We start from the raw sequence: 56,045 nt of genomic DNA, 5'->3' as shown, positions 1-56,045 counted from the left end.
CTGCTGGTCGAATGTGACATGAGGCGTCGCGGCCAATGAGGGTGATCGGTGTTCGGGGATTGCGCGGTGGCGTGGGGGCGACCTCTATCGTGGCCGGTCTCGCCTGGGCGGCTGCCCGGCAGGGGGCCAGGGTGCTGGTGGTCGATCTCTGCAAGGACAATCTGCTCGGGCTCCATCTTGGTCGCCCCCATGATGAACAGTCGGGTTGGAGCCAGCTGACGGCCCCCGCCCGCCAGTGGCGCGACAAGGTGCTGCACTGCGTTGCCGATATCGACCTGCTGGCCCACGGTGGTGCGGAGGTGTCTGACGCCCTCGACTGGTTGCAGCAGCTGTCGGGATATGACCTGATCTTGCTGGATATGCCGCCCGGACTCGCACTCCCGTGGCTGAGTCTGCAACTGACGGTGATCCATGCCGATGCCAATTGCCATGTGCGTCTCTATCGCCATCAGCTGGCCCCCAACGATCGGCTGTTGTTGACCCAGTTCAGCAGTCGCCGTGCCCTGCAGCAAGATCTGCTGGAGCTCTGGCTGCAAGCCGGACTGCCGATCCTCAGCGTCAGGTTGCATCGAGACGAGGTCATGGCCTGTGCGCTGGCGGCCAAGCAACCGGCAGGGGCCTATGCCCCAGAGAGCATGATTGCCCATGAACTGACGGAAATTGCCAGCTGGTGTCTGCGGGGCGAGCTGGCACAGTGAGCCTGCTCTGGTTGGTGACCCCCGAGGCCAGCACGCGGATCCGTACCCGCTACCGGCTGCTGCGCCAGCGCCAAGCCTCCCGTTGGGCTGCCTTCACCCTGACCAGCTGCGGGTTGCTGGCCTGGGCGCTCTTTCCCCTTGAGAATGCCAACTGGCAGTGGCTGCTGGCTCGGCGCGCGGAGTTTGCGTCAGTGAGAACGCGCCCCGGCGCCGGTGATCCGCTGCGGCTGTTGCTGCAGGGGCTCTGGCTGCTCTGCTGGCGAACAGCAGCGGGGAGTCGGGCCGCTGGCCGTTCCCGCTGGCGGGTCAGGTTTGCCGGGTTTGGCAAGGCGCACTTGCAGCGAGTGCAACGGGTGACGGGAGATCTGGTGGCGCGCTATGAGATGCCGCTGACGGCCCGCACCCTGAGCTGGCAGGGTAAGCTGCTCGGTACTGTGGCTGGCTTGCTCTCGCTGCTCTGCATCACCCAGCCCTTTGACCCGCAGGCCCAGCTCTTTTTTGTGTTGTTGCTGGCTCTCATCGCCCTGCTGCTGCGGGTGGTGCCGGGGCGCTATCCGGCGCTGATGCTGATCGTGCTGTCGGTGACCGTCTCCTGCCGCTATATCTGGTGGCGCTACACCTCGACCCTCGACTGGTTCGATCCCGTGAGCCTGTTTTGCGGTTTGCTGCTGTTGCTGGCAGAGACCTATGCCTGGCTGGTGCTGTTGCTGAGCTACTGGCAGACCGCCTGGCCGCTGCATCGCAAGCCGGTGCCGCTGCCAAGGGAGCGGTCGTGCTGGCCGACGGTGGATCTGATGATCCCGACCTACAACGAGGATCTCTCCATCGTCAAAGGATCCGTTTATGCGGCGCTGGCGCTCGACTGGCCGCAAGAGAAGCTGACCGTCTGGCTGCTTGATGACGGGGGCAGAGAGGCGTTTCGGCAGTTTGCCGAAGAGGCCGGGATCCGCTACGTGGCGCGCCCCACCCATGAGCATGCCAAGGCGGGCAATATCAATCATGCCCTGCAGATGGCGAGCGGCGAGCTGGTGGCCATCTTCGACTGCGACCACATACCGACCCGCTCCTTCTTGCAGATGACGGTAGGGTGGTTTTTCAAAGATCCTGCCCTCGGGTTGGTACAGACCCCCCATCACTTCTTCTCGGCGGATCCCTTCGAGCGCAATTTGCGCCGTTTTCGCAAGATGCCCAACGAAGGGGCGCTCTTCTACGGTCTGGTACAAAACGGCAATGACATCTGGGATGCCAGCTTCTTCTGCGGATCCTGTGCGGTGATCAAGCGCAGCGCCCTCGATGAGATTGGCGGCATAGCCGTGGAGACGGTGACCGAGGATGCCCACACCTCGTTGCGACTGCATCGCAAGGGCTATCACTCCGCCTATATCAATATTCCCCAGGCTGCCGGGCTGGCGACCGAGAGTCTGTCGGCCCATATCGGCCAGCGCATCCGCTGGGCGCGCGGCATGGTGCAGATCCTGCGGCTGGACAACCCCTTGTTTGGCAAAGGGATAAGCCTGGGTCAGCGGCTCTGCTACTTCAACGCCATGCTGCATTTCCTCTCCGGGATCCCGCGCATGATCTTCCTGACGGCGCCACTCGCCTTCCTGATCCTGCATGCCTACATCATCTACGCCCCGGCCATGACCATCGCCCTCTACATGCTGCCCCATATCTTCCACAGCGCCATCACCAACTCGCGGCTGCAGGGCAAGGTGCGCCACTCCTTCTGGGGGGAGGTCTACGAGACTGTGCTGGCCTGGTATATCGCCTGGCCTACCACGGTTGCCCTGTTTGCTCCCCATCGGGGCAAGTTCAATGTCACCGCCAAGGGGGGATTGAACGAACAGGGCTATCTCGATCTACCGCTGTCACGCCCCTATCTGGTGCTGGTGCTGCTCAACTTCTGCGGGCTGGGATTCGGGCTCTGGCGGCTGCAGGCCGGGCAAGCGGACGAAGTGCCCGCGGTGCTGCTCAGCATGATCTGGACCCTCTACAACCTGACCATTCTTGGCGGGGCGCTGGCGGTGGCATTCGAGGCGAGGCAGGTGCGCAGCAACCCCAGAGTGGAGATGAACATGAGCGCCGCCATCAAGCTGGGCAACGGTTTTATCTACCCCGGCACCCTGACGGATTACTCCAACGGCGGCGTCGGTCTGCAACTGGCGGCGGCGCTGCCCCTGCAGGAGAACGACCGGGTCTGGCTGCTGCTGCGCAATGGCCTGCGGGAGTCGGCCTTTGCCGCCCGGGTGCGGCGTGTGATGGGGCATAGGGTTGGTCTGGAGCTGGAAGCGATGGACAAGGCACAACACATCGCCTTTATCCAGTGCACCTTCGCCCGCGCCGATAGCTGGTCGTTCTGGCAGCAGGGGCTGGGTAAGGATCGCCCACTGCACAGCCTGCTCGATATTGCCCGGGTAGGATGGGGGGCCTATGGGCGCCTCGCCCGGGGCACCCCGCTACTCCCCCTTTGCAATCTGTGCGAGCGGCTGGCCCGCTGGCTGCTCTCCTATGTTCCACGTCGCGTTGCGCCTGCAGGCCGGTTGCCGACATCGATGACCCAGACGGTGAAAGGATGATGAAACTACAACACCTAATACTGCCGCTGCTGCTGCTGCTGGCCACCCCGGTTGCGTTCGCCACCGGCTTGCCTGCCGATTCGCCAGAGATTGGGCCACAACCGCCCGTGTCGGCACCGGTGCGCACCTTGGCGCTGACCCTCGAGCAGTTGGCTGCCGCACCGGGCACCCTCTCCCTGCGTGGCAATCTGCCGGATGGATTGGCTGACTTCACTGTGCGGCGCGACGAGGTGGTGACAAAGGCGGCGGTCGATGTGGACTTCACCCCATCGCCAGCCCTGTTGCCGCTAATCTCCCAGCTCAAGCTCTACTTCAATAACGAGCTGATGGGGGTCTCGGCATTTGCCAAGGAGCAGATGGGGCAGCGCAGTCAGGCCCGTTTCGAGCTGGAGCCCCGTTACGCCAAGGATTTCAATAACCTGAAGTTCAACTTCATCGGTCACTATCAGCGGGTGTGCGAGAACCCGGCCAGCGATACGCTGTGGCTCAACATCAATCGTGACTCCCGGTTGACGCTGCAGTTGCAGACTCTGCCGGTGCGCAACGAGCTCTCCTTCTTTCCCATGCCCTTCCTCGATACCCGTGATGAAGGCAAGCTGGTGCTGCCCATGGTGTTTGCCGGTGAGGTCTCCCCCGTCCAGCAGCAGGCGGCGGCGATCCTCGCCTCCTGGTTCGGGGTCAAGGCCAAATGGCGGGGGCAACACTTTCCGGTGTTGATGGACAAGGTGCCGGAGCGCAATGGCATCATCTTCGCGACCAACGGGCAGCGTCCCGCGTTCCTGCGCGACTACCCCGAGGTCAGCGGGCCGACCATCGATATGATCAGTGCCCCCGATAACCCCTATGTGAAACTGCTGCTGATCCTGGGGCGGGACGATCAGGATCTGGTCACTGCCAGCAAGGGGATTGCCCAGGGCAATGTGCTGCTGCGCGGCCAGAGCGTGCAGGTGGAGGCCGTCACCCCGCTGGCGCCAAGAGTCCCCTATGACGCGCCCAACTGGGTGCGGCTGGATCGGCCGATGCGCTTTGCCGAGCTGCTCGACTACCCGACCCAGTTGCAAGCCTCTGGCTATGCCCCCTGGCCGATGAATCTGACCCTGCGGCTGCCCCCCGATCTCTACATGGCGGGCTCGCAAGGGGTAAAACTCAATCTCGACTATCACTACAGCACGCCGACCCTGCGCAACGGCTCCCGACTGGACGTGATGGTCAATGGCCAGTTCATGAAGTCCTTCACCCTCGAACCGGATGCAACCCGTGGCCAGCAGTGGCTCACCCTGCCGCTCTGGCTGGCGGGGGATGACGGCTCCCGGGCGCTGACCATGCCCGGCCTCAAGACCAGCCAGGCCAACAGTCTGGGATTCAAGTTTGAATATGCCCGCCAGATGATGGGCGGGGATGAGGAGGGGCGCTGCGATCTGACCCTGCCGCCCCCCCATCTGGTGCGTATCGATGACGAGTCGACCATCGACTTCACCGGCTATCGCCATTTTATCGAGATGCCGGATTTGCGGGCCTTCTCCGGCGCCGGTTTCCCCTTCAGTCGGCTGGCTGACCTCTCACAAACCCAGATAGTGATGCCGCAAAGTCCATCGTCAGAACAGCTAACAACCCTGCTCGACACCCTGGGGGCTATCGGTGCCGAGACCGGTTATCCGGCGCTGGCGGTGACCCTGACCAGTGATTGGCAGCAGGCGCGGGAGGCCGATCTCGACACCTTGCTGATCGGCGAGCTGCCCGCCGAATTTCGCCACGATGCCGAACCTGATGCCCTGCTGGCGTCGACCCGCAGCTGGGTCAACCAGCCAAGACGGGAGAACCGGCCGGAGCTGGCGGGCTCCCCCAGCGATCGCCAGCCCGAGAGTCGGGTCGCCATGACCGGCAACCTGGCCATTGCCGCCATGGTGGGGCTGCAATCCCCGGTCCATCCCCAACGTAGTCTGGTGGCCATGCTGGCCGATGGCCCTGCTGGCGCCAGGCTGCTCAATGAAACACTGCAGCAGAACGAGCTGCGGGCGCAGGTGGCGGGGTCGGTGGCCATCATCCGGGCATCCGGGGTGAACAGTCTGGCGGTGGGGGAGCGCTACACAGTGGGCTACCTGCCCTGGTGGGAGCGGATCTGGCAGCAGTTTGCCCACCATCCATTGCGGCTGGTTGGTCTGACCGTAGCTTGCATGCTGTTGCTTGGTTGGGGACTGCGGGTCCTGTTGTCCGGGCTCAGCCGTCGTCGTTTGAAGGAAGAGTAAGAGATGAGAAGCGCGTTGCGTATCTGGGGTTGCCTGCTGTTGTGGGCCTGTTCGCTGCACCCTGCCCGAGCGGGCTGTGACTGGCCCGAATGGGAGCAGTTCAAGGATCACTACATCAGCGAGGAGGGGCGGGTCATAGATCCTGCCGATGGCCGCCGCATCACCACGTCGGAGGGGCAGAGCTACGGCCTGTTCTTTGCGCTGGTCAACGACGATCGGGAGACCTTCGAACGCCTGTTGCAGTGGACCGAGGTGCAGCTCGCCAGAGGGGATCTGACCGGTTTCCTGCCAGCCTGGCAGTGGGGGACGCGCAGTGATGGCAGCGTCGGTGTGCTCGATGACAACAGCGCCGCCGATTCGGATCTCTGGATTGCCTACAGCCTGCTGGAGGCAGGGCGGCTTTGGCAAAACCACAGCTATCAATCCATCGGCACCATGCTGCTGCGTCGCATCGCCCGTGAAGAGGTGGCCCGGCTGCCGGGCCTTGGCCCGGTGCTGTTGCCTGCTCCCCGTGGCTTTAGCGGGGAGGGGCGCTGGACCCTCAACCCGAGCTACCTGCCGCCCCAGTTGCTGGCCCGTTTTGCCGCCATGCAGGGGCCGTGGCAAGAGATGCGCGCCCTGTTGCCTGCGCTGCTGACCGCCAGCTCGCCCCGAGGTTTTGCCCCTGACTGGATCGACTGGCGGCAGGCGTCTGGCTGGCAGGTGACCGAAGGGAAAGGCAGCGTGGGCAGTTATGACGGGATCCGGGTCTACCTCTGGCTCGGCATGCTGAGCGAGGATGACCCGGCCAGAGAGGCGCTGGTGCGTCACTTCCACCCCATGCTGGCGGCGCTCACTGAGCCGGGTGTAGCGGAACCGGTCGATCCCCTGACCGGCGCGGTGTTGCATGAGGATAACCCGGCCACAGACACGCAGGTGAGTCACTGCAACCCCACGCTGACTGAGCAGGGCGTACCGGAACGGGTGGATACCCTGACCGGCGAGGTGCTGAGTCGGGGCGATCACGGCTTTGCTGCCGCGCTGCTGCCACTGGCCAGCGGGTTACCGCTGGCGGCGCAACTGCCGCAGCAGCCCCTTATTCAGGGCGATGGCTATTACGCCAGTGTGCTGACTCTGTTTGGTCATGGCTGGGCGCAGGGGCGCTTTCGTTTCGCCGCCGATGGCACCCTGTTGCCGCGCTGGAGTGATCAATGCCAACCCGCCTGTTGACCCTGATCTGGCTGCTGGCCAGCCTGTTGGGGAGCGTGCAGGCGCAGGCGGTGGTCGAGCCGGTTGAGTGGTTGTTGTCCCAGATCCGGCTGGGGGAAGTGACCCATAACGAAGATCTGCTCGGCAACTCACTCTATTCGCTCTCCCTGATTGAGCCGCAACATCCCGAGTTGCTGGCGGCCCAGGCCAGGTTTGCCCTTGCCCGCGGCAAGCTGGAGGAGGCGGAGGCGCTGCTGACACGACTTGGCAAGCTGGCCCCCGACTCCTCCCTCTACCGGCTGGGCATGCTCAACCTGCGGATCAATGAGCCTGAGTCGAGAGCCCGGCTACAGCAGGCTCGCCAATTGGCTAACGAAGGGGACCTGGAGGGGGCCCGGGCGTGCTATCGCGCCCTGTTTGGCGGGGATGAGGCGCCCAACCTTGAGTTGGCGGTTGAATATGCGGTGCTCAACGACCGGATCCCGGCACACCGTACCGAGGCGCTAGCCATGATGCGGGCGCTGGACCAGCGCTATCCCGGGCATGACAGATTGCGAACCTTTCTCGCCCAGCGTCTGCTGCTATCCGGCCATCGTGACGAGGGGATGGCCCTGCTGCACAAGATGGCGGCCAGTTATCCGACGCGAGACAGCGCGGCCAGGGTCTGGCTGGCGGATATTCGCCGCATGCCGGTTGGCCCCGCCAGTCTGGCATCCTTGCAGCAGTTTATCGTCACCTTTGCGGCCGACAGCCGCAGTGACGAGGCCCAGACCCTGCTGGCGCAGCAGGAGGCGCTCTGGGCCTCTCCTGCATTTCGCCAGCGTCAGGCCATGCTAGCGCGGGCGGCAGACCAGCGCGCCACCCTGGCCGAGTTGCAGCGACTGCAAACAAGCTACCCGGATGATCCCGAAGTGATGGGGGTACTCGGGGTGGCCTATGCCCGCCAGCATCAGCGTGAGCAGGCCAACCGCCTGTTTGAGCGGTTGTTGCGCCATCCCGATCTCCCCCAGCGAGGTCGCTGGGAGCGGCAGTGGGAGAACAATCGTTACTGGCTGATCCTCGATCGGGCAAAACAGGCGCAGGCCAGCCAGCAGTGGGCGCAGGCCGCCACGCTCTATCGGCAAGTGATCGGCCTGAATGGCAGCAGGCAGGAGGCCTGGTTGGGGCTGGGGGATTGCGAATTGGCGCGTCACCAGCATGGTGCCGCCGAGCAAGCCTATCTGCGGGCTCTGAACATATCCCCCAACAATGAACGGGCACGGCTACGGCTGTTTGAGTTCTATCGGGATCAGGATCCTGAGCGGGCACTGGCGCTGCTCTCTCCGGGGGGATCAGCGGCATTGCAAAAACAGGGGGATCGCCTCAGGGCCGATCTGCTGGAGCGGGATGCGGCGTTGCTGGAGCAATCCGGCTATCGGGCGCAGGCATTGAATAAACGCCATCTCGCACTGGCATTGACACCGGAGGATCCGTGGCGGCGTTATCGCACCGCTGTCGCTATGGCGGCGGCCAGCGATACCACGGCCGCCAGCGTGTTGTTGCAAAGTGCGCTGGCAGCCAATCCACAAGATAGTGATTTGCGCTATGCCACTGCGCTCTATCTCTCCGGGCAGGGAGCGTTATCCCGTGCTCGCAGGATCCTGGCCGAGGTGCCTCCCCAGCGCAGGAGCAGCCAGATGGCACAACTCGATAGCCGCTTGGCAAGGCGGGAGCTGATGGCAGAGGCCAGAGCACGCCATGACCGGGGGGAGGTGGCGGCAGCCGAGCGTCTGCTGATCCCCCTGCTGCCGGATGATTCGGTGGCGCTGACACTGGCTGGCTGGGCCGCCGGTCGCGGTGACTGGTCGCAGGCCGAGCACTACTATCGGGGGATCCTGAGCAACGACGAGGATCATCAGGGGGCTCGCCTCGGCATGGCGGAACTGGCTCTGGCGCAGGAAGACAAGGCCGGGAGCCGTCACTGGCTGCCGGTCTGGTCGCCAAGCGCTGCGGTCGGCGATGATTTTAACCATTACCGCCGGGTCGCCAATCTCTATCAGCAGTTGGGTGAGCCCGGGGTTGCCCGCGACATCTTCACCGCCTATGCCCCCACGGTGGCCGCAGGTGCCCCTTCCCAAGGGAGTGCGCTGTTCTGGCGCGATGCGGCTCGCCAGCGTTTTGCCACAGGTGATACGCAGGGTGCGTTGGCGCTGGATCGCAAGGCGCTCACCGCCGCAGGGTTGGCACCCGCTGAGCCGCTGGATGATGCGGCACTGACTGCCCGGGCGCTCAGCCGGGATCAGGATGACTGGCTGGTCGGCAGCGTGCGCCGTGACCTTGATCGCCACTATCGGCAGAGCCAAACCACAGTGTCGTTTGACAGTGACTATTGGGGGAGCAAGGGAGCGGAGGGAACCTCGGATCTGCAGGCCCTGACCCAGATGCTGCAGCTGGATACCCCGTTGGCCGGTGGTGCTCTGTTTGGTCGTATCGAACGGGTGGCGATGGATGCCGGATCCTTCCCTGACTCTCCTTACCGTGCCAGTTTTGGCAGCTGTAGTGCGCGCGAGTGTTGGGGCAACCAGTCACAACAGGCGACGGGTCACACCCTGGCGGTTGGTTGGAAGGGGGATCAGTGGCAGGCGGATCTCGGCACCACGCCGCTGGGATTCGAGGTGGTGGATTGGGTTGGCGGCGCCACGGTGCGCGGCAAGTGGCATGAGATTGGCTGGCGCGCCACCCTGTCGCGGCGACCGCTGAACAGCTCGCTGCTCTCTTATGGCGGGGCGGTGGATCCTGCGACCGGCATCCGCTGGGGGGGGATCCGGGCCAACGGCGTGCGCCTCAACCTGAGTCACGATCAGGGTGGTGCGCTGGGTCACTGGGGCAGCCTGCAACAACACCTGCTGACAGGCGAGAATGTGCCGGATAACTGGCGTACCCGCCTGATGGGGGGCAGCTACTACAAGCTGATCAACGAGGCCAACCGACGGGTGACCATCGGGGGGCGGGCCATGGCCTGGCACCATGAACAGGATTTGAGCGGTTACACCCTGGGGCGCGGCGGATATTACAGTCCGGAGCGCTATCTCTCGTTCGGCGTGCCAGTGCGATTCAGTCAGCGCAGTGGCGACTGGTCATGGGATCTGGGCGGGACGCTCGCATGGTCCCGCTCTCACAGCAACGCGAGTCGCCGCTATCCTCTGCCCGGTCTGTTGCCGGATGGTTTGCCGGATCAGGATGCCACCGTGGCCGGTGGCAGCAGCCGTGGCATGGGTTATACCGTCAACGCGCTGGTCGAGCACCGGCTGACCGATCACTGGCGCATCGGTGGCCGGATTGATATCCAGCAGGCGGATGATTATGCGCCCAGTCATGCCACCCTGTTTTTGCGCTACACCTTCAAGCCGTGGCGGGGGGATCTCGATATGCCACCGCTGCCTCTGACCCCCTACGGGGAGTTTGATTGACGAGACGCCCGGCTTGCTGCCGGGCGTCTTTGCATTGCGCTACTTCAAATAGGATCGCAGGACGCTGACCACCTGATCCAGATCCTCCAGCCGCTCGGCAGGGGTGGCATCGGCGGCGCCGAGGTGCTCGCGCATATGCCCCTCCAGCACCTCCAGCATCAGGCCGTTGACGGCGCCGCGGATGGCGGCGATCTGCTGCAAAATGGCGGCGCAGTCGCTCTCCTGCTCCAACGCACTCTCCAGCGCACCGGCCTGTCCCTTGATGCGGCGCACCCGTGCCAGCAGCTTCTTTTTGTCGTGAATGGTGTGGGACATGGCGGATCCTCTCGATCAATAAAACTATACTGGGGTATAGTATATTGCATCATCGCTCTCAGGAGAAATCCATGTCATCCCTCGCTCAATCACACTGCCATCACCCCGTCATCCACGAGGGCAATCCGCTGGCCGAACAGAAGACCCGCTGGGCCGTTTTGCTGACCGTCATCATGATGGTGGCGGAGATCGGTGGCGGCTGGTTCTACAACTCTATGGCGCTGCTGGCCGATGGCTGGCACATGAGCTCCCACGCGCTGGCGCTCGGTCTCTCGGTGCTGGCCTATCGCGCCGCCCGCCACTTTGCTCGCGACCACAGATTCAGCTTCGGCACCTGGAAGATCGAGGTGCTGGGTGGCTTCACTAGCGCCCTGTTGCTGGTGGGAGTGGCCGGGTTAATGCTGTTCGAGTCGGTGTTCAGGTTGCTCGATCCCAGCCCGATCCACTATCAACAGGCGATCGCCATCGCGCTGGTGGGGCTGCTGGTGAACCTCGCTTGCGCCTGGCTGCTCAAGGATGATCACGGCCATCACCACCACGGCCATGGGCATGGCCACCATGATGATCATCACGACCACGATCATCATCATGACCATGACGATCACCACGGTCATCAGGATCTCAACCTGCGCGCCGCCTATATCCACGTGCTGGCGGATGCGGCCACTTCCGTGCTGGCGATTCTGGCGCTGGTCGGGGGCATGTTGTGGGGGGCTGACTGGCTCGACCCGCTGATGGGCATAGTGGGTGCCGGACTGGTGGCGGTATGGGCATGGGGATTGCTGCGGGACTCCGGCCGGGTGCTGCTGGATGCCGAGATGGATACCCCGCTGGTGGCTGAGATCCGCGAGGTCATCGCCGAACTGCCGGGCACCGAGATCCGCGATCTGCACGTCTGGCGGGTGGGGCAGCAGCAGTATGCCTGCGTGCTCTCTTTGCTGATGGTCAATCCGCTACCGGCGCAGCAGATCCGCGAGCGGTTGGCGATCCATGAAGAGCTGGTGCATGTGACCATCGAGATCGCCAGCGAATAGGATAAACAGAGGGGACCGTTGGTCCCCTCTGTTTCAGTGCCGTTGGCCTCTGATGTCAGTGCGGTTGTCCGGTGCTCTCCTCCTGGGGCTTGTGTTGCCACACTGCGCCGAGCAGCAGCTTGAGCAGCAGTCCGGGCGGGTTGTCCAGCAGCTTGCCGGACTCCAGCAGCAGCTGGCCATCGGCGCGAAACCCGAGGCTGGCATCTATGGTGCCATTTGCCGCTATCACCTGGATCAGGCCATTGAGGGCGGAACGCTCACCGGGCTGGCAGCGCAGCCGCAGTTCGCGGGGTTCCCCCAGCAGGGTGAAGGCGCGGCTCAGCGGCGGCGAGTCTTCATAATCGGGCCAGTTGAAGAAGTGATACTGCTCGGCCAGGGCGCCTGCCTGCTGGCAAAACTGATCGAACAGCTGCCCGATCGCCTGATACTCCTCATCCAGCCGCCTGGCTTGTTCTTCAATCCGTTTCATTGTTTGCTCCTTGTCTATCCACTTGATCAGACATTGCTTTTCTGACCCCGTGACTGCCGTTTTCCAGATATGAGGCCAAATGGTCGTGAGGTCTGTGAGCCGGATCGAAGTTTCAACCTGAAAACGTTATCTTGTTGAATCTGGTTGGTTTTTTTTGCCGTACTGCTCACATTTGAATCGATTGCCGCTGATTAATATGGCACAGCCTGGCAATGACCGGGTGCTCGACTATCGAGACTAACTACAGCGGGAATTATAAAAATCATGGATATGAAAAAGACCAAAGTGGCGCTGGTAACAGCCTCACTGCTCGCGCTTTTGTCTGGCTGTAATGACAACAGCTCTGAACCCTCCCTCCCTCCTACACCTGACGTTACCGACGGGCCCGTTGCTCGTCTGCCCAAGATGGATCCCCCCAAAGAGTTGCTGGTTGCTGGCGACAATCAGGTGGTCATTGCGCTGGTGGATACCCGGTCAGCAGCAAAAGGGGCCAAGCCCTCTTTTGACCGCCACAGTCTGCATCTCTGGAACGACGCTGCCTGCAGCGCAACGGATAGCAGCGGTCTGAATGCGGGGTGGGATGACAATAGCAAGACACCAGCCACCGCCGACAGTTTTGGTCCGGCCTGGGTGGTTCCTCTGGCCAAGCTGGAAGGGTGCATCAACTTTATTGCCCGGGATGGAGAGGGCGGAAAGCTGACTGACAATATGGAGGTGATCTTCAAGGATCATCCGGATCGCACCGTTGCTATCGTGGCTGGCACAAAAGAGTTGTTTGGCAGCCGTGCCGAGGCCTTTACCGCTACCGCCGCCTTCGGGGTCGCGGGAGCCAGTGCCCACTTGGTCGACGGCAATACCCTGATCTGGCAAGGGGGCAAGGACAAGCCCCATGTTCGTCTCTATTACTCGGCATCCGGACATATCCAGGCCAATGCCGATGGCGTGTTCGATTTCCCCTATATCACTCTGACCGCGACCAGCCTGACGGCCGAGCAGCAGGCCAAATATCCGCACCTCAAGGATGCGGCCGCCTTCGCCCTGCCCGCCGGTAAAGATCTCAAGCCCCTGCTCAAGGGGGAGCTGGTGGCTATCGGCACCGATGCCGACGGCATTCTGCAGGGGGCGACCCTGGTACAGAGTGCTGGCGCCCTCGATGCGATCTATGCACCCGAGGCGACCAAGCTCGGCTATGGCGCCGTGGTGGAGGGCAACCGGGTGACCTTCCGCCTCTGGGCGCCGACCGCCAAGTCGGTCAAGCTGGCCCTCTACAACGCCAGCCACCAGAAGAGTGGCGAGGTGGCCATGACCTTCGACAGCGCCAGCGGCAGCTGGAGTTACGAAGGGGGCAGCGAGCTGGTAGGGCAGTTCTACCGCTACGACATGGAGGTCTACCACCCGCTGAGCCGCAAGGTCGAGCACTACGAGGTGACCGATCCCTACTCCCTCAGTCTGGCGATGAACTCCGAGTTCAGTCAGGTGGTGGATCTCGACGATCCTTCCCTGAAACCGGAAGGGTGGGACAGCCTCAAGGCGCCACACAGCCAGCAGAACCCTGCCGACATCACTATCTATGAGGCCCATGTCCGCGACCTGACCGGTAACGACGCTTCCACTGATGAAGAGAAACGCGGCAAGTTTGTCGGCCTGACCCAGCCCGACTCTGTGCCGGTCAACCATCTGAAAGCCCTGGCAAAAAGCGGCGTCAGCCACCTGCACCTGCTGCCGGTGTTCGATATCGCCACCGTCAACGAGGATCCGGCCAAAGTGGCCAATCTAGGCGATGACTTCAGCAAACTCTGTCAGGTCAATCCGGATGTGAAAACATCCAAATTTGGCACTTACTGCGGTAGCGGTCAGACCGTGGGCGATGTGCTGGCCGACCTGCAAGGGGGCGACAGCAAGGACAATCCACAAGTGCAGGAGCTCTCCGGCTATCTGCGCGGCGTCGACTCTTTCAACTGGGGTTATGACCCCTACCACTACACCACGCCGGAAGGCTCCTACGCAACTAACGCCGAGGGCACCAAACGTATTCTGGAGTTCCGCGAGATGGTCAAGGCCATCAAGCAGAACATCGGCATGAACGTGGTGATGGACGTGGTCTACAACCACACCAACGAATCCGGATTGGGGCCCAAGTCGGTGCTCGACAAGATAGTGCCCTGGTACTATCAGCGCCTCAATCCGGAGACCGGCTCGGTGGAGAACTCCACCTGCTGCTCCAACACGGCGCCGGAACACGCCATGTTCGCCAAGCTGATGGATGATTCGCTGGTGACCTGGGCCCGCGACTACAAGATCGACGCCTTCCGCTTCGACCTGATGGGCCACCATCCGAAAGATCAGATGGTGCAGGCGCTGGCCGCAGTGAAGAAGGTCAATCCGGATATGTACTTCTATGGCGAGGGGTGGAACTTCGGCGAGGTGCAGGATGACAAGCGCTTCGTACAGGCGACCCAGAAGCACCTGGCCGGTACCGGCATCGGCTCCTTCTCCGACCGCTTGCGCGATGCGGTGCGTGGCGGCAGCCCGTTTGATAGTAAGGACGCCATTCGTGAAACCCAGGGTTTTGGCAACGGCGCCCTTGTTGATCCTAACGAAATTAGCAAGGTGGAGCTGGCAACAGCCTTGCACCAGTCCGACCTGGTGCGGCTCGGCATGGCGGGCAACCTCAAGGAGTTCGTGCTCACCGACAAGGATGGCATGCCGAAGAAGGGGTCCGAGATCGACTACAACGGTCAACCTGCCGGTTATGCCCAGGATCCGGTGGAAGTGCAGAACTATGTCGACAAGCACGACAACCAGACCCTGTTCGACAACCTGATCTACAAGGCGCCTGCCGGAGCCGATCTGGTGCGAATGCAGGGGGTATCACTGGCGACCGCCATGTTGGGGCAGGGCATTCCCTTCACCCACGCCGGGGTCGAACTGCTGCGCTCCAAATCCATGGAGCGGGACAGCTATGACTCGGGCGACTGGTACAACAAGGTCGATTACACCTTAGGCGACAACAACTTCGACAAGGGGTTGCCGCGCAAGGACAAGGATGGCGACAACTATCCGCTGATCGAGCAGGTACTGGGCCAGCACGGCAAGCCAAGTGGTGCCGAGATGGCGCAGATGGTGAGCTTCTATCAGGAGCTGGCGGAGCTGCGAAACTCCTCCCGTCTGCTGCGTCTGGGCAGTGGCGCCGAGGTGATCAAGCGGGTCGACTTCCGCAATACCGGCCCGAATCAGGTGCCCGGCCTTATCGTCATGACGGTGGATGATGGCGTCAGTGCCGGGGCGGATCTGGATCCGGCCATCGACGGTCTGGTGGTGGTGATCAACGCCAGCAATCAGAGCCAGAGTATCGGCGACTTCCGTGACGGTAACGATCAGCCCATCGACCTGAGCGGTCTGGTACTCAGCAGTAAGCATCGCGCAGTCGACAGCATCGCCAGCGGCGCCGCCTATGACAATGGCCAGCTGACGCTGGGAGCCTGGTCTGCCGCGGTGTTCGTCAAGCCGCAGTCTGGCGCGCAAGGCGCGGGCCTGCCGGTCAGCAAGAAGACCGATCTGAGCACCCTGCCACCGTTTGGTACGACCGGGATCTTTATTCGCGGTTTCCTTGGCCAGTGGGATCCAGTCAATCAGATGGCGTTCAGCGGCAACTATATGTACGAGCTGACCACTCCGGTTGCCGCAGGGCAACTGGGTGAGACGAAGCTGAAGATCGCCGATGCCAGCTGGAATATCGCCAACTACGGCACTTGTGCCCCAGCGGATGTGCTGACCCCCTCTACTCCCTTGACCTTGTGCAAGAGCGGTGGCGATATCGGCATGACCTTGAGCAAGGCGGGCAACTACAAGTTTGTCTTTACCGCTATGAACAAGGAGAAGCCGACCCTGAGCGTGGCTGATGCAACGCCATAGGCAAACCCATTGAGTCCGGGGATGGCTCGGCGTCCCTGGGTTGAATTCCACCTTGCCAAGGGTGGGATAACTCCGAGAGAGTAAGCAAAGCGCGACTGCCGACCGGCAGACGCGCTTTTTCTTTTACGGGGTGTCGTGAGAGGAATGAGAGGAAAAAGAAAAGCCGTCCCGGTTGGGGACGGCTTGTGACCAGGATGCTATCGGCTGGCTTAGCGCTTGCGCAGCAGTCGCAAGGCGTTGGCGGTCACCAGCGCGGTGGCGCCGGTATCTGCCAGCACCGCAATCCACAATCCGGTGATGCCGAGCAGGCTGGTGACCAGGAAGATGGCCTTCAGCCCCAGCGCCAGCGCAATATTCTGGTGAATATTGGCCAGTGCTGCCCGCGACAGCCGGATCATCGCCGCGATGCCACCGAGCTGGTTGTGGGTCAGCGCCGCATCGGCGCTCTCCAGCGCCACATCGGTGCCGCCGCCCATGGCGATGCCGATACTGGCCCGCTTCATGGCCGGTGCATCGTTGATACCATCCCCAATCATCGCGACTTTCCGGGTGCTGGCCAGCTTGGCGATCTCTTCCACCTTGTTCTCCGGCAGCAGACCGGCGCGCCAACCCATGCCTAGCTCGGTGGCGATCGCCTCGGCGGCGCGGGGGTTGTCCCCGGTCAGCATGATGCTCTGGAGCCCGAGTCGGTTGAGTTCTTGCAGCGCAGCCGCCGCCTCTGGCCGGATCTGATCCCGCAGCGCCAGCAGGGCGACTGGCAGCGCCTGGTCGCTGCGGCTTTGGCAGAGCACCACGACGGTTTTGCCCTGCTGCTCCAGCGTACCAATCAGGATCTGCTGTTCAGCATTGAGGGTTGTCACCCGGCTCGGCGCCAGCAGTTGCCACAGCTCGCCGTTGATGCGTCCCTCAACCCCCATGCCCGGCAGGGCGCGCAGGTCGCGGGCGTCGGCCAGCGTCAGCTCTTGTGCATTGGCTTGGGCCACCACGGCGCGGGCCAGCGGGTGGTGGGAACCCTGCTCGATGGCGGCCGCCAGCGCCAGCAGCTCGGCCTCCGGCTGGCCATTGAGGCTGACCAGCTCGGTCAGTTGCGGCTTGCCCAGTGTCAGGGTGCCGGTCTTGTCAAAGGCGACGGTATCGATATGGGCCAGCCGTTCCAGCGCGGCACCGCCCTTGATCAGCGCCCCCTGACGGGTAGCTGCGGCCAGCGCCGAGGTAACCGCTGCCGGGGTGGAGATGACCAGCGCGCAGGGGCAGCCGATGAGCAGCAGTGCCAGTCCGCGATAGAGCCACTCGTCCCAGCTCTGGCCGAAGGCGAGCGGCGGGACAATGACGACTAGCAGGGCGATCAGCATCATGGCCGGGGTGTACCAGCGGCTGAAGCGGTCGATAAAGCGCTCGATGGGGGCGCGCTGGCTCTCGGCTTCTTCGATAAGGTGCAGGATGCGGTCGATGGCGTTGTTGCCGGGTTCGGACACCACCTCAAGACGCAGCACCCGATCGGCAGCCAGACTACCGGCCGGCACCTTGTCACCCTGATTACGCTCCACCGGAATGGATTCACCGGTCAGGGCGCTCTCGTCAAACGCTCCGAGGGGGTCGAGCAGGCGGGCGTCGGCGGGCAGGCGGGCACCGGGGGCGATTTCGATGATATCGCCGGGACGCAGCTCATCGGCCGCCACCTCTTCCCGCACTTCGCCCTCGGCAGTGGTGCGGATGCGCAGCGCCTTGTCAGGCACCAGTGCCATCAGGGCGGTGACCCCGGCCCGGGCGCGACCGGCGGCGTAGGCCTCCAGATGTTCCCCCAGCATAAAGAGCAGCAGCACCATGGCCGCTTCGGCGGTTTCACCGAGGAACAGGGCGCCAAGCGCCGCCACCGTCATCAGGGTCTCGATGGCGAAGGGGGAGCCGCTCTTGGTCAGCGCCCACGCCTTGCGGGAGATGGGCCACAGGCCCCACAGGGTCGCCAGGGTAAACAGTGGCTGGCCTATGTCGCTCGGCAGCAGGGCGGCGACCAGCATCAGACTCGCCAGTGACAGGGGCTGCCAGTATTTATTGAGAAAGTTGCCGAGCCGGGTCGGCTGCGAAGCTTGCTCGCGGCCAGCTGCCTGCTTGCCAGTGCTCTCCCCCTTGAGCTGGAAACCGGCGGCCAGTACGGCGGCGGTGACGGGATCGGGGGAGAGGCCGGGGGCCAGATCCACCACCAGTTTCTCGGTGGCAAACAGCACGCGCGCTTGCTGCACACCGTTCACCCGGCTGACGGCGGTCTCGATCTTGCGGGCACAGCTGGGGCAATCCATTCCCATCACCTGCCAGCTGTGGCGGCTGTTGCCTTGCTCCGGTGCAACCAGCGGTTCGGCAGGAGTCTGCGCTGCATGATCATGATGGTCATGGGATGAATTCGCTGTACCGCAGATCCGGGATTGCACACCGCCCAGGGGGGGCTCTTCATCTCCCGATGGGTCGCACTGCTCATGATCCTGATGATCATCGGAGGCGGAGCCGCCACAGCAGCTCACCGGCGCGGCACTGTCACAGCAGTGACTGTCATGGTTGTGCTCGACGGGGCTGGTCTTGCTGACGGCCTTGATGGGGGCCGCGGCATGCTGGGTGGAGCAGCAGGATTTGCTCATGGAGTGTTCCTCTTGGCTGGCTCCCGCCCCTGCGGGAACCTGAATAACTGAGGTGAGTGTAAACCTTGGTGTTAAGTCCAAGGTCAACCCCCTTTTATGGTGTTGACGTCGGGACGGGAGAGCGGTTTTTTACCGCATATATCCCTGTGGTTGGCGGGTGTTTGTAAGCGTTGGCCACGCCTATAATGGGAGGCCTGATTTTTACAACACCAATAAAGGACATAAAACATGAGCAACTCAGTCACTCTGCAAGGCAACCCGGTCTCCGTCGCTGGCCACTTCCCGGTAGCTGGTGAGCAAGCCAAGCCCTTCTCGTTGGTGGCCAAGGATCTCGCCGACCTGACCCTGGCGAGCTTTGCCGGTCAGCGCAAAATCCTGAACATCTTCCCGAGCGTTGATACCCCGACTTGCGCCACCTCTGTTCGCAAGTTCAACGAGCAGGCCAGCGCGCTGGAGAACACAGTAGTGCTGTGCATCTCCGCCGATCTGCCGTTCGCCCAGTCCCGCTTCTGCGGCGCCGAAGGTCTGGACAAGGTGGTGACCCTCTCCACCCTGCGTGGCGCTGATTTCATGCAGGCTTATGGTGTGGCTTTCTCTTCCGGCCCGCTGGTAGGGCTGACCGCTCGTGCCATCGTGGTACTGGATGGTGACAACAAGGTGCTGCACAGCGAGCTGGTTGCCGAAGTGGCCGACGAGCCGAACTACGCCGCTGCTCTCGCTGTGCTGTAAGCTCCCGCTACGCTAAATGAAAAATCCCGCCAGGGTTTCTGCCCTGGCGGGATTTTTTTATGCGGGAATGGCCTGTTCAGGGGGGTGCGGGCGGGGTGGTCGCCGATTCAGCTTTGGCGGGCGGGGATGGTTGCCACTCCACATAGGGGCGGTGGATCTTCTCGTAGATCTCGGCCAGTTTGCCGGTGGCGGCCAGTTGATCGATGGCTTGGCGGAGAAATTCGTCCATTTCATCACCATCTGCCCCTTTCTGGATGATGAAGACATCTTCGAAATTCCCGAAAAACTCTCGCCTGATATTGGTCAGCCCCAGTTGCTTGAGCATCAGGTCGGCCTCCTCCTGCGCCCAGACAAAGGCGTCGATACGGCCGCGCGACAACTTGCGCAGTGACTGCTCGATACTCATCGAGCGCTGCACCGGGAAGGGCATATAGTCGGGAATGGCTTCGATCAGCAGGTCCCGTTTGGTGGGCACAATGCCGTAGGCCATATCTGTACTGACCGGCTGGGTGGTGTTGCTGTAAATCACATGGGCAACCTTGCCAAAACTGCGGGTACTGAAACGATAAGCCAGCATATCGACATCCTTGAGGTTGCGGATGGCGGGCAGCCCCAAGTCAGCCTTGCCGGCAATCACCCCTGCCATGGCGCGGGCTATGGGGTAGATGGTGATCTTGATGGTCACATCGGGGTAGAGATCGTCGATGGCGTGCACCAGATCGACGAAGGGGCCGGTCTTGTCGGCGTTGATAAGCCCCGGCAGCTCCCCAAGGTGAGCATTGAGGATGCGCAGCGGTTTGGGCGGAGTTGGGGCGGCGTCGTTCTCCGGGGTTTGCGACAGGCCGAGGGTGGTGCTGCCGAGCAGGACGGCCACGAGCAGCAGGAGGGGGATATGTCTGGTCATGGCGTGTCTCTTTGTCCAATGAGTCAGCTCAAGTGTAGTCTGTTGCCATCTGCGCTCTGCCGGGCCATGGTGGATAGGGTTTTACTTCTCTTTCCCCGCTCACTAGACTTCGCCTCCCACTTCTTTGTTGACGTAGCGCCATGACCTTTAGCGAACTTGCCCTCCATCCCGCTCTGCTGGCCTCTTTGCCAGCCACCTTGCAGACGCCGACCCGCATCCAGCAGCTGGCTATACCGGCGGCACTGGCGGGGCAGGATCTGCTGGCGCTGGCCCAGACCGGCAGCGGCAAGACCCTGGCGTTTGGCCTGCCGCTGCTGCAACGGCTGGATCCTGCCTCCAGTCAGGTGCAGGGGTTGATACTGGTGCCGACCCGCGAGCTGGCGACTCAGGTTGCAGCCGCGCTAAAAGAGGGCGCCGAGGCGCTGGGGCTGCGCATAGTGACCTTGTGTGGGGGCGTTGCGCAGGAGCGGCAACAGGCCGAGCTGGCGCAGGGGCCACAGCTGCTGGTGGCGACGCCCGGGCGGCTGCGGGATCTGCTGACCCAGCAACTGCTGGGGCTGGATGGTCTGCAACTGCTGGTGTTGGATGAGGCGGATCGCCTGCTGGAGATGGGCTTTGCCCCCGACATCAAGGCGCTGCTCGGCTTTATTCCAGCAGATCGCCAGACCCTGCTCTTCTCGGCCACCTTGCCGGTCGAACTGGAGACGCTGGCCAACGGCCTGTTGCGCGAGCCCATCCGCCTCGAGGCCAATCCGCTCAACAGCGTGGTGAACGAGATTGAAGAGCGGCTCTTTTTGGTCAACAAGAGCAGCAAGGTACCCGCGCTCATCAGTGTGCTCAAGGAGCAAGAGTGGCCGCAGGTGCTGGTCTTTATCAGTGCGCGGGATGACGCCGATGGGGTGGCTAAGAAGCTGGCCAAAGCCGGCATTGCGGTTGCATCCCTTCATGGCGAGAAAGAGCAGGCGGTGCGGGAGCAGGCACTTGCCGACTTCAAGGCTGGCAAGGTGCGGGTGCTGGTGGCTACCGACTTGATGGCGCGTGGTATCCATGTGGAGGCGCTGCCGGTGGTGATCAATCTGGACTTGCCCGCCAGCGCCCCCGTCTATGTGCACCGCATCGGTCGTACGGCAAGGGCGGGCCGCGAGGGGCTGGCTATCTCGCTGGTTTGCCATGGTGAGAGCGAGATCCTGACGGCTATTCGGACCCTGACCGGCCGCGAGCTGGTGTTGCAGGAGCTGGCGGGATTTCCGGTCACCGACCAGCCCGCCAGCGGCGAGGGCAAGCGCACCCCTCGTGACAAGCAGGCCAATCGCCGCACGCAGGCCAAGCGCAGCGTCAAGCAGTTCAAGGGCAAGACGCCACGCGGCTGAGGGTCAGGTGCGGGCCAGTGGGTAGGTAAACAGCGCCAGATGGGCGAAGTTGAAGGCGAAGTGGATCAGGATTGCCACCGAGAGCCGCCCGCTTAGCTGGAATGCCAGGCCATAGCAAACGCCCGCCAGGGTCGCAAACAGCGCCAGCAGTGGGCCGCCGGGCAGGTGGATGGCGCCGAACAGCATGGCGGCCACGACTATGGCCATCCAGGGGCGGTAGCGTTCCGCCAGCCCCTGCTGGATCGCGCCACGAAACAGCGCCTCTTCCGCCACACAGGTGAACAGCAGGTTGTTGAGGGCGAACAGCCACCACCAGTGGGGTAGTCCCACTTCCGGTCGCAGTGCCCCCAACTGCCAGGCGATCACCAGCAGAGCCCCCAGCGGCAGCAGCAACATGGCCAGTGGCCGCCAACGGATGGCGCCTCCCTTGCCGAGCAGGGTTGGGCAGGCCAGCAGCAAACCGAAGAAGAGCAGCGGTTTGTCGAGGTTCAGATACATGTTGAACGGCACGCTGGCGGGGCCCGCCAGCGCCTGATCCAGCACCTTGAGATTATTGAAACCGGGAACCAGGTGCAGGGTCAGTGCCACTGCCCATGCCAACAGCGCGCTCCATGCCAGGGTACGGCGATGGCCTGACAGTGACGGCAGACGCCAGGCCAGCAGCAGGGCTACCAGCGTCACCGGCAGGGCCGCTGTGGTGATGCGATCCAGCCAGAGCGCCAGCAGCAGTGCCACCGCCAGTAGCAGGAAACCGGGCAGCCGTTGTCGTGCCAGACAGAGCAGGGTGGCCAGCGCCAGTGCGCCCCAGATCAGGGTATCGGGTAGGGGTAACATCGAAACACCTCTGTAGTGAAAGGGCTGCACCTTAGCAGGGGCATAGTCCGCAAGGCAACTCGACCGGGTTTTCCAAGCCGCTCTCCTATACTCAGTAACAGAGTAAGAAGGGGGTGGTGATGACGCGCTATGGGTGGTTGTTCTGTTGTTGGTGTGGATGGGTATCCGGTACTCCGTTGTCGCTGGTGACCGGGGATTTTTCACCCTATACCGGCGCTGCGCTGGCGGATGGCGGTCAGAGTACCCGGCTGGTGACGACCCTGCTGCACGAGGCGGGTTATCAGGATCTGAAGGTGGACTACCTGCCCTGGAACCGGGGCTATGAGCTGACTCGCAATGGCCTGGCATCCGCCACCTACCCCTACGCCTGGACGCGGGCGCGGGCAAAACTCTTCTACTACAGTGCCCCCATCCATATTGATCACCTCTCCTGGTTTACCTATCGGGGCAGCGAGGCTGTGCTTGATGGCAAGTGGCAGGGGCTACGGGTTTGTATTCCTGCGGGCTGGAGTACCAGCCACGCGGATGAGGTGATCGCCCGTTTCTCTTTGCAGCTCACTCGCCCCAAAACGCTGGAGCAGTGCTTGCGCATGCTCGAACTCAAGCGGGTTGACCTGATGCCGATGAACGATGCCGTCACGGCAGATGCCAGCATGGTGGTCTTCGGCGATCCCCATCACCTGCAGTCGTTACCCTATTTTCGCCAGAGTGATACCTTCTATCTGCTGGTTTCACGTCAGATACCTGGCGGGATCGAGCTGATCGAGCGGTTCAACGAAGCACTGGCGGCGGCTCGTGCCAGCGGGCATTACGACAAGCTGGTGCCCAGGGCGCAGCCCCGCTTGCCCCGCTGTGAGCCACAGTAAGTGCGGAAGGGGATGACAGAAACAACAAAGCCGGAGCAGTGGCTCCGGCTTTGATTTTTATGGCGTTTCGTATCGCCGCAATGGGCGATAGGCTGGCCAGTCGGTTTTCCCGGGGGATTAGCGACCGGATTCAGCGATCACGCGGGCGATGATATCGGCACGTTTGTCGGCTTTCAGCTCGCCCAGGGCGATCAGGCCAGCTTTGAAGATGACGTTCTTCGGCAGGCTGACGTCGTCCAGCGTGGCGATCGCTTCAATATGGATACCATTCAAACGGCTGGCATCGCGCGGGCTCAAGTTAACCTGAGTGTTCATCACTTGCTTGCCTTTCTTCTTGGCAGGCACAGCCGCTTTCTGGGTAGATTCCTGTTCTTCGTCTTCCGGCAGTTCGTCATCAAAATCGTAAATAGACATAGTCAATCCTGTTGGGTTAGGCAAAAGGGCAAGTTTGCCCGACATTGGGTTAATCAGCCCATATCCTCGTTACGGATAAAGGCGCGCCAGGAGCCGAGCACCTGGGCAAAATCTTCCAGCCCGCACATGGCCAGCTGTTCATCATCGTAGTAGGCGAGATCGTCAAGATCCTCATCTAGCTCGATATTGAGGGCGTTGGCTTTCACCTCCGCCTCTTCATGGGTCAGCAGCAGGGAGTAGTCACCGCCATTGAGCCGGTATTCGACTCGGGTGCGGTTGGATAGCTGGTCAATGATGGAGAAGAGCTCGTCGAGCTTCTCTTCATCCTTGCCAACTTCGTCGATCAGCCACTGACCGATGGCTTCATGGCCCATGGAGAACCGGGCGCGATAGCCACCAAACGGGTCGCGGCGAAACTCATAATCCATAGCGCAGTCCATATCGGAGGGATGGGCCATCACGGACAGGTGGGTGCAAGCACGCAATTCCTGCTCCATGGCGGGGCACACATCGGGTAAAGTGGCCTATTCTAGCGATCCCCCTCTCGCTTGTCTTGATGATGTGGCATCTTTGCGCCCATCTGCTGCGGGTTGGTGCCAGGCAGCACCGTCCAAACCGCCTATTGTCCGGAGATGTTATGCAGCTAAATGAGAGCCTTGCTCATCAGATTGTCAGTCGGGCGATGAAGATCCTGTCGTTCTCGGTCAACGTGATGGACGAGAGCGGCATCATTATCGCTTCTGGTAATCCGGAGCGGATCCATCAGCGCCACGAAGGGGCCGTGCTGGCATTGACCGAGAACCGGGTGGTGGAGATCAGCGAGGCGACCGCCCTGCAGCTCAAGGGGGTGCGACCCGGTATCAACTTGCCCATCTCCTATCAGGGGGAACTGCTCGGGGTGATTGGTATTTCCGGCGATCCGGAGGAAGTGCGCGCTTACGCCGAGCTGGTGCGGATGACGGCAGAACTGATCATGGAGCAGGCGGCGCTCACCGAGCAGCTGCAGTGGGACAAGCGCCACAAGGAGGAGCTGGTGCTGCAGCTGATCCGTGGCGAGGGGCGAGTCGATCAGCTGCAGCAGGCGGCCCGTTTTCTCGGGCTGGATCTGGCCCAGCCTCGGGTGGTGGCCGTGCTGGCGCTGGAGGAGGCGGATCCCGCCCGGTTAAGAGAGCTGGTGCACCAGCTGGAAAACCCGGAGCGGGACAATTTAGTGGCCATCAACGGCCTCGACGAGATAGTGGTGCTCAAACCGGCGCAATTGAGCGACGGTGTCTGGCAATCGGATCAGGAACGCAGCCGGATCAAACTGCTGTTGGCGCGCATTCCCCACTTCAAGGTGCATATCGCGGTGGGCGATTACTTCACCGGCATCGACGGGTTGACGCGCTCTTACCAGACGGCGCGGGATACCTTGCGCCGTGGCATGCGGCAGGCACCGCGCAAGCAGGTCTACTTCTTCGAGGATTACCGCTTGCCGGTGCTGCTGGGGAGTCTGATGGACTCCTGGCAGGCGGATCAGTTGCGCGCCCCCTTGCTGAGGCTTGCCAAGGAGGACTCCAAAGGCGCTTTGCAGAAGACCCTGCGCCACTATTTCTTGCAGGATTGTGATCTGCATCGCTGTGCCGAGGCGCTGTTTATCCACCCCAATACCCTGCGTTATCGGCTGGGCCGGATAGAGCAGATAACCGGGTTGAATTTCAACAAGTTAGACGACAAATTTCAGCTTTATCTCGGGCTTAATCTGAGCATGTGATTGTGATTAATTACAATTAACCTGCTTTTCAGTGCCTGTTATTTGTCGTTTTGTCTAAAGATTTATCGCTTTGCATCCCCATAATGGCGAGCACTCTATCTATCCAAGGTGCCCGTCATGATCCCAGTTACCGCGCTTGGCGCTATCGCTGCGCTCTCCATCGCCATCTTCCTTATTCTGAAGAAGGTTCCGCCGGCTTACGGCATGATCGTGGGTGCCCTGGCCGGTGGCCTGATTGGTGGTGCCGATCTGACCCAGACCGTGGCCCTGATGATCGGTGGCGCCCAGGGGATCACCACTGCGGTGATGCGGATCCTGGCGGCCGGTGTGCTGGCTGGCGTGCTGATCGAATCGGGTGCAGCCACCACTATCGCCGAGACCATCGTCAAAAAGCTCGGTGAAACCCGTGCCCTGCTGGCACTGGCGCTGGCGACCCTGATCCTGACTGCGGTCGGTGTGTTCGTGGACGTGGCGGTGATCACGGTTGCGCCCATTGCGCTGGCCATTGCCCGCCGTGCCGACCTCTCCAAGGCGGCCATCCTGCTGGCGATGATCGGTGGTGGCAAGGCGGGTAACGTCATGTCCCCCAATCCTAACGCCATTGCCGCGGCTGACGCCTTCCACCTGCCCCTCACCTCGGTGATGGCGGCCGGCATCATTCCGGGTCTGTTCGGTCTGGTGATGGCCTACTGGCTGGCCAAGCGTCTGAATAACAAGGGCAGCAAGGTTGCCGCCGACGAGGTGGTGAGCTTTGACGGTGCCAAGTTGCCGGGCTTTGCCGCCGCCATCAGTGCGCCGTTGGTCGCCATCCTGCTGCTGGCCCTGCGTCCGGTCGCCGGTATCGTGGTGGACCCGCTGATTGCACTGCCCCTCGGTGGTCTGGTTGGCGCCCTGATGATGGGTAAATTCAGCAAGGTGAATCAGTTTGCGGTCGCAGGTCTTGCTCGCATGGCGCCGGTCGCCATCATGCTGCTGGGTACCGGCACCCTGGCGGGCATCATCGCCAACTCCGGTCTTAAAGATGTGCTAATCAGCGGCCTGACCGCCTCCGGTCTGCCCTCCTACCTGCTGGCGCCCATCTCCGGTGCCATGATGTCGCTGGCGACCGCCTCGACCACTGCCGGTACCGTGGTGGCCTCCAACGTATTCAGCTCCACCCTGATTGAACTGGGGATCAGCAGTCTGGCGGGGGCGGCGATGATCCATGCCGGTGCCACCGTGTTTGACCACATGCCCCACGGCTCTTTCTTCCACGCCACCGGTGGCAGCGTCCACATGGGGGTGGGTGAGCGTCTGAAGCTCATCCCGTACGAAACTGCGGTCGGTCTGACCATTGCAACTGTCTCCACCCTGATGTTTGGCGTGTTTGGCCTCGCCTAAGGAATTGATATGAAAATTGTTATTGCCCCCGATTCATTCAAGGAGAGCCTGAGTGCCATGGCGGTGGCTGATGCCATCGAGGCCGGTTTTAAACAGGTGTTGCCGGATGCCACCTACGTCAAATTGCCGATGGCCGATGGCGGCGAGGGTACGGTGCAGTCACTGGTGGATGCCACCGGTGGTCACATCCTGCCGGTCGAAGTGACAGCGCCCCTTGGCAACAAGGTGCAGGGCTTCGTCGGCCTGCTGGGAGATGGCGAGCGCGCCGTCATCGAGATGGCTGCCGCTTCCGGTATCCATCTGGTGGCGCCCGAGCAGCGCAATCCGCTGCTTACCTCCAGCTTCGGCACTGGCGAGCTGATCCTGGCTGCGCTGGAGATGGGGGTGAAACACCTGATCCTCGGTATCGGCGGCAGCGCCACCAATGACGGCGGTGCTGGCATGATCCAGGCGCTCGGTGGCAAGTTGCTCAAAGCGGATGGCACTTCTATTGCGCTGGGTGGTGCTGGTCTGGCCGAGCTGGCGACCATCGACCTGAGTGGCCTGGATCCGCGCTTGAGCGATCTGGTTATCGAAGTGGCTTGCGATGTAGATAACCCGCTGTGCGGTCCGAAAGGGGCCTCTGCGGTGTTTGGCCCGCAGAAGGGGGCGACCCCCGAGATGGTGCTGCAGCTTGATGGCTACCTTGCCCGCTACGCTGATTGCATCGAGCGGGTGCTCGGCAAGCAGGTGAAGGATCTGCCCGGTGCCGGAGCCGCCGGTGGCATGGGGGCTGCGCTGGTTGGCCTGCTCGGCGCCGAGCTTAAGCCTGGTATCCAGATCGTGATCGAAGCCTTGAAGCTGGCCGATGAAGTGGCCGATGCGGATCTGGTCATCACCGGCGAAGGGCGTATCGACAGCCAGACCATCCATGGCAAGACGCCAATCGGTGTCGCACGTTGCGCCAAGCAGTTCGGCAAGCCGGTGATCGGTATTTCCGGTTGTCTGACCGACGACTGCGGTGTGGTGCACGAGCATGGACTGGATGCGGTGTTCGCCGTGGTCAACCGCGCCATGTCACTGCCGGAAGCATTGGCCACCGCCAGCACCAATATCGAGCTGACCGCGCGCAACGTGGCCGCGCTCTATCGGTTGCCCCGTTGATCTGATTTGGTTGCCGCCCGATATTCGGGCGGTGGCCATCCCTTGGCCCGTGAGGGGCCATTCTCATTGGATGAGAAATCCGGTTGCCCTAAGCACTTTTCGCCGACCCATCGAGGTCGGCTTTTTTATCTTCCTCCCTCTGCGGGCTTGCCGGCGTGCCACTGCTTTCTATAGGCGCACCTCTCCCTTTGCGGCATAGTGGTCGTACCAAGTACAAGGAGAGACTCATGTTCCTGCTGATCCTGGGGGTGGCGCTGTTTACCCTGATCCATCTCTACCCCTGTTTTGCGGTGGCCCATCGGGCGCGGGTGCGCGAACGGCTGGGCGAGAACCGTTACAAGGGGCTCTTCTCACTGCTGCTCTTTGTCGCCATCGCCTGCATCATCGCCGGTTGGCGTAGTGCCAGCCCGTTGCCGCTCTACTTCCTGCCCGAGTGGGGGCCGATGACCATGACGGTGATGATGCCGTTTGCGCTGATCCTCTTTTTCTCCGGTCAGGGGCCCAACCATCTGCGCCGTTGGCTGGTACATCCCCAACTGCTCGGCACCCTGATGTGGGCGGTGGCCCATCTGCTGGTCAACAGCGAGGCGCGCTCTCTGGTGCTGTTTGGCGGCATCGGGTTGTGGGCGCTGGTGAGCATCGTCTGGATTTCGGTGCGGGACTGGCAGCAATATCCCCGTCCGGCGGCTAACTGGACCGGCACCGGCATCTGCGTGGGGGCGGGGTTGGCCGCCACCGCCCTGCTGATCTTTTGGGGCCATGGCTGGCTGACCGGTATTCCCCTGCATTGAGAGTGAACTGCGGCTCTGGTAACCGCGTATGATGGACAAAACAAAAGGAGTCTTGGCGATGAAATGGTTCACTCTGTTGCTGTTATTGGGGGCCGGTGCGGCCTCTGCGGCGTGCCCCGATTATTTCAATGTGGAGATGCGGGAGCTCAACAACGCCCAGCGTCACAACCTCTGTCAGCTGACCGAGGGCAAGGTGGTGCTGGTGGTCAATACCGCCTCCTATTGCGGCTACAGCGGCCAGTTCCGCGATCTGGAGAAGCTCTACCAGAGCTACAAGGATAAAGGGCTGATTATTCTGGGCTTCCCCTCCAACGACTTCTGGCAAGAGGCGGGCAACGAGACCAAGACCGCCGAGGTGTGCCGTCGCGACTATGGGGTGACCTTCCCCATGTTCAATCGGGTGGCGGTGAGTGGCTCCGATGCGGTGCCGCTATTCAAGGGGCTGGCGGCGGCCGCTGACGGCGATGAGCCGAATTGGAACTTCCACAAGTATCTGGTTGGTCGCGATGGCAAGCTGATCGCCAGCTACGGCGCCAACCAGAATCCGGCTGACGATCCCCTCAAACTGCAGATCACCCGGGCGCTGGGGCTCTGACCCTACCCCTTGGCGGGCGGCTCTGGAATAATGGGCTCCCGCCACTCAATCTGGTTATCTTGTGCTGCAACGTCTTCCCCAAATGGTGATCTTCGATGCGCTGGTGCGCGAGCAGGGGATCTCTGCTGCCGCTCGCCGCCTCGGGGTCTCCAAATCCCATATCAGCAAGCAGCTGGCGCTGCTGGAGACCACCCTCGGCGCCCAGCTGGTGCAGCGCACCACCCGCCGCTTCGTCCTGACCGAGCTGGGTCAGGAATACGCTCGTCACTGCCATGCGCTGGTGGCGGTGGCGCATGAGGCGGACTCGATGATCGCCGAGCGGCGCGGCAAGGTGAGCGGCGTGCTCCATCTTGGGGTGGGCCAATCATTTGGCCGCCTCCACGTTCTGCCTCACCTCAAAGGGTTTCAGGACTGCTATCCCGAGCTGGAGCTGGAGGTCTCGCTGTTCGATCACAGAACCAATCTGGTGGATGAGGGGCTGGATCTCTGGCTCACCACCTATGAGGACAAGCCGGAAGGGCTGGTAGGCCAGCGCCTTGCTGACATCGGCTTCGTGGTGGCGGCCTCGCCGGATTACCTGCTGAGTCACGGCACACCGCTCCATCCCAAGGATCTGGCCCAGCACAACTGCATCACCTACCAGAGCCGGGAGCGTCGCTATCACCAGTGGTCGTTTCGTCAGGGCAAGGAGCGCCAGACGGTGCAGGTGGCGGGCAACTATCGGGTGGATATGGCGGAAGCGGTGCGGGATGCGGCGCTGGCCGGACTAGGTATCGCCTATATCGCCAACTACCTGCTGGACAAGGAGTTGCAGAGCGGCAAGCTGATCCCGTTGCTGCCCGGGTGGCGGCCTAACCAGCAGATGGCGCTGCATGCGGTTTATGCCCGGCGCGAACACCTGGATCCCAAGATCCGTCTCTTCATCGATTTCCTCAAGGCCCGCTTTGGCCCCGAACCCTATTGGGAGCAGCGGTTGGCACCCTGGCTCGGGGGTAAATTGTCCGGCACGGAGGAATAATCGTTTCCATATAAAAACGCTGGCTTTCGTATGAAACTAAAATTGAGCCAAATCAGCCAGTTGGCGCAACCGATATCGGGCAAACGTTTTTTCCAACAAGCCTGTAACCAAGCGGGCTTGCAGTGACGGGGTGAGAGGCGCAGAATCCGCGCCCATCTTTTGCCCCACCTGATGGAGTCCCTATGATTGCCCTGCTCGGCATCCTGAGTATCCTGGCGCTTGCCGTGATCTGTTCTGATAATCGTCGTCGTATCCCGCTGCGAACAGTCGGTCTCGCCCTCTGCCTGCAAGTCATCTTTGCCGGTCTGGTGCTCTGGTTGCCTGCCGGTCAGCACGTGCTGAACGGGGTCAGCGAAAGCGTCAGCAGCGTGATCGGTTATGGTCAGGAGGGGATCGCCTTCCTGTTCGGTGATCTGGCCAAGTTCAAGCTGGGCTTCATCTTTGCCTTCAACGTATTGCCGGTCATCATCTTCTTCTCTGCGGTGATCGCCATCCTCTACCACATCGGCATCATGCCGCGGGTGATCGCCCTGCTGGGTGGTGGCTTGCAGAAGCTGCTGGGTACTGGCCGTGCCGAGAGCCTCTCCGCCACCGCCAACATCTTCGTCGGTATGGTGGAAGCGCCGCTGGTGGTCAAACCCTACCTCTCCAAGATGTCCGATTCCCAGTTCTTCGCGGTGATGAGCTGCGGCCTGGCCTCCGTCGCCGGTGGTACTCTGGTGGGCTACGCCAGCCTCGGGGTTGAGCTGAAATACCTGATCGCCGCCGCTTTCATGTCGGCGCCAGCCGGTCTGGCGATGGCCAAGATCTTGGTGCCGCCGAGCGAAGGCGAGGTCGATCACCATCAGGATGTGGTGATCCCCCGCGCCACCAATGTGATTGAAGCAGCGGCCGATGGCGCCATGTCCGGCCTCAATATCGCGGTGGCGGTCGGTGCAACCCTGCTGGCCTTCGTCGGCGTGATTGCCATGCTCAACGGCTTACTGGGTTGGGCTGGCGGTCTGGTGGGGCTGGATCTGAGCTTCCAGATCATTCTGGGCTGGCTGTTTGCCCCCGTCTCCTGGCTGATCGGTGTGCCCTGGGAGCAGGCGCAGGCCGCTGGTGCGCTGATCGGTACCAAGATCGTGGTCAACGAGTTCGTCGCCTTTATCGGTCTGGTGCAGGATCAGACCCTGAGCGAGTCGAGCAAGGCCATCGTGACCTTTGCCCTGTGCGGTTTTGCCAACATCTCCTCCATGGCGATCCTGATCGGCGGTCTGGGTTCCATGGTACCGGAGCGCAAATCCTTCATCGCCCGTTACGGCATGCGCGCCATTCTCTCCGGCGTGCTGGCGAACCTGATGAGCGCCTGTCTGGCCGGTCTGTTCCTCGCCCTGTAACTTGGGGAGTGCCAGATGTGAAAACAACAAGGGCGCCCTGATGGCGCCCTTGTCATATGGATAAAAGAAGCCCCGACCTTGGTCGGGGCTTCTTGTTGGTACTCAGTCGACGTAGAAGGTCTGCTGGAAGGTGAGGTTCTGTTGCTGCCCGTCGCCCATGATCTTCAGGGTGAACTGGTAGGTATCTTCGTTGCGGTAGGGGAGGGTCGCCAGATAGTAGATGGCATCCCCCTCTTTTACCTCCTGAAAGCTCAGGGTGCGGATGGTGCCGGTCAGGTTCTTGGCCTCACCAGTGATGCCGACCGCCTGTGCTTTCCCTTGTTTGTCTTGCACCGCAATATTGATGATGGCGTTGTAACGGCTGCGCTCCAGCCCGTTGGCTTTGGCAACCTCGGGGGTGAGGAAGCTGGAGTTGAAGGCGTTGTAGTGAACCTGCCAGGGCCCAAGCTCCTTCATCTGTTCTGCCTTGAGTGGCAGGGTCATCAGCAGTGCCAGTAAGCCACTCATCCAGACTGTTTTCATCTGTCATCCCTCTCATATCTACGGTTGGCACAGGCCGACTCATTCAGCCTTGCGGGTCATTCAGCAGTGCACTCACTTCTGGCGGCCACTGTTTGGGGCTGTCGATGGCGACGGTCTTGTGCCGCCCCAGCTCGCCCCGCACTATGGTGACCTGCCCCTTGGCCACTTTGAACTGCTTGGCCAGAAATTTGATCAAATGGCTGTTGGCCTGGCCATCGACGGGCGGCGCCGTGATGGCCACTTTCAGCTCTTCGCCATGCAATCCGATGATCTGATCCCGACTCGCTTTGGGCTGGATCACCAGATGCAGTACCAGTTCATCCCCTTGTTGCAGGACGGCTGGCATCAAATCATCCACCACAGCTGGCCAAACAGGTCGCCCAGCAGGTAGTTGATGGCTTGCAGGCCGATAAAGGCGACCAGCACCGACAGATCCAGTCCACCCAGTGCCGGCAGGATGCGGCGGATAGGGGCCAGGAACGGCTCGGTCAGCTGATGCATCACGTATTCGATGGGGTTGCGACCCTGGCTGACCCAGCTCAGGATGGCGCGGATCAGCAGCACCCAGAAGATCATCGAGCCCGCCTTCTTCAGTACGGTCAGCGCCGCGAACAGGCTGATGTTGAGCCAGTCGGCCAGCAGTACGTTCATGCTCTTGAGCAGTGCAAGCTTGGCAAACGCGATCAGCAGCGCCAGTACTATGGAGGCGAGATCGATGCCGCCAAAGCCGGGGATAACACGGCGCAGCGGGATCACCAGCGGATTGGTCAACTTGACCACCATCTGGCTCATCGGGTTGTAGAAGTCGGCGCGAGCCCACTGCAACCAGGCGCGCAGCAGCACCACCATCAGGTAGAGATCAAAAACGGTGTTAATCAGAAAGTAAGCAGTGTTCATCTGGGCTCCTGTTAGAAGAGTGTTTCCATTTCGGTGGCGCGAGCAACGGCCGCCTGCATGGCGTGGGCAGTCAGCGGCATCAGCCCCTGCTGCTGGAAAGTGTTGATCGCTTGGGCGGTGGTGCCGCCCTTGCTGGTCACCTGCTCACGCAGGGTTTGCAGCGCCAGCTCAGGGTTCTGCTCCACCATGGCGGCTGCGCCCAGCGCGGTTTGCTGCACCAGCAGGCGTGCCTGCTCGGGCGAGAAGCCCATCGCCTCCGCCTCTTCGGCGATGGCCTGCATAAAGAGAAAGAAGTAGGCCGGGGCACTGCCCGCAGCGGCAATGACGCCGTTGATACCGGACTCCTGCTCCACCCAGAGGGTTTTGCCGACCGCCTGCATCATCTGCTCGGCAAAGTCGCGATCGCTGGCGGCAATATGCTCGGGCGCATAGAGGCCGGTCATCCCCAGCCCCAGCAGGGCCGGGGTATTGGGCATGGTGCGGATGATGCGGTGGTGGCCACCGGCCATCTCGCCAAGGCGCGCCACCTTGATACCGGCTGCGATGGAGATCAGCAGCTTGCCTTCAAGGGAACCCAGCTCGGCAACCAGCGCTGCCAGCATACCCGCCATCAACTGCGGCTTGACCGCCAGCACGATCACCTCGGCGTTGCGGGCCGCCTCGGCATTGGACTGGGTAGTACGAATGCCATGTTCGCTCGCCAGCGCCTGCAGCTTGGGCAGGCTGGGGTTGGCGGCAGTGATCTGCCCGGCGGGATAGCCCGCCTTGACCAGTCCGGCAATGATGCTGCGGCTCATGTTGCCCGCGCCGATAAAGGCCAGAGTTCTATGTTGCATCAGATACTCCTGTTGCACATGCGGTCACGGCACAGCGTGTGCTGCCTGCACAGGCTAACGCCAACATTCGGTGTTCCATCAAACGCTCCTGTTGATGAAGTCGCTGCAAGGGGCGGAGATCGGAGTCAGCCGCCAGCCTTGTCTATGAATAGTCACGGGCGCCGAAGATGGCGGTGCCGACCCGCACCATGGTGCTACCGTGGGCGATGGCCAGCTCGAGATCTTCGGTCATGCCCATCGAGAGGGTATCCACCGTGGGGTATTGTCGCGCAAGCTCGGTGAACAGAGCCTGCATACGGGCCATTTGGGTGGCCAATACATTTTCATCGCTGGTGTGCTCGGGAATGGCCATCACGCCTCGCAATACCAGCCGTTCACTGCGGGAGACCAGCTCTGCAAGACGGAAAATCTCTTGCTCCGACGTTCCGGATTTACTGCTCTCTCCGCTAATATTGATTTGCAGACAGATATTTAGCGGTGCCATGCTGGCCGGGCGCTGATTGTTGAGGCGGTCGATCAGCTTGTCCCGATCCACGCTCTGGACCCAGTCAAACCGTTCGGCGACCAGTTTGGACTTGTTCGATTGCAAAGGGCCGATAAAGTGCCACTCTATGTCGCAATATTCCGGCTGCTGGCGCAAGGCATCGATCTTGGTCGCCGCTTCCTGAGCGTAGGATTCGCCAAAACAGCGCTGACCTGCGGCATGGGCAGCCATGACAGCCTCGGCAGGCTTGGTCTTGCTGACGGCAAGCAGGCGGATCTGCTGCAGGTTGCGGTTTGCCCGCGCAGCAGCTTGGGCAATACGTTCCTTTACCTGAAACAGGTGCTGGGCAATCTGGTTCATATTTCGTTAGTGATCTTGTGATGGGAGAATGACAAGTCTATGGATATCACAGAGTTATTGGCTTTCAGTGTAAAGCATAAAGCCTCGGATCTACACCTCTCGGCCGGTGTTCCCCCGATGATCAGGGTTGATGGTGAGGTTCGCAAGATCAATTTGCCCGCCCTCGAACATCGAGAAGTGCATAGCCTCATTTATGACATCATGAACGATCACCAGCGCAAGGAGCTGGAGGAGAACTTCGAAGTCGATTTCTCGTTCGAAGTGCCCAATCTGGCCCGTTTCCGGGTTAACGCCTTTCAACAATCCCGCGGTTCAGGCGCAGTATTTCGGACCATCCCCAGCACAGTGCTGAGCCTGGAAGATCTCGATGCGCCGGAGATCTTTCGCAAAATTTCGGAATTTCCCCGAGGTCTGGTGCTGGTGACCGGCCCGACCGGTTCTGGCAAGTCGACCACCCTGGCGGCCATGGTCAACTACATCAATGAGAACTTTCATCATCATATTCTCACCATCGAAGACCCCATCGAATTCGTCCACGAGAACAAGCGCTGTCTGGTGAACCAGCGGGAAGTACACCGGGATACCAAGAGTTTCAGCAACGCTCTGCGCTCGGCACTGCGGGAAGACCCGGACATCATTCTGGTGGGCGAGATGCGTGACCTCGAGACCATTCGCCTCGCCATGACTGCCGCCGAAACCGGCCATCTGGTGTTCGGCACCCTGCACACCTCGTCGGCGGCCAAGACCATCGACCGTATCATCGACGTCTTCCCCGGTGCGGAGAAGGATATGGTGCGATCCATGCTCTCCGAATCCCTGCGGGCGGTTATCTCCCAGACCCTGCTCAAGCGTATTGGTGGCGGTCGGGTGGCGGCCCACGAGATCATGATGGGCATTCCGGCAGTGCGTAACCTCATTCGGGAAGACAAGATCGCCCAGCTCTACTCGGTGATCCAGACCGGGATGACCCACGGCATGCAGACCATGGATCAGAGCCTGAAACAGCTGGTTAGCCGCGGTGTGGTGGCATCCCTCGATGCCAAGGTCAAGGCGGTTGATCCCAACAGTATTTAAGGATGCCAAACCCAGGGAGGGAGAGATAATGAATCTGGATGATCTGCTGAGTCAGCTGGTCGAGCGAAAAGGATCGGATCTGTTTGTGACGGTGGGCTCACCGCCCACCCTCAAGGTGAACGGTCATCTTGTATCGCTGGGGAGGGAGGCGCTAGACAAGAAGGGGGCGTTGACGCTGGTCAGGGATACCTTGAGCGGCGATCACTTCGAGCGCTACATCCGCACCAAGGAGGCCAACTACGCGATTTATCGTGAGGCCCTTGGCCGCTTTCGGGTCAGCGCCTTCTGGCAGCAGGAGCAGCCCGGCATGGTGGTGCGCCGCATCGAAACCCGCATCCCCACCTTTGAAGACCTGCAACTGCCCAATATCCTGCAAGAGGTCGCGATGGCCAAGCGAGGATTGGTGCTGTTTGTCGGGGCCACCGGGGCGGGTAAATCCACCACCCAGGCGGCAATGATTGGCTATCGCAACCAGCATGCTGATGGCCACATTCTGACGGTGGAAGATCCGGTGGAGTTCGTCCATCAGCATGGCCGTTGTCTGGTGACCCAACGAGAGGTGGGGATCGATACCGAGTCATTCGATGTGGCGCTGAAAAGCTCGCTGCGTCAGGCACCGGACGTGATCCTGATCGGCGAGATCCGAAGTCAGGAGACCATGGAGTTTGCCCTGCAGTTTGCCGAGACGGGCCACCTTTGCCTTGCCACCTTGCATGCCAACAACGCCAATCAGGCGCTGGATCGCATTCTCCATCTGGTGCCGCAAGACAAACACCGTCAGTTCCTGTTCGATCTATCCTTCAATCTCAAAGCGATCGTTGCCCAGCAGCTGGTGCCCAGCATGGATGGCAAGCGGCGTTTTGCGGCATTCGAGGTGCTGCTCAATACCCCACTGATCACCGATATCATCCGCAAGGGTGAGATGCACCGGCTCAAGGAGGTGATGACCAAATCCTCGGAGTTGGGCATGCAGACGTTCGATCAGGCGTTGTTCAAGCTGTTCTGTGCCGGCCAGATTGGCTACAGTGAGGCCCTCGCCCATGCCGACTCGGCCAATGATTTGCGCTTGCAAATCAAACTTTCCGGTCCGGATACGCTCGGTACCGGCATGCTGGATAATGTGACGCTGGATGAATGAATCATGGGGCCGTGCCGTCGTTCGGCCCCTCGCCATAAAGGAACGTTATGCTGATTGTGGTTTCCCCGGCCAAGACGCTGGATTACGAGTCGCCGCTGGTGACCCCCCGTTTCACCCAACCTGAATTGCTTGATCACTCCGCCGAGTTGATTAGCCGGGCCCGCCAACTGAGCCCGGATCAGATCGCCAGTCTGATGAAGATCAGCGACAAGCTGGCAGGTCTTAATGCTGCCCGCTTTGCCGAGTGGCAGCCAGACTTCACGCCGGCCAATGCCCGTCAGGCGCTGCTGGCCTTCAAGGGGGATGTTTACACCGGATTGGCAGTGGAGGATTTCAGCGAGGCCGATTTGGACTTCGCTCAGGGGCATCTGCGGATGCTCTCAGGTCTCTATGGTGTGCTGCGCCCCCTCGATCTGATGATGCCCTATCGGCTGGAGATGGGGACCCGGCTCGACAATAGCCGCGGCAAGGATCTCTACCAGTTCTGGGGCGAGGTGATCACTTACCACCTTAACGACGCGCTGGCCGCGCAGGGGGATGAGGTAGTGATCAATTTGGCCTCCGATGAGTATTTCAAGTCGGTACGCCCCAAGAGCCTGAAAGGGCGGATCGTCACGCCGGTGTTCAAGGATGAGAAGAACGGCCAGTTCAAGATCATCAGCTTCTATGCCAAGAAGGCGCGCGGCATGATGGCCCGCCACATCATCAAGCAGCGGCTGACCGAAGTGGAGCAATTGACCACTTTCAACGCGGAGGGTTACTACTTCGTGCCGGAAGAGTCGGACGCCAGCACCCTGATGTTTAAACGTGCCGAAAATTAATTACAAAAAGAGGGAACCAATCTTCTGACTCGCGGGTCTGAATATATGAATCCTCTGTTGTAAGCACTTTTTATTCGCCGACGTTTGATACGTCGGCTTTTTTATTGCCCGCTTTTACTGCCTATTGATTGTCTTCGCCGGGACTATGTGGTTCAGATAGACTCAAGACAGGGAGTGAGTTGTTGCGAGGTGAGTGATGGAACAGAAAAATGCCATTCGGCAGGTTGCCGTACCTTGGGCTCCGTCCCGCCAGCTCCCCCCCGGACTGGTCGTTGCCGAGCTGCATCAGGATCTCTGGAGCGACTCCCTGACCATCATGCTGGGTCGGGCGCGTAGCATAGATCTGCCTCCCCAAATTCTTTGTCGGGTGCATTTTCGTCATATCTACGCTTTGCGGGTGGTCGAAGATTGCGACTTGACCGAGGGAAAGGAGAGTCACGCCATCGAAGAGCAGATCCAGCTTATCACCCCCTCCCGCTTTGCCAGCTGGTTCCATCAGGAGTCGGACGGCCTGCATCTGGATGAAGATCTGCAGCACTACCGGATATCCACCTGGGATTACTGCGCCGATGTGCTGACCTCCTCTACGCCAGAACTGCAATTCTTGCCCCAGAGTGAGTAGCTACTTCTGATAACAGCAGAGGCGAAGGATGATCCTTTGCCTCTTTTTTGCGTTGGTGCAGAGCGTGTGGTGCTCATGTCACTCAGCCAGAGGGTTGGCCTGTTGTGTTGGCAAAAAAAAGCGCCTCAGAGGAGGCGCGGGGAAAAAGACAGATTGGAAGCGTCACATGGGTGCTACTTGAATAAGCGGATAAGCTGTCACATTCAAGTATAGGGTCACTATGACCGTTGCAATCTGAAGTAGTTCTGAGGCAATTCTTCATTTTCTGTTCATCTTGTCAGCAAGGCGTGTTCTCTAGCTGAAAACCGTTCAGTTTCGTGACGACCTTGGCCATCACTTTCGCCGTAAGACTACCTGTGTCATGGGGTCAGCCTGAATGCTGTGCCTGTCTGTTCCAGAGCCAGCAACCAGCGTTTGATGGGAATGCCGCCAGCATAGCCGGTCAGATCGCCGCTGCGTCCGATCACCCGATGGCAGGGCACTATGATGCTGAGCGGATTGCGGCCATTGGCGGCACCCACCGCCCGCACCGCTTTGGGATTGCCGATGGCCTGGGCAATCTCGAGATAGCTGACGGTCTCGCCATAGGGGATATCACACAGCGCGCGCCACACCGTTTGTTGGAACGGGGTGCCCTTCGCGGCCATGGGCAGGTCGAACTGCTGCAACTTTCCGGCGAAATAGGCGGTGAACTGGGCGAGATAGGGCGCCAGCGCATTGTCATCCCGTTGCCAGTCAGCCTGCGGCATGACGGGCCGCTCCCCTTGCATGAACTCCACGTGGCGCAGGCCATCCTGATCGATGGCGACCAGCAGCGGGCCACGGGCGCTGTCGCAAAAACTGTATCTCATCGGCTTACATCCTTGGGGGGGGGGGCTGGGAGTGGCTCAGTCCAGAACCGGCTTGCCGCGAGCGGATTTGATATCCCCCTTGCGCTTTTTGGCATCGACCCGTTTGCGCTGGGAGCTGCGGGTCGGCTTGGTGGCATGACGGGCCTTGGGGCGCCAGGCGGCTTTCTTCAGCAATTCCACCAGACGGCTCATCGCCTCCTTGCGGTTCATGTCCTGGCTGCGATGGCTCTCGACCCTGATCATGATAAAGCCATCGTGTACCCGGCTGTCGCTCAGCTTGTCGAGACCCTCTTTGTAGAGGGGTGTCAGGCTGGGAGAGTTGCGGTAATCGAAGCGCAACCAGACGGCGGAGTCGGTCTTGTTGACGTGCTGTCCACCGTTGCCCTGTGCCCGCATGGTCTGAAATTGCAACTCATGCCAGGGCAGGGAGATGCTGTTGGAGATAACTAACATGCTGTTTTGCTCTTGTTTGGTGCATACCCGCTGGCCGCTACAGCATGGTGCCTCATTATGGGGCGTGCTGGTCGGTTATGGGGATGAGCCTGGCGAATGGCGCAGGCATTAAACTCTATCCATATGAAATAAAACAATAAAAATACTTGGCATAAGAATTGAAACCCGATTCATGACACACCATGGATTGGGAGTAACCAGATGAAGCTGATTAGTGCGATTATCAAACCGTTCAAGTTGGACGATGTCCGCGAGGCTATTGCCAACCTGGGGGTGGAAGGGCTGACCGTGTCCGAGGTCAAGGGATTTGGCCGCCAGAAGGGACACACCGAATTATACCGGGGAGCCGAGTATCAGGTCGACTTCCTGCCCAAGGTGAAGCTGGAGATTGCCACCGCTGATGATAACGTGGAAGGGGTGATCGAGGCGATCTGCAAGGCGGCTTACACCGGCAAGATCGGCGACGGCAAGATTTTTGTCTACGACTTGCTGCAGGCGGTACGGATCCGCACCGGCGAGAGTGACGACGAGGCGCTGTGATGAACCGCAGCCGTGACGTACAGATCTGCTGACCTCGCGACCTTGGGGGAATCCCGATGGGACGAGATCTCATTGAAGCCTAATTTACATAGTGTTTTGGTAAGAAGCGGCCAGATGGGATTCCATCCGGCCCTTTTCATTTAGGGGAGATTAAATATGTGATGTGGCGGTGGCGAGCGTTCTTGATCCGCTCATAAGATGTATGCAGAATGCAAACGGAAATCGTTATCACTCTGTATGGCAAATCAAGGAATGGATGATGAAAATGAAGATGTTGGCACTGGCTTTCTCTGCGTTGGCGGCTCAATCGGCATTGGCGGCCGGGGAAGTGAATGTCTACTCCAACCGGCAGGATGAGCTGATCAAGCCCATCATCCAGCAGTTCGAGAAGGAATCTGGCATCAAGGTGAACGTGGTGTTCGCCAAAGAGGGGTTGAACGAGCGTCTGGAGCGGGAAGGCAAGCTCTCCCCGGCCGACCTGATGCTGACCGTTGATATCAGCCGTCTGACCGATCTGGTGGAGAAGGGGCTGGTGCAGCCGGTAGAGAGCAAGATCCTGCAGGAGAACATCCCCGCCATCTATCGTGATCCGGAGAACCGCTGGTTCGCCCTGACCACCCGGGTACGTGCCGTCTACTCCAGCAAGGATCGCCTCGGCAAGCTGGAGACCATCAGCTACGAAGATCTGGCCAAGCCGGAATTCAAAGGGAAAATCTGCACCCGTAGCGGCAAGCATGAGTACAATGTGGCGCTGGTCTCCTCGATGATTGCCCATCACGGCATGGCCGAGACCAAAACCTGGCTGGAAGGGGTCAAGACCAACCTGGCGCGCAAGCCGCAAGGCAACGACCGGGATCAGGTCAAGGCGATCAAGGATGGCATCTGTGACGTGTCGCTCGGCAATAGCTATTATCTGGGCGCCATGTTGAAAGATCCGGCGCAGAAGTCCTGGGCCGATGCGGTCTATATCAACTTCCCGAATCAGGGGGATCGCGGTGCCCACGTCAACGTGAGCGGCGTGGCCATGACCAAGTATGCCAAGAACAAAGATGAAGCACGCAAGCTGATGGAGTTTCTGGCTGGCGACACCGCCCAGCACATGTATGCTGACGTGAACGCCGAGTATCCGGTCAAGGCCGGGGTCGAGCCTTCCGCCATGGTCAAGTCCTGGGGCAGTTTCAAGTCTGACGCGCTACCGGTCAGCGATTACGCCAAGCACCGCAAGGACGCCTTGCAGTTGCTGGATGAAGTGAAGTTCGACTTGTAATCAGATGGGGCCAACGGCCCCATCAACCTCTGTGGTCTCATGAAAAATTTTGGATGGATTACCGGCAGCTGGGCCACCGCCCTGCTGCTGGGTTTACCGGTGATTGCCCTGCTCTTCTCTGCCTTCTCGGCTGAGGGAGATCTCTTTCGCCACCTCGCCGATACCGTGTTGCTCGACTATCTGGCCAATACCCTGGGGCTGGTGGTCGGCGTGGTATTGCTCAGCCTGCTGTTTGGTGTGCCTACCGCCTGGCTGGTGGCCATGTGTCAGGTGCCGGGGCGGCGGGCCCTGCAGTGGGCCTTGATGCTGCCGATGGCGATGCCCTCCTATATCGTCGCCTACGTCTATACCGACTTGCTCGACTACTCGGGCCCGCTACAGGCAGGGTTGCGAGCGCTCTTTGGCTGGAACAGTCCGGCCGATTACTGGTTTCCGGCCATTCGCTCCCTTGGCGGCGCCGCCTGGGTGCTGGCGCTGGTGTTGTTCCCCTATGTCTATCTGCTGACTCGCGCCTCCTTTCTGGAGCAGTCGGTCAGCCTGATCCACTCCAGCCGCCTGCTCGGCTGTACGCCGTGGCAGAGCTTTCGCCGTCTCAGTCTGCCGCTGGCACGTCCCGCCATCATGGTGGCGGTATCTCTGGTGGCGATGGAGACTCTGGCTGATTTTGCCACCGTCCATTTCTTTGCCATCAACACCCTGACCACTGCGGTCTACGACACCTGGCTCGGCTACGGTAGTCTGGCCACCGCAGCCAAACTCTCCTGCCTGATGCTGCTGGCGGTGGTGTTGCTGATCGCGCTGGAGCGCCGCTCGCGCAGTCGGCAGCAGGTGTTCCAGAAGTCGATGGGCCATGAGCAGCCGCTGCGCTATCCACTCAAGGGGATGAGCCGCTGGCTGGCGGGTCTCTGGTGCTGGGGGCTGGTGCTGGCCGGTTTCGCTCTGCCGTTCGTCATCCTGCTCGATTACGGGGTGCGCTACTTCGAGCTGTCGTGGACGCCGGAGTTTGTCCGCTTTGCCGGTAACAGTCTGCTCATCTCGGCGCTGACCGCCCTGCTGGCCATGGGCATCGCCCTGCTGCTCGGCTTCTTCCGCCGTCTCGATGGCGGGATCAAGAGCCTGCTGCCCCTGCGCATCGCGGCCATGGGTTATGCCATGCCGGGTACCGTGCTGGCTATCGGGGTGTTGGTGCCACTCACCGCTCTCGATTTTGCCATCAACGATCTGGCCGAGTGGCTGGGGCGTCAGGGGCCGGGGCTACTGCTGACCGGCACCATCACCGCCATCGTGTTCGGCTATCTGGTGCGCTTTGTGGCCATCGCCATCGGCTCGGTGGAGAGCAGCATGGGCAAGATCTCCCCCAGCCTCGACATGGCGGCCCGATCCTTGGGGCAGGGGGATGGCGCCATGCTGCGGCGGGTCCATCTGCCGCTGGTGCGCCGTGGTCTATTTGCCGGTGCCATGCTGGTATTCATCGAATCCATGAAGGAGCTGCCCGCCGCCCTGCTGCTGCGGCCGTTCAACTTCGATACCCTGGCGACCCACGTCTACCAGTTCGTCTCGGACGAGATGCTGGAGCGCGGCGCGCTGGGGGCCATCGTCATCGTGCTGGTGGGACTGTTGCCGCTGATCTGGGTCAATCGCAGTCTGGACAGTCCGGGCCACTGAGTCGCCACGTCGGCCAATGAAATTGCATGCGGTGTGCTTGATCGAAAGGCTGCGCACCGCCAGAAACGAGAGGAAGTCAGCCTTGTCTTGCTTGCAGGTTGAAAATGTCAGCTGCCGTTACAACGGCCGCAATGTGCTGGAACAGCTCTCCCTGACGGTGGCAGACAACGAGATCGTCTGCTTGCTGGGGGCCAGTGGTTGCGGCAAAACCACGCTGCTCAAGGCTATCGCCGGGCTGCTGCCGCTGGCAGAGGGCACGATTTGTCTCGGCGATACTCTGCTCGACGGGCCGGGTGCCAGCGTGCCGCCCGAGGCGCGCAATATCGGGATGATCTTCCAGGATTACGCCCTCTTCCCCCACCTGACGGTGGCCGACAACGTCGGCTTTGGTCTGACCAAACTCGATCGCCGTGCTCGTCAGCAGCAGGTGGATGAGGCGCTGGCGCTGGTCAATCTGCAGGGGCTGGGGGATCGTTATCCGCATCAGCTCTCCGGCGGTCAGCAGCAGCGGGTAGCCATCGCCCGGGCGCTGGTGTGTAAGCCGCGGCTGATGCTGCTGGATGAGCCCTTCTCCAACATCGATACCCAGGTGCGGATGAAGCTGATCCTCGAGATCCGCGCCCTGCTCAAGCAGCAGGGGATCGGCGCCATCTTCGTCAGCCACAGCAAGGAAGAGGCCTTTGCCTTCGCCGATCGGCTGGCACTGTTTCGTTCTGGCCATATCGAGCAGGTGGGTCAGCCGGAGCAGCTCTATCGCCGCCCGCAAAACCGCTTCGTGGCGGAGTTTCTCGGTGGCGTCAACTATCTGGCCGCCGAGGTGGTGGACAGCCACTGCGTGCAGACGGCGCTCGGGGTCATCTGTGGCAGCGAGCCTCATGGTCGCGCGGTGGGCGAGCAGTTGCAGCTGATGCTTAGACCCCAGCAGTTGCTGCTGGAGAGCGCCGCAGATGGCGAGCTCAAGGTGGTGGAGCAGCAGTTCCTCGGCCATCACTGCCGGGTGCTGTTCGAGTGTGGCGAGCTGCGGCTGGAGGCGAGCATTGGCGAACCCCTTGCAGGGATGCGGGCACGGATCAAGGTCGCCCCCCATGGGCTGGTGTTGTTTGACCCTTTGCCCTGAACGCGTGATATCGTCGTGAAATCAAAGAACTGGAACAACTCTGGTTTATAATCGCGCAACGCAAATAGCCCGTAACGCTAACGCCTACTCAGGGGAGAGATATATGAAAGCCCAAGCCGGGATCTGCGCAGAGCCGAATCTGCACGCCCTCTATCTGATGTTCAATCGCACCGGCGATGCCGCCGAACTGGTCGGCCGTCTGGCCAAGTTGCCCGCCCTGTGGCAGGCGGTGGCCGCCGATTTTCCCGATGCCGGGTTCAGCGGTCTGGTCGCCGTTGGCGCCGATGCCTGGGATGGTCTCTATCCTGCCGCCCGTCCGCCCCAGTTCCGCGGCTTTATGGCGCAATCCGCCAACGGTCAGGAAGCCCCCAACACCCCGTTTGATCTCTTCGTGCAGCTGCGTGCCGATCGGGTGGACGTGTTGCACCACGTCGGTCACCGTGTGATGGCGCTGCTGGCCGGAGTGGTGGAGCTGGCCGAAGAGGTGCGTGGCTTCCGCAATCTGGATTGCCGCGACCTGACCGGTTTCGTCGATGGCACCGAGAACCCGCAGGATGAGCACCGCGCCGAAGTGGCGCTGCTGGCAGGGGGCGAATTTGCCGGTGGCTCCTACATCCACGTTCAGCGCTGGGTCCATGCCATGAGTGACTGGGAGAAGCTGGCGCAAAAAGAGCAGGAAGACATCATAGGTCGCACCAAGCCCGACAACATCGAGTATGAGTCTGCCGCCAAGCCGCTGACCGCCCATATCAAGCGGGTCAATCTCAAGACGCCGAAAGGGGAGTCCATGGAGATCCTGCGCCAGAGCATGCCCTGGGGCACCATGAGCGAGCAGGGGCTCTACTTCATCTCCTGCTGCCGTACACCGCTGCACTTCAACGCCATGCTGGCCAGCATGTACAAGGGGGAGGGCAGCCACTTCGACCACCTGCTGCGCTTCACCAAGGCGGTGACCGGCGCGGCTTTCTTCGCCCCATCGGAAGGTTTTTTGATGGCGCAGGGCAAATAAGCCCACCTGACGAAGATGCAGAAAACAAAAATCCCGGCCTTGGCCGGGATTTTTCGTTCTGGCGTGACCGCTATGACGCGGTTGTCACCATTACGGGGTCTGTTCGAACAGCTCGAGGGCGGAGAGGTAGAGCTCTTCGATATCGGTGTCGCTGGTCGGGGTGATGAAGATGGTGTCATCACCGGCGATGGTGCCGAGGATCCCTTCTGCCTTACCGAGTGAGTCGAGCAGGCGAGCAATCAGCTGGGCCGCGCCCGGGCTGGTGTGGATCACTACCAGTGCGCCGTTGTGGTCGACGTCCAGCACCAGATTTTTGAGCGGGCTGGAGGTGGTGGGCACGCCCAGTTCCACCGGCAGGCAGTAGACCATCTCCATCTTGGCGTTGCGGGTGCGAACGGCGCCGAAGCGGCTCAGCATGCGCGATACCTTGGACTGGTTGATGTTCTCGAAGCCCAGCTCTTGCAGAGCGGTGACGATCTCTGCCTGGGAGCCAAAGCGCTCTTCTTTCAGCAAGGCTTTAAAGGCCTTGGCCAGTTTTTCTTGCTTGTCGTTGTGTTTCATCTTGGTCTCACGAATGAGGAGGTGTGGCGGCCTGTGCAGCACAGGCGGCAGATACGAACAGCGAGGCCATTTTGCATTCATATGCCGTTTTTTGCAAGGAAGCGGCGCTTGTTCTGCATATTGATTCAAAAATGGCTTGCATCGACCTTTATTAGGGATAGAATCGGGATGAAATTTTGAAAACTTATTCAATTGGGCTGTATGGGTATTGAATTAATAGGTATCGAGAAGTCCTGGCACAAGGTGCCGGTTCTGCAACAGGTCAGCTTTCGGACATCCCCCGGTGAAACCTTGGTGTTGCTGGGCCCGAGCGGTGCTGGCAAGAGTTCCCTGCTACGGATGATGAACCTGCTGGATACCCCGGATGCGGGTGTTTTGCGGATTGGTGAAAGTGAATTTTCTTTCCCGAACTCCCTCTCTGCTGCCGAATTCAACCGCCAGTGCCAACTGCTGCGCCGCAAGGTGGGCATGGTGTTCCAGCAGTACAATCTCTGGCCACATCTCACTGTGATGGAGAATCTGATTGAAGCGCCGGTCAAGGTGCTCGGCATGAGCAAGGAGGCCGCCATCGAGAAGGGGGCTTATCTGCTGGCCCAGCTGCAACTGGCCGACAAGCGTGATGCCTGGCCTGCCCGTCTCTCCGGCGGCCAGCAACAGCGGGTGGCCATTGCCCGTACCCTGATGATGGACCCGGAAGTGTTGCTGTTTGACGAGCCGACTGCGGCGCTCGATCCCGAGATCACCAAAGAGGTGGCCGAGATCATCCGCAACCTGAGCCAGACCGGCATTACCCAGGTGGTGGTGACCCACGAGGTCGACTTTGCCCGCAAGGTGGCCAGTCAGGTGATTTATCTGGAGAAGGGGCGGATCATCGAATCCGGCACCGCCGCCATTTTCCAATCTCCGCAAACCAGCCGGTTTGCCGAATTCTTGATGCATTGATATTGAATCGATAAGGAAGCTGTCATGAAAAAGAGTCTGTTGTTGGTTGCTGCCATGGGTCTGTTGAGTACCTCCGTCATGGCCAAGGAGATCAAGTTTGCCACCGAAGCCACCTACGCGCCGTTCGAATACCTGGATGACAAGAACGAGTTTCAGGGTTTTGACATCGATCTGGCTCGTGCCATCTGCGAGCAGGCCAAGCTGGAGTGCAGCTTCCACAACCAGGCCTTTGACAGCCTGATCCCTAGCCTGAAATTCCGTCGCTACGATGCCGCCATCGCCGCCATGGACGTGACCCCGGAGCGCTCCGCTCAGGTCGATTTCTCCGACATCTACTACGAGAACTCGGCGGTATTCGTCGCCAAGAAAGGGGCCTTCAAGGGGCCGGAAGAGATGGTCGACAAGACCGTCGGCGTGCAGAACGGTACTTCTCACCAGTCCTATCTGGTGGATAACTGGGTGAGCAAGGGTCTGCTGACCGTGCCTTACGCCAGCTACCAGAGCGCCTTCCTCGATATGATGAATGGCCGGACAGATGGCGTGTTTGCTGATACCGCGGTCGCTGCCGACTGGCTCAAGCAGCACAAGGAGTATGCGGTGGTGGGTACGCCGGTGACCGATGCCAAGTACTTCGGTACCGGTTTTGGCATCGCGGTTGCCAAGGGCAATCAGGAGCTGCTGACTCAGCTGAACAAGGGGCTGGCCGAGATCAAGGCCAATGGCACCTATCAGAAAATCTTCGACAAATACTTCGCGCAGTAAGCCATGTTGAGCCTGTTGTTGGATGCAGCCTGGATGACCCTCGGGCTGGCCTTGGCATCACTGGTCGGGGGCATGGTGCTGGCACTGGCGTTCAGTGCCGCCGAGCTCAGCAAGCAGCGTGCGCTGGTGTGGCCGGTGGCCACCCTGACCACGCTGATCCGTGGCCTGCCAGAGTTGCTGGTGGTGCTGTTCATCTACTTCGGCTCGACCCAGGTGCTGTTCCTCATCACTGGCGAGTATGTGGAGTTCAGCCCGTTCGCCTGTGGCGTGCTGGCGCTCTCCCTGCTGTTTGCCAGCTATGCGACCCAGACCCTGCGGGCGGCGCTCAATGCGGTGCCTGCCGGGCAACGGCTGGCGGCGCTGGCGCTTGGTCTTGGCAAGGGCCACATCTTCTTTCGCATCGTGTTGCCGCAGGCGTGGCGTCACGCCTTGCCGGGCCTTGGCAACCAGTGGCTGGTGCTGCTGAAAGACACCGCGCTGGTGTCGCTTATCGGGGTCAACGAGATGATGCGCCAGGCGCAGATGGCCTCGGCCAGTACCTATGAGCCGTTTACCTGGTATGCCGCCGCCGCCCTCATCTATCTGGCCATCAGTCTGGTAAGTGAGTTCGGCCTCGGGCTGGCTGCCCGCTACACCCGCCGTTACGGAGGCTAACTGATGCAAGAGTATCTCGTCACTTTGCTGGGCGGTCTGGTCACTACGCTGGAGCTGACCCTGTTCAGCCTGCTGCTGGGGATAGCTCTGGCGGCCCTGATGACCTGGGTGCTGGAGTTGCGTCTGCCGGTGGCGACCCAGCTGGTGCAACTGTGGGTGCTGATCTTTACCGGTACGCCGTTGCTCATTCAGATCTTCCTGATTTACTACGGTCCGGGTCAGTTCGAGTGGCTTAAGGCCAGCCCGCTCTGGCCGCTGCTCAAGCAGCCCTGGTTCTGCGCCGTGCTGGCGTTGGGTCTCAACACGGCGGCTTACTCCACCCGGTTGTTCAAGGGGGCGCTCGATGCCATCCCGGCCGGTGAGGTGGAGGCATGTCGGGCACTGGGGTTTTCGGCTGGCCAGACCCTCTGGATGAAGGTGCGCCACGCCGCCCGCCATCTGGTGCCCGCCTACTCCAACGAGGTGATCCTGGTGCTCAAGGGGAGTTCCCTCGGCAGTACTATCACCATCATGGATATCATGGGGCTGGCACAGGGGTTGAATGCCCAGACTTATGACACGCTGGCGGTGTTCGGGGTGGCGGGTGGGCTTTATCTGGCGATGAACGGATTGTTAACAATTGGTTTTCGCTGGTGTGAAAAACGAGCGTTGGCGTTTCAATCCTGAGTGCTGCTTTAATACCTCTTTATTGGTAAGTGGAAGCGCAAAAAAACTGTGCTTCCCCTCCAACTTTCTGTATTTAACCCCATTTTTTATTCCCGCTTGTTTCGTTGCTCACAGAACCCGTGACTGCAACTGTTATCAGATTGTTTTTTATAGGGGGATCAATTAAGGTTGGGCCCACAACAACAAATAACCTTAAACCTACGCTTAAACATGGAGTTGATCATGAAAGTTGCCGTTCTGGGTGCCGCTGGTGGCATCGGTCAAGCCCTCGCTCTGCTGTTGAAAAACCGTCTGCCGGCCGGCTCCGAGCTGAGCCTGTATGACATCGCCCCGGTCACCCCGGGTGTGGCCGTTGACCTCAGTCATATTCCTACCGACGTGGCCATCAAGGGCTTCTGCGGTGAAGATCCGACTCCTGCGCTGGTGGGTGCCGATGTGGTGCTGATCTCCGCCGGTGTGGCGCGCAAGCCGGGGATGGATCGCTCCGACCTGTTCAATATCAATGCCGGTATCGTCAAGAATCTGGTCGAGAAGTGCGCGGCCACTTGCCCGAAAGCACTGATCGGCATCATCACCAACCCGGTCAACACCACTGTGGCCATTGCCGCCGAAGTGCTGAAGAAAGCTGGTGTTTATGACAAGCGCCGTCTGTTTGGTATTACCACCCTGGACGTGATCCGCGCCGAGACCTTCGTCGCTGCCGCCAAAGGGCTGAACGTCGATAAGGTACGCGTCAACGTGATCGGTGGTCACAGTGGCGTTACTATCCTGCCGCTGCTCTCCCAGATTGAAGGCGCTTCCTTCACAGCTGAAGAAGTAGCTGCCATGACCAAGCGCATCCAGAACGCCGGTACCGAAGTGGTGGAAGCCAAAGCCGGTGGCGGTTCCGCGACCCTCTCCATGGGTCAGGCGGCTTGCCGTTTCGGTCTGTCGCTCATCAAGGGTCTGCAGGGCGAAGCCAACGTTGTTGAGTGCGCTTATGTGGAAGGCAACGGCGAGCACGCCACCTTCTTCGCGCAGCCGGTGCTGCTGGGCAAGAACGGCGTCGAAACCGTGCTGGATTACGGCAAGCTGAGCGCGTTCGAGCAGGAAGCGATGGAAGGCATGCTGGCTACCCTGAAAGCCGATATCCAGCTGGGTGTCGATTTCGTCAAGTAAGCGGGTCAACCATGTCAACAAGGGAGCTTCGGCTCCCTTTTGTATTGATGAGATCTGCCCGCAGGCTAAGGGGATGGGGGTTGGTGCCGATAACAGAGTGCAGCAGGAGATCCTTATGATGAAACCCCTTACCCTTCTCGTTCTTGTCGGTGCATTCAGCGTACCCCTCTATGGCGCCGAAGCGGTATCGGCTGCCGTATCGAGTGATGCGCCAGCGGTCAGTGCCTCGACACCGACCGCAAGCAGTGCTGCGGTGGCAACAGCGCCTGTGTCTGCGGCCACGGCCACGCCCTCTGAGGCAGCCCCCGTCTTGCTCCCGGCCGAGCCGGTCACGCCGGTCGCCAGCAGTGGCGAGGGAGCAGCGCCACTGCCACAACCGTCGGAGCCTGCCGCTGCGGTTGTGCCTTCTGCTCCTCTGGCCGCTGGCGAGTTGCAGGCGGTGCCGCTCTATCGACAGGACGAACTGCTCAACTGGATTGAGCAGGGGCGCCATCTCACTCAGGTGAAGCAGGATCGCTGCCAGCTGACTCAGGATATCGAAGCGCGCGCCTCGGTGATGAAGATCCCGGCCTATCAATTCCTGTGGGGGGATATGCTGGCGTGGGGCGTCTGTACCAAACCCAATGCCGAGCTCGGGGTGCAATATCTGTGGGAGGCCGCCAATCACGGGTTGGCGCCTGCGCTGGAGCAACTGGGGCGTTACTACTGGAAAGGGACCCTGGTGCAGAAAGATCTGGTGCGAGCCGAGACCCTAATGCGCGAGGCGGCCAGCCTCGGTTTTCTGCGCGCCCGCATCGAGTGGGTCGAGATGCTGCTGCAGGGGATGGGCAGTCCGCTCGATTATGAAGATGCCTACCGCTGGCTCCATGGCTCCGTCATTGGTGATAAGGCCCAGCACCAGAAGGCGGCGAGTCTGCTCAGCCGTCTTGGCAACCGGATGCCGGCCAACGTGGTCGCCCGCGCCAAGGCGATGCACTGAGCCAAAAAAATGACCCACAGATCTGCATCTGTGGGTCCGGTTCCAGCCGCCGTGCCATGACAGGCCGCAACCTCCCTCTGTTATATGGCCGTCCGCGTCTTAGAGATCTTGATGGGGGCCAAAAACTTCGTAATGGAGCTGCCCGGCAGGCACCCCCGCCGCCAGCAGTTGCCGCTTGATCTCCTGCATGAAACCGACGGGGCCACAGAAGTAGTAGTGGGCCTCTGGCGTGATGCGCTCCTGCACTGCGGCCAGATCCATGGTGCCGGCAAGGTCGTAATCTTGACCCTGCACGTCACTGGCCTGCGGCTCCCGATACCAGACCCGGCTCAGCAAGTTGGGATGCTGGCGGGATGTGTGCTGAATATCCTCCCGGAAGGCGTGCACCGCGCCCTGTTCGCAGGCGTGCAGCCAGGTGATCTCTGCCTGATGGCCGCTCGCCAGCAGCTGGTTGAGCATGCTCATCATCGGTGTCACGCCGACGCCGGCGGAGAGCAGCACGACAGGGGTATGGCCATCGGCTTTCAGGTAAAAATCGCCAGTGGGGGGCATCACCTCGATCTTGTCGCCCGCCTGCAGGTGATCGTGCAGCAGGTTGGAGACCTGACCCTGCGGCTCGCGCTTGACGCTGATGCGGTAATCCTGCCCGTTGGGTGCATCGGAGAGGGAGTATTGGCGGATCTCCTGATATTCGAGCTCGGGGTGAACCAGCTTGACGCTGAGGTATTGGCCCGGTTTGAAGGCCAGTACCGGCTTGCCATCTTCCGGCGCCAGCAGGAAGGAGGTGATGAGGGCGCTCTCGGCCCGCTTCTCCTTGATGATGAAGCTGCGGGTACCTTGCCAGCCGCCATCCTGATTGGCCTTCTCCTGATAGATCTCCCGCTCGCGGCCGATGAAGATGTCGGCCAGTACTCCATAGGCCTTGCCCCATGCTTCCAGCACCTCGTCGGTGACCGCACTTCCGCCCAATTCTTTGAGCGTGGCCAAGAGATGACTACCTACAATGTGATATTGTTCCGGCTGGATCAGGAATCCGGTATGTTTGTGTGCAATCCGCTCGACCGCTCCGGCGAGCGCCCCCAGATTGTCGATATTCTTGGCATACGCAGCGACCGCATTGAACAGCGCCAGCGGCTGGCCGCCACTGCGTTGATGGGCCAGGTTGAAGATATCTTTAAGTTCAGGGTTATGGTTGAACATCCGTTGGTAGAAGTGCTGGGTGAGGGCAGGACCCGCCGATTCGAGCAGCGGAATGGTGCTTTTGATGACGGCAACTGTGGTTTGATCTAGCATAGGGGCCTCGTTCTAATTGAACATATAAAATGTCATTTAATAAATGGCATCCTAGATGTTTATTTGATTTGAATCAATACTCCACTTTTCGCATCGCGCTAATCAGGTTTTATGAGACTAACCAGTTATACAGATTTCGGATTGAGAGCCCTGCTTTATCTAGCCACCCTGCCGGAAGGGGAGTTGTCGAGCGTTGCCAAGGTATCGGCCTTGTATGGCGTTTCCCGCAACCACATGGTGAAGGTAGTCAATCAGCTGGTGAAGCTGGGCTATCTGCAATCCCAGCGAGGCAAGAATGGCGGTATTCGCATGGCTTGCGATCCGGCCACCATCAATGTCGGGCAGGTGATCCGGGCGCTGGAAGGCAATCTGGACGGGATCGACTGCGGCTCGCCCGTCTGCCACATCGTCTCGGTCTGTTTGCTCAAGAGTGCGCTGCGAGAGGCGATGGATGCATTTCTGGCGGTGATGGACAGCTATACGTTGCAAGACTTGCTGGCCAACCGTGACGAGTTGCAAAAGGTGTTCGGCGAGTTGATCCCGACCCTGGTGCTGGAGCCGGATGAAGAGGACGAGTGATAGGAAAAGGGCTGCCATCGGCAGCCCTTTTTTAATGTTGTGAGTCTGGCTTGGCCAGATAAGAAGCCGGCATGATCCGCGCCATCTTGACCATGTTGTTCTCCACTTCGAGGATCTCGATAGGATAACCTGCCAGCCGGAGCCCGATGTTGGCTTGCGGGATCTCCTCCAGATATTCGAGGATCAGACCGTTGAGGGTTCGTGGCCCGTCGATGGGCAGATGCCAGTTCATCTCCTTGTTCAGCTCGCGGATGCTGGCAGAGCCTTCCACCAGAAACGTGCCGTCCGGCTGGGGGTGGATCTCGTCGCTGGGTGCCGGTGTCATGGAGGTGGTGAAGTCACCCACAATCTCTTCCAATATGTCATCCAGAGTGATCAAGCCCTGAATATCGCCATATTCATCGACAATCAGGCCGATCCGCTCCTTGTTGCGCTGGAACTTGGCCAGTTGCACGTTGAGGGGCGTCCCTTCCGGGATGAAATAAATTTCGTCCACTTCCCGTAACAGACTCGATTTGTTGAACTGATCCCTGGCCATCAGCCGCAGGGCATCGCGAGCATGCAAAAAGCCGACAACGTCGTCGATGTTGTCGCGATAGAGCAGGATCTTGGTGTGGGCGCAGTGAGCCAGCTGGCGCAGTATGGTTTTCCAGTCATCGTTGATGTCGATGGCGTAGATATCGCTGCGCGGCACCATGATGTCTTCGACCAGCATCTTGTCGAGATCCAGGATGCTGATCAGCATCTCCTGATGACGTTGCGGTATCAGGCTACCCGCCTCGTTGACTATGGTGCGCAGCTCTTCGGTGTTGAGGGAGTCATTCTTGTTGGGGGTGATCTTCAGCATCTTGAGCAGACCGCTGGTGATGCCGTTGATCAGCCAGACCAGCGGAGACAGTGGCACCATCAGACCTTTGAGGATCCAGGAGGCCGGATAGGCAATTTTTTCCGGATACATGGCTGCCAGCGTCTTGGGGGTCACTTCACCGAATACCAGTACCACCAACGTCAGGCCAAAGGTGGCGATGGCGACCCCGAGATCACCAAACAACCGAATACAGACAATGGTGGCGATGGCGGAGGCGAGAATGTTGACCAGATTGTTGCCGATCAGGATCAACCCTAGCAGGCGATCGGGGCGGGCCAGCATTTTCTCGACGCGGCGTGCGCCTTTATGTTTGGTTTGGGCTAAATGCCGGAGTTTGTAGCGGTTGATGGACATCAGGCCAGTTTCGGAACTGGAGAAGAAGGCGGATAAGAGGATCAAAATAACGAGAACAATCAGTAATGTGCTCGTTGAGATGCTGTCCAAAAAGGGCTCCTGTTGGATGGTGTGACGAAAATAAAGAGAGGGTCAGCTCAGTAGTACTTCTTTGACGAAGCGGCTGCCAAAGTAGGCGAGGGTAAGGATGAAGCTGCCAATGAGGCTCAGGGTAATCACTTTACGGCCGCGCCAGCCATAGGTGTGATGGCCCCACAGCAGCAGCACGTAGACACACCAGGCCAGGATGGAGAGCACCGTCTTGTGAGATTTGCCCTGGGCGAACATGTCTTCAAGAAAGAAGAGTCCGGAGGCGATGGAGAGGGTCAGCAGCAGTACCCCGGTAGAGATCAGCTGGAACAGCCGTTTCTCCACGGTCATTAGCGGTGGCATGGCTGGCAGATTACTGATTTTTCTCGATTTAAGCTGTTTGTTCAGGCAGGCAAGCTGCAGTGCAAACAGGCAGGCGATCATCAATACCGAGTAGGCCATCAACGCGAGGCCGATGTGCAGCAACAGCTGGGGATGGGCCTCAAGATGGGTGATGTAACGCCCCGGGATCAGGGCACTGGCGGCCAGCAGCAGGGCCGAGAAACTGTATACCACCGGCAGCAGTATCCAGCCGTTGAAGCGGCGTGTGATACAGCTCATGAAACAACTGATGATCAGACTCACCAGCGAGGCGACGTTGAGCATGCTCAGGTTTTGGCCAGTCCCTTGCAGGATTTCTGAACCCAGGGTGCTGGCATGGGCGATCAGGGCCAATCCGATACAGGCAAACAGGGAGCGCTGTCCCACCGGCTTGGCGCTCAGTAACAGATGCAGGGAGGCGATGATGGCCAGCAGATAGAACGCCAGGGCCAGAACAGAGATTACGATCATAACCAGGTCGTTGTTACACAAGCTTTTGAGGGTAAGAGGGGCAGTATACCTTGCACATGAAGTGCTCGCCAGTTGTGCAACGGCCGATCTGCCCATATATAGGGAGAAGGTCCCTATTGCTGCCGTGCGGCGAATAATCGTCCTCGCGCCCGCTCTGGGTTATAATGCCCCCAATTTATTACGCCAAGAACCGGAATCCGTCATGTTTGAGAATTTGACTGAACGACTCTCGCGCACCTTGCGCAATGTCAGTGGCCGTGGTCGCCTGACCGAAGACAACATCAAGGAAACCCTGCGCGAAGTCCGCATGGCGCTGCTCGAGGCGGATGTCGCCCTGCCGGTAGTGCGTGATTTCGTGGCGCGCGTCAAAGAGCGCGCCGTCGGGCAGGAAGTGGCCAAATCCCTGAGCCCGGGCCAGGCATTCATCAAGATTGTGCACGGTGAGCTGGTCACCGTGATGGGGGAGGCCAACGAGCAGCTCAACTTGGCTGCCCAGCCGCCCGCCATCATCCTGATGGCCGGTCTGCAGGGTGCCGGTAAGACCACCACGGTCGGCAAACTGGCCAAGCTGCTCAAAGAGCGCAGCAAGAAGAAGGTGCTGGTGGTCAGTGCCGACGTTTATCGCCCTGCGGCGATCAAACAGCTGGAGACCCTGGCGAGCGACATCGGCGTTGACTTCTTCCCGAGCGATGCCAGCCAGAAGCCGGTCGACATTGCCACTGCTGCCATCGATCAGGCGCGCAAGAAATTCTATGACGTGGTGATCGTCGATACCGCCGGTCGTCTGCACGTCGACAGTGCGATGATGGCCGAGATCCAGCATCTGCACGCCACCATCAAGCCGGTCGAGACCCTGTTCGTGGTCGATGCGATGACCGGTCAGGATGCCGCCAACACCGCCAAGGCGTTCAACGAGGCACTGCCGCTCACCGGTGTGATCCTCACCAAAGCGGATG

53 protein-coding genes (2 of these 53 running past the window's edge) are annotated in these 56,045 nt (G+C 60.6%); 35 read left to right on the top strand and 18 right to left on the bottom strand.

All coding sequences use genetic code 11. From position 1 onward, the window contains the following. The 6 genes in view from ACY8FN_RS00820 to bcsC are tightly spaced (at most 3 nt apart) and all read left to right on the top strand, a layout consistent with a single transcriptional unit that may run on beyond the window. On the top strand, positions 1–39 hold the 3' portion of the coding sequence (locus ACY8FN_RS00820; protein ID WP_463098973.1) for a cellulose biosynthesis BcsR family protein. The gene continues 165 nt to the left of window position 1, outside the view; only the last 39 of its 204 coding nucleotides appear in the window; its start codon lies off the left edge, out of view; its stop codon occupies positions 37–39. Beyond that, a complete protein-coding gene (gene bcsQ / locus ACY8FN_RS00815) occupies positions 36–698 on the top strand; it encodes a cellulose biosynthesis protein BcsQ (RefSeq protein ID WP_463098972.1) in 663 nt (220 codons plus the stop codon). Before ACY8FN_RS00820 ends, bcsQ begins: the two co-directional genes overlap by 4 nt. Next, positions 671–3,274, top strand: a complete 2,604-nt coding sequence (gene bcsA / locus ACY8FN_RS00810; protein ID WP_463098971.1) for a UDP-forming cellulose synthase catalytic subunit — start codon at positions 671–673, stop codon at positions 3,272–3,274. Before bcsQ ends, bcsA begins: the two co-directional genes overlap by 28 nt. Beyond that, entirely contained in the window at positions 3,271–5,520 is a 2,250-nt protein-coding gene (gene bcsB, locus ACY8FN_RS00805) for a cellulose biosynthesis cyclic di-GMP-binding regulatory protein BcsB (RefSeq protein WP_463098970.1), read from the top strand. Before bcsA ends, bcsB begins: the two co-directional genes overlap by 4 nt. A gap of 3 nt (positions 5,521–5,523) precedes the next feature. Next, the gene (gene bcsZ, locus ACY8FN_RS00800; RefSeq protein ID WP_463098969.1) at positions 5,524–6,729 is read left to right on the top strand and encodes a cellulose synthase complex periplasmic endoglucanase BcsZ; all 1,206 of its coding nucleotides are present in this window, start codon (positions 5,524–5,526) and stop codon (positions 6,727–6,729) included. Further along, positions 6,711–10,157, top strand: coding sequence for a cellulose synthase complex outer membrane protein BcsC (gene bcsC, locus ACY8FN_RS00795; RefSeq protein WP_463098968.1), 3,447 nt, complete (start codon positions 6,711–6,713; stop codon positions 10,155–10,157). The genes bcsZ and bcsC overlap by 19 nt, the downstream gene beginning before the upstream one ends. A 39-nt stretch (positions 10,158–10,196) precedes the next feature. On the opposite strand, the gene ACY8FN_RS00790 is transcribed toward bcsC, so the two are convergent. Continuing rightward, positions 10,197–10,472, bottom strand: a complete 276-nt coding sequence (locus ACY8FN_RS00790; protein ID WP_005348831.1) for a metal/formaldehyde-sensitive transcriptional repressor — start codon at positions 10,470–10,472, stop codon at positions 10,197–10,199. A 71-nt stretch (positions 10,473–10,543) separates the two neighbouring features. Here ACY8FN_RS00790 and dmeF point away from each other — a divergent pair, with 71 nt between their 5' ends. Beyond that, positions 10,544–11,506 carry a CDF family Co(II)/Ni(II) efflux transporter DmeF gene (dmeF, locus tag ACY8FN_RS00785; RefSeq protein ID WP_463098967.1) on the top strand — a complete coding sequence of 321 codons (963 nt, stop codon included), beginning with the start codon at positions 10,544–10,546 and terminating at the stop codon, positions 11,504–11,506. A gap of 55 nt (positions 11,507–11,561) precedes the next feature. Here dmeF and ACY8FN_RS00780 read toward each other — a convergent pair whose 3' ends face one another. After that, positions 11,562–11,975 (bottom strand): hypothetical protein, encoded by a 414-nt coding sequence (locus tag ACY8FN_RS00780; RefSeq protein WP_101317812.1) that lies wholly within the window; start codon positions 11,973–11,975, stop codon positions 11,562–11,564. Positions 11,976–12,239: 264 nt separating this feature from the next. On the opposite strand from ACY8FN_RS00780, the gene pulA reads away from it, so the two are divergent. Next, a complete protein-coding gene (gene pulA / locus ACY8FN_RS00775; protein ID WP_463098966.1) occupies positions 12,240–15,890 on the top strand; it encodes a pullulanase-type alpha-1,6-glucosidase in 3,651 nt (1,216 codons plus the stop codon). Between the two features lie 209 nt (positions 15,891–16,099). On the opposite strand, the gene ACY8FN_RS00770 is transcribed toward pulA, so the two are convergent. Next, complete coding sequence (locus ACY8FN_RS00770) at positions 16,100–18,520, bottom strand: zinc/cadmium/mercury/lead-transporting ATPase (protein WP_463098965.1); 2,421 nt, start codon at positions 18,518–18,520, stop codon at positions 16,100–16,102. A gap of 228 nt (positions 18,521–18,748) precedes the next feature. On the opposite strand from ACY8FN_RS00770, the gene tpx reads away from it, so the two are divergent. Further along, positions 18,749–19,249 (top strand): thiol peroxidase, encoded by a 501-nt coding sequence (gene tpx, locus ACY8FN_RS00765; RefSeq protein WP_139692225.1) that lies wholly within the window; start codon positions 18,749–18,751, stop codon positions 19,247–19,249. Positions 19,250–19,325: 76 nt separating this feature from the next. Here tpx and ACY8FN_RS00760 read toward each other — a convergent pair whose 3' ends face one another. Continuing rightward, the gene (locus ACY8FN_RS00760) at positions 19,326–20,153 is read right to left on the bottom strand and encodes an ABC transporter substrate-binding protein (protein ID WP_463098964.1); all 828 of its coding nucleotides are present in this window, start codon (positions 20,151–20,153) and stop codon (positions 19,326–19,328) included. A 140-nt stretch (positions 20,154–20,293) separates the two neighbouring features. Between ACY8FN_RS00760 and ACY8FN_RS00755 the strand changes: the two genes are divergently transcribed. Continuing rightward, positions 20,294–21,523, top strand: coding sequence for a DEAD/DEAH box helicase (locus ACY8FN_RS00755; RefSeq protein WP_463098963.1), 1,230 nt, complete (start codon positions 20,294–20,296; stop codon positions 21,521–21,523). 3 nt (positions 21,524–21,526) lie between these two features. On the opposite strand, the gene ACY8FN_RS00750 is transcribed toward ACY8FN_RS00755, so the two are convergent. Further along, positions 21,527–22,357: a CPBP family intramembrane glutamic endopeptidase gene (locus tag ACY8FN_RS00750; protein WP_101317822.1), complete on the bottom strand. Its 831-nt coding sequence runs from the start codon at positions 22,355–22,357 to the stop codon at positions 21,527–21,529. 119 nt (positions 22,358–22,476) lie between these two features. Here ACY8FN_RS00750 and ACY8FN_RS00745 point away from each other — a divergent pair, with 119 nt between their 5' ends. Then, a complete protein-coding gene (locus tag ACY8FN_RS00745; RefSeq protein WP_463098962.1) occupies positions 22,477–23,223 on the top strand; it encodes a substrate-binding periplasmic protein in 747 nt (248 codons plus the stop codon). A gap of 117 nt (positions 23,224–23,340) precedes the next feature. On the opposite strand, the gene ACY8FN_RS00740 is transcribed toward ACY8FN_RS00745, so the two are convergent. Next, a complete protein-coding gene (locus tag ACY8FN_RS00740) occupies positions 23,341–23,637 on the bottom strand; it encodes a hypothetical protein (protein ID WP_042024188.1) in 297 nt (98 codons plus the stop codon). A 53-nt stretch (positions 23,638–23,690) separates the two neighbouring features. After that, positions 23,691–24,065 (bottom strand): YacL family protein, encoded by a 375-nt coding sequence (locus tag ACY8FN_RS00735; RefSeq protein ID WP_042024453.1) that lies wholly within the window; start codon positions 24,063–24,065, stop codon positions 23,691–23,693. Positions 24,066–24,274: 209 nt separating this feature from the next. On the opposite strand from ACY8FN_RS00735, the gene ACY8FN_RS00730 reads away from it, so the two are divergent. The 7 genes from ACY8FN_RS00730 to ACY8FN_RS00700 all read left to right on the top strand — a co-directional run bounded on the left by ACY8FN_RS00730 (position 24,275) and on the right by ACY8FN_RS00700 (position 31,696). Continuing rightward, positions 24,275–25,390, top strand: coding sequence for a sugar diacid recognition domain-containing protein (locus tag ACY8FN_RS00730; RefSeq protein WP_463098961.1), 1,116 nt, complete (start codon positions 24,275–24,277; stop codon positions 25,388–25,390). A gap of 117 nt (positions 25,391–25,507) precedes the next feature. Then, on the top strand, positions 25,508–26,770 hold the full coding sequence (locus ACY8FN_RS00725) for a GntP family permease (protein WP_042024193.1): 1,263 nt from the start codon (positions 25,508–25,510) through the stop codon (positions 26,768–26,770). Positions 26,771–26,779: 9 nt separating this feature from the next. Beyond that, on the top strand, positions 26,780–27,913 hold the full coding sequence (locus ACY8FN_RS00720; protein ID WP_463098960.1) for a glycerate kinase: 1,134 nt from the start codon (positions 26,780–26,782) through the stop codon (positions 27,911–27,913). Between the two features lie 227 nt (positions 27,914–28,140). After that, positions 28,141–28,704 carry an NnrU family protein gene (locus ACY8FN_RS00715; RefSeq protein WP_463098959.1) on the top strand — a complete coding sequence of 188 codons (564 nt, stop codon included), beginning with the start codon at positions 28,141–28,143 and terminating at the stop codon, positions 28,702–28,704. A gap of 58 nt (positions 28,705–28,762) precedes the next feature. Beyond that, positions 28,763–29,299, top strand: a complete 537-nt coding sequence (locus ACY8FN_RS00710) for a glutathione peroxidase (protein ID WP_042024200.1) — start codon at positions 28,763–28,765, stop codon at positions 29,297–29,299. 82 nt (positions 29,300–29,381) lie between these two features. After that, positions 29,382–30,317 carry a LysR family transcriptional regulator gene (locus tag ACY8FN_RS00705; protein ID WP_162517288.1) on the top strand — a complete coding sequence of 312 codons (936 nt, stop codon included), beginning with the start codon at positions 29,382–29,384 and terminating at the stop codon, positions 30,315–30,317. Positions 30,318–30,499: 182 nt separating this feature from the next. Beyond that, positions 30,500–31,696, top strand: coding sequence for a NupC/NupG family nucleoside CNT transporter (locus tag ACY8FN_RS00700; protein ID WP_101317831.1), 1,197 nt, complete (start codon positions 30,500–30,502; stop codon positions 31,694–31,696). 102 nt (positions 31,697–31,798) lie between these two features. On the opposite strand, the gene ACY8FN_RS00695 is transcribed toward ACY8FN_RS00700, so the two are convergent. From ACY8FN_RS00695 to ACY8FN_RS00675, 5 genes are all read right to left on the bottom strand, one after another. Beyond that, positions 31,799–32,218, bottom strand: coding sequence for a DUF4426 domain-containing protein (locus tag ACY8FN_RS00695; protein ID WP_101323565.1), 420 nt, complete (start codon positions 32,216–32,218; stop codon positions 31,799–31,801). Between the two features lie 43 nt (positions 32,219–32,261). Beyond that, entirely contained in the window at positions 32,262–32,564 is a 303-nt protein-coding gene (gene yggU, locus ACY8FN_RS00690; RefSeq protein ID WP_098972109.1) for a DUF167 family protein YggU, read from the bottom strand. Continuing rightward, positions 32,564–33,115, bottom strand: coding sequence for a YggT family protein (locus ACY8FN_RS00685; protein WP_101317835.1), 552 nt, complete (start codon positions 33,113–33,115; stop codon positions 32,564–32,566). The genes yggU and ACY8FN_RS00685 overlap by 1 nt, the downstream gene beginning before the upstream one ends. A gap of 11 nt (positions 33,116–33,126) precedes the next feature. Next, complete coding sequence (gene proC, locus ACY8FN_RS00680; RefSeq protein WP_463098958.1) at positions 33,127–33,951, bottom strand: pyrroline-5-carboxylate reductase; 825 nt, start codon at positions 33,949–33,951, stop codon at positions 33,127–33,129. A gap of 142 nt (positions 33,952–34,093) precedes the next feature. Beyond that, a complete protein-coding gene (locus ACY8FN_RS00675; protein WP_463098957.1) occupies positions 34,094–34,795 on the bottom strand; it encodes a YggS family pyridoxal phosphate-dependent enzyme in 702 nt (233 codons plus the stop codon). Between the two features lie 39 nt (positions 34,796–34,834). On the opposite strand from ACY8FN_RS00675, the gene tapT reads away from it, so the two are divergent. From tapT to ACY8FN_RS00655, 4 genes are all read left to right on the top strand, one after another. Next, positions 34,835–35,869 carry a type IVa pilus ATPase TapT gene (gene tapT, locus ACY8FN_RS00670; RefSeq protein ID WP_042024218.1) on the top strand — a complete coding sequence of 345 codons (1,035 nt, stop codon included), beginning with the start codon at positions 34,835–34,837 and terminating at the stop codon, positions 35,867–35,869. Between the two features lie 28 nt (positions 35,870–35,897). Next, positions 35,898–37,007 (top strand): type IVa pilus ATPase TapU, encoded by a 1,110-nt coding sequence (tapU, locus tag ACY8FN_RS00665; RefSeq protein ID WP_463098956.1) that lies wholly within the window; start codon positions 35,898–35,900, stop codon positions 37,005–37,007. A 47-nt stretch (positions 37,008–37,054) separates the two neighbouring features. Next, entirely contained in the window at positions 37,055–37,828 is a 774-nt protein-coding gene (gene yaaA, locus ACY8FN_RS00660) for a peroxide stress protein YaaA (RefSeq protein ID WP_463098955.1), read from the top strand. A gap of 196 nt (positions 37,829–38,024) precedes the next feature. Beyond that, entirely contained in the window at positions 38,025–38,450 is a 426-nt protein-coding gene (locus tag ACY8FN_RS00655) for a hypothetical protein (RefSeq protein ID WP_101317845.1), read from the top strand. A 359-nt stretch (positions 38,451–38,809) separates the two neighbouring features. Here ACY8FN_RS00655 and ACY8FN_RS00650 read toward each other — a convergent pair whose 3' ends face one another. Both ACY8FN_RS00650 and arfB read right to left on the bottom strand, forming a co-directional pair. Beyond that, on the bottom strand, positions 38,810–39,301 hold the full coding sequence (locus ACY8FN_RS00650) for a methylated-DNA--[protein]-cysteine S-methyltransferase (RefSeq protein WP_101323576.1): 492 nt from the start codon (positions 39,299–39,301) through the stop codon (positions 38,810–38,812). Between the two features lie 36 nt (positions 39,302–39,337). Next, on the bottom strand, positions 39,338–39,754 hold the full coding sequence (gene arfB / locus ACY8FN_RS00645) for an alternative ribosome rescue aminoacyl-tRNA hydrolase ArfB (RefSeq protein WP_101323577.1): 417 nt from the start codon (positions 39,752–39,754) through the stop codon (positions 39,338–39,340). Positions 39,755–39,955: 201 nt separating this feature from the next. On the opposite strand from arfB, the gene glnK reads away from it, so the two are divergent. From glnK to ACY8FN_RS00620, 5 genes are all read left to right on the top strand, one after another. Next, positions 39,956–40,294 (top strand): P-II family nitrogen regulator, encoded by a 339-nt coding sequence (gene glnK, locus ACY8FN_RS00640; protein ID WP_005341406.1) that lies wholly within the window; start codon positions 39,956–39,958, stop codon positions 40,292–40,294. A gap of 259 nt (positions 40,295–40,553) precedes the next feature. Next, entirely contained in the window at positions 40,554–41,561 is a 1,008-nt protein-coding gene (locus ACY8FN_RS00635; RefSeq protein WP_463101115.1) for a Fe(3+) ABC transporter substrate-binding protein, read from the top strand. A gap of 39 nt (positions 41,562–41,600) precedes the next feature. Then, entirely contained in the window at positions 41,601–43,226 is a 1,626-nt protein-coding gene (locus ACY8FN_RS00630; protein WP_463098954.1) for an ABC transporter permease, read from the top strand. 82 nt (positions 43,227–43,308) lie between these two features. Continuing rightward, positions 43,309–44,343, top strand: a complete 1,035-nt coding sequence (locus ACY8FN_RS00625) for an ABC transporter ATP-binding protein (protein ID WP_463098953.1) — start codon at positions 43,309–43,311, stop codon at positions 44,341–44,343. 103 nt (positions 44,344–44,446) lie between these two features. Then, entirely contained in the window at positions 44,447–45,352 is a 906-nt protein-coding gene (locus ACY8FN_RS00620; protein ID WP_463098952.1) for a Dyp-type peroxidase, read from the top strand. Between the two features lie 90 nt (positions 45,353–45,442). Here the strand turns inward: ACY8FN_RS00620 and argR are convergent, their stop codons facing one another. Beyond that, positions 45,443–45,913: a transcriptional regulator ArgR gene (gene argR, locus ACY8FN_RS00615; protein ID WP_005340378.1), complete on the bottom strand. Its 471-nt coding sequence runs from the start codon at positions 45,911–45,913 to the stop codon at positions 45,443–45,445. Positions 45,914–46,114: 201 nt separating this feature from the next. On the opposite strand from argR, the gene ACY8FN_RS00610 reads away from it, so the two are divergent. From ACY8FN_RS00610 to ACY8FN_RS00585, 6 genes are all read left to right on the top strand, one after another. After that, on the top strand, positions 46,115–46,855 hold the full coding sequence (locus ACY8FN_RS00610; RefSeq protein WP_033114053.1) for an ATP-binding cassette domain-containing protein: 741 nt from the start codon (positions 46,115–46,117) through the stop codon (positions 46,853–46,855). 24 nt (positions 46,856–46,879) lie between these two features. After that, positions 46,880–47,617 (top strand): transporter substrate-binding domain-containing protein, encoded by a 738-nt coding sequence (locus ACY8FN_RS00605; RefSeq protein WP_058053929.1) that lies wholly within the window; start codon positions 46,880–46,882, stop codon positions 47,615–47,617. A gap of 3 nt (positions 47,618–47,620) precedes the next feature. After that, entirely contained in the window at positions 47,621–48,271 is a 651-nt protein-coding gene (gene artQ, locus ACY8FN_RS00600; RefSeq protein WP_463098951.1) for an arginine ABC transporter permease ArtQ, read from the top strand. A gap of 3 nt (positions 48,272–48,274) precedes the next feature. Next, positions 48,275–48,937 (top strand): arginine ABC transporter permease ArtM, encoded by a 663-nt coding sequence (gene artM, locus ACY8FN_RS00595; RefSeq protein ID WP_463098950.1) that lies wholly within the window; start codon positions 48,275–48,277, stop codon positions 48,935–48,937. A 222-nt stretch (positions 48,938–49,159) separates the two neighbouring features. Further along, a complete protein-coding gene (mdh, locus tag ACY8FN_RS00590; protein WP_101317859.1) occupies positions 49,160–50,095 on the top strand; it encodes a malate dehydrogenase in 936 nt (311 codons plus the stop codon). A gap of 400 nt (positions 50,096–50,495) precedes the next feature. Next, positions 50,496–51,074, top strand: coding sequence for a tetratricopeptide repeat protein (locus ACY8FN_RS00585; RefSeq protein ID WP_463101114.1), 579 nt, complete (start codon positions 50,496–50,498; stop codon positions 51,072–51,074). Positions 51,075–51,173: 99 nt separating this feature from the next. Here the strand turns inward: ACY8FN_RS00585 and hmpA are convergent, their stop codons facing one another. Continuing rightward, positions 51,174–52,367 (bottom strand): NO-inducible flavohemoprotein, encoded by a 1,194-nt coding sequence (hmpA, locus tag ACY8FN_RS00580; RefSeq protein WP_463098949.1) that lies wholly within the window; start codon positions 52,365–52,367, stop codon positions 51,174–51,176. Positions 52,368–52,478: 111 nt separating this feature from the next. On the opposite strand from hmpA, the gene ACY8FN_RS00575 reads away from it, so the two are divergent. After that, positions 52,479–52,946, top strand: coding sequence for an Rrf2 family transcriptional regulator (locus ACY8FN_RS00575; RefSeq protein ID WP_042024256.1), 468 nt, complete (start codon positions 52,479–52,481; stop codon positions 52,944–52,946). Positions 52,947–52,977: 31 nt separating this feature from the next. Here ACY8FN_RS00575 and ACY8FN_RS00570 read toward each other — a convergent pair whose 3' ends face one another. After that, complete coding sequence (locus tag ACY8FN_RS00570) at positions 52,978–54,258, bottom strand: HlyC/CorC family transporter (protein WP_042024258.1); 1,281 nt, start codon at positions 54,256–54,258, stop codon at positions 52,978–52,980. 42 nt (positions 54,259–54,300) lie between these two features. Continuing rightward, a complete protein-coding gene (locus ACY8FN_RS00565) occupies positions 54,301–55,089 on the bottom strand; it encodes a cytochrome C assembly family protein (protein ID WP_463098948.1) in 789 nt (262 codons plus the stop codon). 202 nt (positions 55,090–55,291) lie between these two features. Here ACY8FN_RS00565 and ffh point away from each other — a divergent pair, with 202 nt between their 5' ends. Next, positions 55,292–56,045 carry the 5' portion of a signal recognition particle protein gene (ffh, locus tag ACY8FN_RS00560; RefSeq protein ID WP_042024260.1) on the top strand. The gene runs 623 nt beyond the window's last position, so only the first 754 of its 1,377 coding nucleotides appear in the window; it begins with the start codon at positions 55,292–55,294; the stop codon falls past the right edge of the window.

The organism is Aeromonas sp. 160P, from assembly GCF_055193095.1.
The sequence above is the reverse complement of the archived record's forward strand: the minus strand, read 5'-3'. Positions and strand labels throughout refer to the sequence as shown.

Excerpts from the sequence above, each read along its gene's own strand:
- ACY8FN_RS00780 (WP_101317812.1), bottom strand. The coding sequence starts at position 11,975 with ATGAAACGGATTGAAGAACAAGCCAGGCGGCTGGATGAGGAGTATCAG.
- ACY8FN_RS00710 (WP_042024200.1), top strand. The coding sequence starts at position 28,763 with ATGAAATGGTTCACTCTGTTGCTGTTATTGGGGGCCGGTGCGGCCTCT.
- ACY8FN_RS00730 (WP_463098961.1), top strand. The coding sequence starts at position 24,275 with ATGCAGCTAAATGAGAGCCTTGCTCATCAGATTGTCAGTCGGGCGATG.
- tapT (WP_042024218.1), top strand. The coding sequence starts at position 34,835 with ATGGATATCACAGAGTTATTGGCTTTCAGTGTAAAGCATAAAGCCTCG.
- bcsZ (WP_463098969.1), top strand. The coding sequence starts at position 5,524 with ATGAGAAGCGCGTTGCGTATCTGGGGTTGCCTGCTGTTGTGGGCCTGT.
- ACY8FN_RS00565 (WP_463098948.1), bottom strand. The coding sequence starts at position 55,089 with ATGATCGTAATCTCTGTTCTGGCCCTGGCGTTCTATCTGCTGGCCATC.
- ACY8FN_RS00715 (WP_463098959.1), top strand. The coding sequence starts at position 28,141 with ATGTTCCTGCTGATCCTGGGGGTGGCGCTGTTTACCCTGATCCATCTC.
- ACY8FN_RS00685 (WP_101317835.1), bottom strand. The coding sequence starts at position 33,115 with ATGAACACTGCTTACTTTCTGATTAACACCGTTTTTGATCTCTACCTG.
- ACY8FN_RS00745 (WP_463098962.1), top strand. The coding sequence starts at position 22,477 with ATGACGCGCTATGGGTGGTTGTTCTGTTGTTGGTGTGGATGGGTATCC.
- hmpA (WP_463098949.1), bottom strand. The coding sequence starts at position 52,367 with ATGCTAGATCAAACCACAGTTGCCGTCATCAAAAGCACCATTCCGCTG.
- ACY8FN_RS00620 (WP_463098952.1), top strand. The coding sequence starts at position 44,447 with ATGAAAGCCCAAGCCGGGATCTGCGCAGAGCCGAATCTGCACGCCCTC.
- argR (WP_005340378.1), bottom strand. The coding sequence starts at position 45,913 with ATGAAACACAACGACAAGCAAGAAAAACTGGCCAAGGCCTTTAAAGCC.
- ACY8FN_RS00770 (WP_463098965.1), bottom strand. The coding sequence starts at position 18,520 with ATGAGCAAATCCTGCTGCTCCACCCAGCATGCCGCGGCCCCCATCAAG.
- ACY8FN_RS00635 (WP_463101115.1), top strand. The coding sequence starts at position 40,554 with ATGAAAATGAAGATGTTGGCACTGGCTTTCTCTGCGTTGGCGGCTCAA.
- ACY8FN_RS00675 (WP_463098957.1), bottom strand. The coding sequence starts at position 34,795 with ATGAACCAGATTGCCCAGCACCTGTTTCAGGTAAAGGAACGTATTGCC.
- bcsB (WP_463098970.1), top strand. The coding sequence starts at position 3,271 with ATGATGAAACTACAACACCTAATACTGCCGCTGCTGCTGCTGCTGGCC.
- ACY8FN_RS00750 (WP_101317822.1), bottom strand. The coding sequence starts at position 22,357 with ATGTTACCCCTACCCGATACCCTGATCTGGGGCGCACTGGCGCTGGCC.
- dmeF (WP_463098967.1), top strand. The coding sequence starts at position 10,544 with ATGTCATCCCTCGCTCAATCACACTGCCATCACCCCGTCATCCACGAG.
- ACY8FN_RS00790 (WP_005348831.1), bottom strand. The coding sequence starts at position 10,472 with ATGTCCCACACCATTCACGACAAAAAGAAGCTGCTGGCACGGGTGCGC.
- ACY8FN_RS00610 (WP_033114053.1), top strand. The coding sequence starts at position 46,115 with ATGGGTATTGAATTAATAGGTATCGAGAAGTCCTGGCACAAGGTGCCG.
- ACY8FN_RS00740 (WP_042024188.1), bottom strand. The coding sequence starts at position 23,637 with ATGTCTATTTACGATTTTGATGACGAACTGCCGGAAGACGAAGAACAG.
- ACY8FN_RS00705 (WP_162517288.1), top strand. The coding sequence starts at position 29,382 with ATGGTGATCTTCGATGCGCTGGTGCGCGAGCAGGGGATCTCTGCTGCC.
- bcsQ (WP_463098972.1), top strand. The coding sequence starts at position 36 with ATGAGGGTGATCGGTGTTCGGGGATTGCGCGGTGGCGTGGGGGCGACC.
- pulA (WP_463098966.1), top strand. The coding sequence starts at position 12,240 with ATGGATATGAAAAAGACCAAAGTGGCGCTGGTAACAGCCTCACTGCTC.
- ACY8FN_RS00760 (WP_463098964.1), bottom strand. The coding sequence starts at position 20,153 with ATGACCAGACATATCCCCCTCCTGCTGCTCGTGGCCGTCCTGCTCGGC.
- artQ (WP_463098951.1), top strand. The coding sequence starts at position 47,621 with ATGTTGAGCCTGTTGTTGGATGCAGCCTGGATGACCCTCGGGCTGGCC.
- ACY8FN_RS00575 (WP_042024256.1), top strand. The coding sequence starts at position 52,479 with ATGAGACTAACCAGTTATACAGATTTCGGATTGAGAGCCCTGCTTTAT.
- ACY8FN_RS00720 (WP_463098960.1), top strand. The coding sequence starts at position 26,780 with ATGAAAATTGTTATTGCCCCCGATTCATTCAAGGAGAGCCTGAGTGCC.
- arfB (WP_101323577.1), bottom strand. The coding sequence starts at position 39,754 with ATGTTAGTTATCTCCAACAGCATCTCCCTGCCCTGGCATGAGTTGCAA.
- ACY8FN_RS00605 (WP_058053929.1), top strand. The coding sequence starts at position 46,880 with ATGAAAAAGAGTCTGTTGTTGGTTGCTGCCATGGGTCTGTTGAGTACC.
- yaaA (WP_463098955.1), top strand. The coding sequence starts at position 37,055 with ATGCTGATTGTGGTTTCCCCGGCCAAGACGCTGGATTACGAGTCGCCG.
- ACY8FN_RS00700 (WP_101317831.1), top strand. The coding sequence starts at position 30,500 with ATGATTGCCCTGCTCGGCATCCTGAGTATCCTGGCGCTTGCCGTGATC.
- tpx (WP_139692225.1), top strand. The coding sequence starts at position 18,749 with ATGAGCAACTCAGTCACTCTGCAAGGCAACCCGGTCTCCGTCGCTGGC.
- ACY8FN_RS00630 (WP_463098954.1), top strand. The coding sequence starts at position 41,601 with ATGAAAAATTTTGGATGGATTACCGGCAGCTGGGCCACCGCCCTGCTG.
- ACY8FN_RS00695 (WP_101323565.1), bottom strand. The coding sequence starts at position 32,218 with ATGAAAACAGTCTGGATGAGTGGCTTACTGGCACTGCTGATGACCCTG.
- bcsC (WP_463098968.1), top strand. The coding sequence starts at position 6,711 with ATGCCAACCCGCCTGTTGACCCTGATCTGGCTGCTGGCCAGCCTGTTG.
- ACY8FN_RS00755 (WP_463098963.1), top strand. The coding sequence starts at position 20,294 with ATGACCTTTAGCGAACTTGCCCTCCATCCCGCTCTGCTGGCCTCTTTG.
- ACY8FN_RS00655 (WP_101317845.1), top strand. The coding sequence starts at position 38,025 with ATGGAACAGAAAAATGCCATTCGGCAGGTTGCCGTACCTTGGGCTCCG.
- tapU (WP_463098956.1), top strand. The coding sequence starts at position 35,898 with ATGAATCTGGATGATCTGCTGAGTCAGCTGGTCGAGCGAAAAGGATCG.
- ACY8FN_RS00735 (WP_042024453.1), bottom strand. The coding sequence starts at position 24,065 with ATGGATTATGAGTTTCGCCGCGACCCGTTTGGTGGCTATCGCGCCCGG.
- ACY8FN_RS00725 (WP_042024193.1), top strand. The coding sequence starts at position 25,508 with ATGATCCCAGTTACCGCGCTTGGCGCTATCGCTGCGCTCTCCATCGCC.
- glnK (WP_005341406.1), top strand. The coding sequence starts at position 39,956 with ATGAAGCTGATTAGTGCGATTATCAAACCGTTCAAGTTGGACGATGTC.
- ACY8FN_RS00650 (WP_101323576.1), bottom strand. The coding sequence starts at position 39,301 with ATGAGATACAGTTTTTGCGACAGCGCCCGTGGCCCGCTGCTGGTCGCC.
- mdh (WP_101317859.1), top strand. The coding sequence starts at position 49,160 with ATGAAAGTTGCCGTTCTGGGTGCCGCTGGTGGCATCGGTCAAGCCCTC.
- proC (WP_463098958.1), bottom strand. The coding sequence starts at position 33,951 with ATGCAACATAGAACTCTGGCCTTTATCGGCGCGGGCAACATGAGCCGC.
- yggU (WP_098972109.1), bottom strand. The coding sequence starts at position 32,564 with ATGCCAGCCGTCCTGCAACAAGGGGATGAACTGGTACTGCATCTGGTG.
- artM (WP_463098950.1), top strand. The coding sequence starts at position 48,275 with ATGCAAGAGTATCTCGTCACTTTGCTGGGCGGTCTGGTCACTACGCTG.